General features: G+C 65.9%; 53 protein-coding genes (1 of these 53 cut by a window edge). 11 read left to right on the plus strand and 42 right to left on the minus strand.

What is annotated here, in order from left to right:
- Positions 1-20: 20 nt before the first annotated feature.
- Complete coding sequence (locus BN1313_RS09535) at positions 21-1,106, minus strand: 2OG-Fe(II) oxygenase family protein (protein ID WP_091739603.1); 1,086 nt, start codon at positions 1,104-1,106, stop codon at positions 21-23.
- 163 nt (positions 1,107-1,269) lie between these two features.
- Between BN1313_RS09535 and BN1313_RS09540 the strand changes: the two genes are divergently transcribed.
- Both BN1313_RS09540 and BN1313_RS09545 read left to right on the plus strand, forming a co-directional pair.
- On the plus strand, positions 1,270-2,721 hold the full coding sequence (locus BN1313_RS09540) for an ATP-binding protein (RefSeq protein ID WP_091739605.1): 1,452 nt from the start codon (positions 1,270-1,272) through the stop codon (positions 2,719-2,721).
- A 20-nt stretch (positions 2,722-2,741) separates the two neighbouring features.
- On the plus strand, positions 2,742-3,443 hold the full coding sequence (locus BN1313_RS09545; protein ID WP_091739607.1) for a response regulator transcription factor: 702 nt from the start codon (positions 2,742-2,744) through the stop codon (positions 3,441-3,443).
- A 56-nt stretch (positions 3,444-3,499) separates the two neighbouring features.
- Here the strand turns inward: BN1313_RS09545 and eno are convergent, their stop codons facing one another.
- The 6 genes from eno to tpiA all read right to left on the minus strand — a co-directional run bounded on the left by eno (position 3,500) and on the right by tpiA (position 9,753).
- Positions 3,500-4,777: a phosphopyruvate hydratase gene (gene eno / locus BN1313_RS09550; protein WP_091739609.1), complete on the minus strand. Its 1,278-nt coding sequence runs from the start codon at positions 4,775-4,777 to the stop codon at positions 3,500-3,502.
- Between the two features lie 77 nt (positions 4,778-4,854).
- On the minus strand, positions 4,855-6,261 hold the full coding sequence (locus tag BN1313_RS09555) for an alkaline phosphatase PhoX (RefSeq protein WP_245620154.1): 1,407 nt from the start codon (positions 6,259-6,261) through the stop codon (positions 4,855-4,857).
- 178 nt (positions 6,262-6,439) lie between these two features.
- Positions 6,440-6,622, minus strand: a complete 183-nt coding sequence (gene rpmF / locus BN1313_RS09560) for a 50S ribosomal protein L32 (RefSeq protein WP_091739612.1) — start codon at positions 6,620-6,622, stop codon at positions 6,440-6,442.
- A gap of 124 nt (positions 6,623-6,746) precedes the next feature.
- Positions 6,747-8,387 (minus strand): CTP synthase, encoded by a 1,641-nt coding sequence (locus BN1313_RS09565; RefSeq protein ID WP_091739615.1) that lies wholly within the window; start codon positions 8,385-8,387, stop codon positions 6,747-6,749.
- A 62-nt stretch (positions 8,388-8,449) separates the two neighbouring features.
- Positions 8,450-8,905: a preprotein translocase subunit SecG gene (secG, locus tag BN1313_RS09570; RefSeq protein ID WP_245620155.1), complete on the minus strand. Its 456-nt coding sequence runs from the start codon at positions 8,903-8,905 to the stop codon at positions 8,450-8,452.
- A 104-nt stretch (positions 8,906-9,009) separates the two neighbouring features.
- Positions 9,010-9,753, minus strand: a complete 744-nt coding sequence (gene tpiA, locus BN1313_RS09575; protein WP_091739617.1) for a triose-phosphate isomerase — start codon at positions 9,751-9,753, stop codon at positions 9,010-9,012.
- 167 nt (positions 9,754-9,920) lie between these two features.
- Here tpiA and BN1313_RS09580 point away from each other — a divergent pair, with 167 nt between their 5' ends.
- From BN1313_RS09580 to BN1313_RS09610, 7 genes are all read left to right on the plus strand, one after another.
- Positions 9,921-11,843 (plus strand): peptidylprolyl isomerase, encoded by a 1,923-nt coding sequence (locus BN1313_RS09580; RefSeq protein WP_091739622.1) that lies wholly within the window; start codon positions 9,921-9,923, stop codon positions 11,841-11,843.
- Positions 11,840-13,372: an anthranilate synthase component I gene (trpE, locus tag BN1313_RS09585; protein WP_091739624.1), complete on the plus strand. Its 1,533-nt coding sequence runs from the start codon at positions 11,840-11,842 to the stop codon at positions 13,370-13,372. The genes BN1313_RS09580 and trpE overlap by 4 nt, the downstream gene beginning before the upstream one ends.
- Positions 13,373-13,416: 44 nt before the next feature.
- Positions 13,417-14,007: an anthranilate synthase component II gene (locus BN1313_RS09590; protein ID WP_091739627.1), complete on the plus strand. Its 591-nt coding sequence runs from the start codon at positions 13,417-13,419 to the stop codon at positions 14,005-14,007.
- Positions 14,008-14,009: 2 nt separating this feature from the next.
- Complete coding sequence (gene trpD / locus BN1313_RS09595) at positions 14,010-15,023, plus strand: anthranilate phosphoribosyltransferase (RefSeq protein WP_091739630.1); 1,014 nt, start codon at positions 14,010-14,012, stop codon at positions 15,021-15,023.
- On the plus strand, positions 15,020-15,811 hold the full coding sequence (gene trpC / locus BN1313_RS09600) for an indole-3-glycerol phosphate synthase TrpC (protein ID WP_091739633.1): 792 nt from the start codon (positions 15,020-15,022) through the stop codon (positions 15,809-15,811). Before trpD ends, trpC begins: the two co-directional genes overlap by 4 nt.
- 119 nt (positions 15,812-15,930) lie before the next feature.
- Entirely contained in the window at positions 15,931-16,617 is a 687-nt protein-coding gene (gene lexA, locus BN1313_RS09605) for a transcriptional repressor LexA (protein ID WP_091739637.1), read from the plus strand.
- A 131-nt stretch (positions 16,618-16,748) separates the two neighbouring features.
- Positions 16,749-17,051, plus strand: a complete 303-nt coding sequence (locus tag BN1313_RS09610) for a hypothetical protein (RefSeq protein WP_091739640.1) — start codon at positions 16,749-16,751, stop codon at positions 17,049-17,051.
- 57 nt (positions 17,052-17,108) lie between these two features.
- Here the strand turns inward: BN1313_RS09610 and BN1313_RS09615 are convergent, their stop codons facing one another.
- Positions 17,109-19,277: a ComEC/Rec2 family competence protein gene (locus tag BN1313_RS09615; protein WP_245620156.1), complete on the minus strand. Its 2,169-nt coding sequence runs from the start codon at positions 19,275-19,277 to the stop codon at positions 17,109-17,111.
- Positions 19,278-19,349: 72 nt separating this feature from the next.
- Between BN1313_RS09615 and gltX the strand changes: the two genes are divergently transcribed.
- Positions 19,350-20,738: a glutamate--tRNA ligase gene (gene gltX, locus BN1313_RS09620; RefSeq protein WP_091739643.1), complete on the plus strand. Its 1,389-nt coding sequence runs from the start codon at positions 19,350-19,352 to the stop codon at positions 20,736-20,738.
- 56 nt (positions 20,739-20,794) lie between these two features.
- Positions 20,795-22,075, plus strand: a complete 1,281-nt coding sequence (gene gltA / locus BN1313_RS09625) for a citrate synthase (RefSeq protein WP_091739646.1) — start codon at positions 20,795-20,797, stop codon at positions 22,073-22,075.
- 69 nt (positions 22,076-22,144) lie between these two features.
- Here gltA and BN1313_RS09630 read toward each other — a convergent pair whose 3' ends face one another.
- From BN1313_RS09630 to nuoE, 34 genes are all read right to left on the minus strand, one after another.
- Entirely contained in the window at positions 22,145-22,600 is a 456-nt protein-coding gene (locus BN1313_RS09630) for a UrcA family protein (RefSeq protein ID WP_091739650.1), read from the minus strand.
- A 45-nt stretch (positions 22,601-22,645) separates the two neighbouring features.
- Complete coding sequence (lpxB, locus tag BN1313_RS09635) at positions 22,646-23,824, minus strand: lipid-A-disaccharide synthase (protein ID WP_091739654.1); 1,179 nt, start codon at positions 23,822-23,824, stop codon at positions 22,646-22,648.
- Entirely contained in the window at positions 23,821-24,687 is an 867-nt protein-coding gene (gene lpxI / locus BN1313_RS09640; RefSeq protein ID WP_091739657.1) for a UDP-2,3-diacylglucosamine diphosphatase, read from the minus strand. The genes lpxB and lpxI overlap by 4 nt, the downstream gene beginning before the upstream one ends.
- The gene (gene lpxA, locus BN1313_RS09645; protein ID WP_091742588.1) at positions 24,663-25,454 is read right to left on the minus strand and encodes an acyl-ACP--UDP-N-acetylglucosamine O-acyltransferase; all 792 of its coding nucleotides are present in this window, start codon (positions 25,452-25,454) and stop codon (positions 24,663-24,665) included. Before lpxA ends, lpxI begins: the two co-directional genes overlap by 25 nt.
- A 32-nt stretch (positions 25,455-25,486) precedes the next feature.
- Complete coding sequence (gene fabZ, locus BN1313_RS09650; RefSeq protein WP_091739660.1) at positions 25,487-25,957, minus strand: 3-hydroxyacyl-ACP dehydratase FabZ; 471 nt, start codon at positions 25,955-25,957, stop codon at positions 25,487-25,489.
- Positions 25,950-26,972: a UDP-3-O-(3-hydroxymyristoyl)glucosamine N-acyltransferase gene (gene lpxD / locus BN1313_RS09655; RefSeq protein WP_091739663.1), complete on the minus strand. Its 1,023-nt coding sequence runs from the start codon at positions 26,970-26,972 to the stop codon at positions 25,950-25,952. Before lpxD ends, fabZ begins: the two co-directional genes overlap by 8 nt.
- A 28-nt stretch (positions 26,973-27,000) precedes the next feature.
- Entirely contained in the window at positions 27,001-27,612 is a 612-nt protein-coding gene (locus BN1313_RS09660; protein WP_091739666.1) for an OmpH family outer membrane protein, read from the minus strand.
- Positions 27,613-27,616: 4 nt separating this feature from the next.
- Positions 27,617-30,037: an outer membrane protein assembly factor BamA gene (gene bamA, locus BN1313_RS09665; RefSeq protein ID WP_091739669.1), complete on the minus strand. Its 2,421-nt coding sequence runs from the start codon at positions 30,035-30,037 to the stop codon at positions 27,617-27,619.
- Between the two features lie 29 nt (positions 30,038-30,066).
- Positions 30,067-31,284 carry a M50 family metallopeptidase gene (locus BN1313_RS09670; RefSeq protein WP_091742590.1) on the minus strand — a complete coding sequence of 406 codons (1,218 nt, stop codon included), beginning with the start codon at positions 31,282-31,284 and terminating at the stop codon, positions 30,067-30,069.
- A 10-nt stretch (positions 31,285-31,294) separates the two neighbouring features.
- Positions 31,295-32,479, minus strand: coding sequence for a 1-deoxy-D-xylulose-5-phosphate reductoisomerase (gene dxr, locus BN1313_RS09675; protein ID WP_091739672.1), 1,185 nt, complete (start codon positions 32,477-32,479; stop codon positions 31,295-31,297).
- Complete coding sequence (locus tag BN1313_RS09680) at positions 32,480-33,361, minus strand: phosphatidate cytidylyltransferase (protein WP_342666771.1); 882 nt, start codon at positions 33,359-33,361, stop codon at positions 32,480-32,482. It abuts the gene before it with no gap.
- The gene (gene uppS / locus BN1313_RS09685; RefSeq protein ID WP_091742592.1) at positions 33,321-34,073 is read right to left on the minus strand and encodes a polyprenyl diphosphate synthase; all 753 of its coding nucleotides are present in this window, start codon (positions 34,071-34,073) and stop codon (positions 33,321-33,323) included. The genes BN1313_RS09680 and uppS overlap by 41 nt, the downstream gene beginning before the upstream one ends.
- Positions 34,074-34,110: 37 nt before the next feature.
- A complete protein-coding gene (frr, locus tag BN1313_RS09690) occupies positions 34,111-34,677 on the minus strand; it encodes a ribosome recycling factor (RefSeq protein ID WP_091739679.1) in 567 nt (188 codons plus the stop codon).
- Between the two features lie 53 nt (positions 34,678-34,730).
- Positions 34,731-35,456, minus strand: a complete 726-nt coding sequence (gene pyrH, locus BN1313_RS09695; RefSeq protein ID WP_091742594.1) for a UMP kinase — start codon at positions 35,454-35,456, stop codon at positions 34,731-34,733.
- A gap of 136 nt (positions 35,457-35,592) precedes the next feature.
- Positions 35,593-36,537 (minus strand): translation elongation factor Ts, encoded by a 945-nt coding sequence (gene tsf, locus BN1313_RS09700; protein ID WP_091739682.1) that lies wholly within the window; start codon positions 36,535-36,537, stop codon positions 35,593-35,595.
- Positions 36,538-36,657: 120 nt separating this feature from the next.
- On the minus strand, positions 36,658-37,497 hold the full coding sequence (gene rpsB, locus BN1313_RS09705; protein ID WP_091739685.1) for a 30S ribosomal protein S2: 840 nt from the start codon (positions 37,495-37,497) through the stop codon (positions 36,658-36,660).
- A gap of 164 nt (positions 37,498-37,661) precedes the next feature.
- On the minus strand, positions 37,662-38,450 hold the full coding sequence (locus BN1313_RS09710) for a MipA/OmpV family protein (RefSeq protein WP_091739688.1): 789 nt from the start codon (positions 38,448-38,450) through the stop codon (positions 37,662-37,664).
- Between the two features lie 67 nt (positions 38,451-38,517).
- Entirely contained in the window at positions 38,518-41,949 is a 3,432-nt protein-coding gene (dnaE, locus tag BN1313_RS09715) for a DNA polymerase III subunit alpha (protein ID WP_091739691.1), read from the minus strand.
- A gap of 13 nt (positions 41,950-41,962) precedes the next feature.
- Positions 41,963-42,052 carry a cell division inhibitor SidA gene (gene sidA, locus BN1313_RS17100; protein ID WP_091739693.1) on the minus strand — a complete coding sequence of 30 codons (90 nt, stop codon included), beginning with the start codon at positions 42,050-42,052 and terminating at the stop codon, positions 41,963-41,965.
- A gap of 95 nt (positions 42,053-42,147) precedes the next feature.
- Complete coding sequence (locus tag BN1313_RS09725) at positions 42,148-42,531, minus strand: hypothetical protein (RefSeq protein WP_218054343.1); 384 nt, start codon at positions 42,529-42,531, stop codon at positions 42,148-42,150.
- Between the two features lie 16 nt (positions 42,532-42,547).
- Entirely contained in the window at positions 42,548-44,230 is a 1,683-nt protein-coding gene (locus BN1313_RS09730) for a ribonuclease J (protein ID WP_091739696.1), read from the minus strand.
- Positions 44,217-45,026, minus strand: a complete 810-nt coding sequence (locus BN1313_RS09735) for a type III pantothenate kinase (protein ID WP_091739699.1) — start codon at positions 45,024-45,026, stop codon at positions 44,217-44,219. The genes BN1313_RS09730 and BN1313_RS09735 overlap by 14 nt, the downstream gene beginning before the upstream one ends.
- 3 nt (positions 45,027-45,029) lie before the next feature.
- On the minus strand, positions 45,030-45,770 hold the full coding sequence (locus BN1313_RS09740) for a biotin--[acetyl-CoA-carboxylase] ligase (RefSeq protein ID WP_091739702.1): 741 nt from the start codon (positions 45,768-45,770) through the stop codon (positions 45,030-45,032).
- Entirely contained in the window at positions 45,771-47,201 is a 1,431-nt protein-coding gene (gene nuoN / locus BN1313_RS09745) for an NADH-quinone oxidoreductase subunit NuoN (RefSeq protein WP_091739705.1), read from the minus strand.
- A gap of 1 nt (position 47,202) precedes the next feature.
- Positions 47,203-48,690 carry an NADH-quinone oxidoreductase subunit M gene (locus BN1313_RS09750; RefSeq protein ID WP_091739707.1) on the minus strand — a complete coding sequence of 496 codons (1,488 nt, stop codon included), beginning with the start codon at positions 48,688-48,690 and terminating at the stop codon, positions 47,203-47,205.
- Positions 48,691-48,705: 15 nt separating this feature from the next.
- Complete coding sequence (nuoL, locus tag BN1313_RS09755; RefSeq protein ID WP_091739711.1) at positions 48,706-50,805, minus strand: NADH-quinone oxidoreductase subunit L; 2,100 nt, start codon at positions 50,803-50,805, stop codon at positions 48,706-48,708.
- Positions 50,806-50,816: 11 nt separating this feature from the next.
- The gene (gene nuoK, locus BN1313_RS09760) at positions 50,817-51,125 is read right to left on the minus strand and encodes an NADH-quinone oxidoreductase subunit NuoK (protein ID WP_091739714.1); all 309 of its coding nucleotides are present in this window, start codon (positions 51,123-51,125) and stop codon (positions 50,817-50,819) included.
- Positions 51,122-51,742, minus strand: a complete 621-nt coding sequence (locus BN1313_RS09765; RefSeq protein WP_091739718.1) for an NADH-quinone oxidoreductase subunit J — start codon at positions 51,740-51,742, stop codon at positions 51,122-51,124. The genes nuoK and BN1313_RS09765 overlap by 4 nt, the downstream gene beginning before the upstream one ends.
- Before the next feature lie 48 nt (positions 51,743-51,790).
- Positions 51,791-52,282 carry an NADH-quinone oxidoreductase subunit NuoI gene (nuoI, locus tag BN1313_RS09770; RefSeq protein ID WP_091739720.1) on the minus strand — a complete coding sequence of 164 codons (492 nt, stop codon included), beginning with the start codon at positions 52,280-52,282 and terminating at the stop codon, positions 51,791-51,793.
- Position 52,283: 1 nt separating this feature from the next.
- Positions 52,284-52,487 carry a hypothetical protein gene (locus BN1313_RS09775; protein WP_141653111.1) on the minus strand — a complete coding sequence of 68 codons (204 nt, stop codon included), beginning with the start codon at positions 52,485-52,487 and terminating at the stop codon, positions 52,284-52,286.
- On the minus strand, positions 52,484-53,551 hold the full coding sequence (nuoH, locus tag BN1313_RS09780) for an NADH-quinone oxidoreductase subunit NuoH (RefSeq protein ID WP_091739724.1): 1,068 nt from the start codon (positions 53,549-53,551) through the stop codon (positions 52,484-52,486). The genes BN1313_RS09775 and nuoH overlap by 4 nt, the downstream gene beginning before the upstream one ends.
- A 3-nt stretch (positions 53,552-53,554) precedes the next feature.
- Complete coding sequence (gene nuoG, locus BN1313_RS09785) at positions 53,555-55,591, minus strand: NADH-quinone oxidoreductase subunit NuoG (protein ID WP_091739727.1); 2,037 nt, start codon at positions 55,589-55,591, stop codon at positions 53,555-53,557.
- A gap of 4 nt (positions 55,592-55,595) precedes the next feature.
- Complete coding sequence (gene nuoF, locus BN1313_RS09790; protein ID WP_091739729.1) at positions 55,596-56,912, minus strand: NADH-quinone oxidoreductase subunit NuoF; 1,317 nt, start codon at positions 56,910-56,912, stop codon at positions 55,596-55,598.
- On the minus strand, positions 56,912-57,091 hold the 3' end of the coding sequence (nuoE, locus tag BN1313_RS09795; RefSeq protein WP_091739732.1) for an NADH-quinone oxidoreductase subunit NuoE. 483 nt of this gene lie beyond the right edge of the window; the window shows 180 of its 663 coding nt (coding positions 484-663); the start codon falls outside the window, past its right edge; it ends in the stop codon at positions 56,912-56,914. The genes nuoF and nuoE overlap by 1 nt, the downstream gene beginning before the upstream one ends.

Consider the following 57,091-nt stretch of genomic DNA (forward strand, 5'->3'; position numbering starts at 1 on the left):
CGAGCCCGGTTAAAGCCGCCCTAATTCGAACGACCTGCGACCCGCAAATCCTGCACAACGTCGAGATCGAGCAGGTGCAGGTTCTTCTGACGGGTCTCTTCCCCTGCTTCGTTGAACAGGAAGGGCAGGAACGCGTAGCGGCGGCCTCTGGTCACCGGCGTCGCTTCGTGCAGCAGGGTGCATGAGAAAACCACGGCGCCGCCTGTAGGCGGACGATAGGTGCGCCTTCCGAACTCGGGGAAACGCAGGTCGCCGCCCTCATATTCTTCGGCGTTGAGGTTGATCGAGACCGCGAACTGCCGGTGCGCGGTCGCCGGTGTCGTATTGTCGCGGTGCGGGCGGAAGTAACCGCCGCTGTCGCTATCGTAGCAGGCCACGATGTAGCGTTCGATTCGCGTGGCCTCGTGAAGGAAGGCCTTCTTGATTTCCGGCAGGAGTCTTTGCGCCAGGCGATTGCGCAGCTGTACGCGCAGCGCCTCGTCCTCGAGTGTGACATCGCTTCGCTGCTTGAAGTCGCTAAGCACGGCGACGGTCCGGCCATCGATCTCGCGCATGACGCCGGATTCCTTGCCGCCGTCGGCGTCGTAAATCCCGATCAGGCGACGGCAAAGTTCCGGTTCGAAGATTCTCGGAACGATCAGCACAGGCGCATGAAGCACCGCGCGGGCGTGCTGTTCTACTGGAGGGAGGCGTTCCAGCCGCGCCAGCGTCTGGTCAATGTGGGTGATTGTGTCGATCGCGAGGATCCGTAAGGAGGGGTCGATCAGAATGGACGCGGGCGCCTCGCTGTTGTCTTCGCCCAATGCGCCATACAGGCGGCCGATCGCGCCATCGTGGTCCCAGAACCAGCGCAGCCCAGGAACCGTGCTGCCCCTATTGAACCGCGCCTCGTCGCGGACCACCAAGAAACAGACCAGACGGTTGTCATCGCCGAACTGCGCCGCACAGCTCTCGACCTTGTTGATGATCGCCTCGCGCTGCGCCGGATCACTGGGCAGGAAGACCAGTTGGATAAAGCGCCCACCGAGGCTGCTGAAGGCGAACTTCGGATTGGTGTGGCTGCGCCCTGAGAACCAGGGCGCCGGCGCATAGAGACGCGCGCTCATGGTGGAGGCTCCCCCCTTAGGCATGCCGACGAGGTCTCGCGCCTCAGGTCATCTCGCAAGCATAACAGACTTATAACCTTGTCACGCAAGCGGCGGATGACCGCGGCGCGCCTCGTAAGGGGCGCATAGTTGACGGGACTGCCCAAACCGCCACCTTGGGCCGGTGAAGAGCCTCCTGCGGACTTTGCTGCGCTATGGTGCGGCCGTGCTTATCGTCGCGACGTCCGCTCTGGCGGCGGAGGTGTTCTTTCGCCTGACGCATAGCGCGCGACTGTCGAGCATTTTCCTCCTGGGGGTGCTGATCACCGCCTTCGCGTTTGGCTCCGGCCCGTCCTACTTCGCCAGCGCCCTGGCGTTCCTCGTCTACATGTTCCTGGTAGATCCGCGCTACCAGCTGTCCTTCGGATCGGCAGACGATTTCAATACGCTGTTCGTCTTCTTGGCCGTGGCCGTTCTCACCAGCACGCTGACGGGCCGGGTGCGCGACGAAGCGGCGCGCGTGGCCATAAGAGGCCGAGCGACGGCGGCGCTGCTGGACGCGACGGCCGACTTTGCAGCCTCCCTCGACGAAGCCTTTATTCGCAGCCGGCTCGCGCATCACCTCGCTGCGGCCGCGCGCGGCGAGGCCGTGGTCTTTGGGAGCCTCGATTGGGTGGCGACCGCAGAGACGAAGGTCGAACACCCCCTGATTGAAGCCGCCGGCCGGCTTCAGGCCGATCCGCGCGCGCCGAGCGCCGCCGTGCGAGTCCCGGGCTGGACACTGCGGATTCTGCAGGCTGATGAAGCGGTGTTCGGCGTGGCCGCCTGGAAGTCAGCGCCCGTTGAGCCGCGAAAGGACGAAGATCGCGCGCTGGTCGAGGTGCTGGCTGACACAGGAGCGGCGGCTATCGCCAGAGCCAGGCTGGCGCGGGCGAAATCGGAAGCCGAGACGCTCGCCCGCACGGAGGCGCTGAGGGACGCCCTGCTCTCTTCCATCTCTCATGACTTGCGCACGCCGCTCGCGGCGATCGTCGCCTCCGCCAGCAGCCTCCATCAGTTCGGCCCCGCCTTCGCGGCTGAAGTCAGTCGTGACCTCGCGGCGACCATCCAGGAGGAAGCGCATCGGCTGGACCTTTACGTCGGCAACCTGCTCAGCATGACAAAGCTTGAGAGCGGCGCGCTGGACGTTCAGCACATCGCCTTCGACCTCGGCGAGGTCGTGTTCCGCGCCGCGCGGCGACAGCAATCTCTGCACCGTCGCTCCATCGACCAAAAGGCGGATTACGTGGAAGTCGTCGGCGACCCCATTCTGCTGGAGCAGGCTTTGAGCAACGTCCTGGAGAATGCGATCCGCTACTCACCCGCCGAGGCGCCGATAGAGGTGCGGGTGTTCCGCGAGGGTGGTCGCGCCGTCGTTCGTATCACCGACGCTGGGCCCGGCGTTCCCGCCGCTGACCAAGAGCGGATCTTCGAGAAGTTCTATCGCGCGCCTAACACCGCCCGCTCTGGAACGGGCCTTGGCCTATCGATCGCCCGCGGACTCATCGAAGGGATGGGCGGTGTCGTTTCCGCCACCAACCGGCCAGAGCCTGAGCGCGGCCTGATTGTCAGCGCCAGTCTTCCCCTCTCGGCCTGAAACCTGATCCTGAGCGCACGATGCCCGAAACGCTGAGCCGCCTCCTGTTGGTCGACGATGAGCCGCAGATCGTGCGCGCCCTTACGCCGGGCCTGTCCGCCGCCGGCCATTCGGTCGAGGTCGCCAGCACCGGCGAGGCGGCGATCACGGCCCTTGCGCGCGAGCCATTCGACATCGTCATCCTGGATCTTGGCTTGCCCGACATGGATGGCAAGGCGGTGATCGGCCGGCTACGGGAGTGGTCCGAGACGCCGATCATCGTTCTGTCGGCGCGCGACCTGGAGTCGGAGAAGATTGCTGCGCTGGACCTGGGCGCAGACGACTTCGTCAATAAGCCGGTTGGCGTTGGAGAGTTGTTGGCGCGTATCCGCGCCTGCCTGCGCGGCCGCGAAAGGCGTTTCAACGCCCAACCACGCTTTGCGGCGGGGGACCTTGAGGTCAACTTCCTGGAGCGCCGGGTGTTGGTTCTGGGCGAGGAAGTCAGGCTGACTCCGCGCGAGTACGACCTCCTGCGTACGCTCGCCCGTCACGCGGGCCGTGTCGTCACCCACCGCCAGGTGATCAGCGCCGTGTGGGGCCCGACGGCCCAGGTGGACGCTCAGTTCGTTCGCGTGCTGGTGGGCCAATTGCGCCAGAAGCTTGAGGCCGAACCCTCCGCCCCGCGCATCGTCCTGACCGAGCCAGGCATCGGCTACCGACTGGCGTCGGACGAGGACGCCTGAACAAAAAAAGGGCGCGCCGGTCAGGCGCGCCCTTTGTGTGTCGCGCCGGAGGTCGGCTAGACCTTCAGCGCCTTGCGGCCGAGGTAGATGGCCTGGTCGCCCAGTTCCTCCTCGATGCGCAGCAACTGGTTGTACTTGGCCAACCGGTCTGACCGGGCCAGCGAGCCGGTCTTGATCTGACCGCAGTTGGTCGCGACCGCCAGGTCGGCGATGGTGGAATCTTCCGTCTCGCCCGAGCGATGGCTCATGACGGCGGTGTAGGCCGCGCGGAGGGCCATATCGACGGCGTCCAGCGTTTCCGACAGGGTGCCGATCTGGTTGACCTTCACCAGGATGGAGTTGGCCAAGCCCTTGTCGATGCCCATCGACAGGCGTGCGGGGTTGGTGACGAAGAGGTCGTCCCCGACCAGTTGGACCTTGCCGCCAAGTTTGTCGGTAAGCAGCTTCCAACCTTCGAAATCATCTTCGCCGCAACCGTCTTCGATCGAGATGATCGGGAAGGCGTCGACCAGCTTGGCGAGGTAGTCGACCATGCCGGCGGGATCAAGGGTCTTGCCCTCGCCTTCCAGCTCATATTTGCCGTTCTTGAAGAACTCCGTCGAGGCGACGTCGAGACCCAGCAGGAAGTCGCTTCCCGCCTTGTAGCCCGCGCTCTCGCCAGCCTTGACGATGAAGGCCAATGCCTCTTCGGCGCTGCCGATGTTAGGGGCGAAGCCGCCTTCGTCGCCGACGTTGGTGTTGTGGCCGGCGGCCTTCAGCTGGCTCTTCAGGGCGTGGAAGATTTCCGCGCCCATCCGCAGGCCTTCAGCGAAGGTCGGCGAACCAGTCGGCAGGATCATGAACTCCTGGATGTCGATCGGATTGTCGGCGTGGGCGCCGCCATTGATGATGTTCATCATCGGCACCGGCAGGACGCGGGCCGAGACGCCGCCGACATATTTGTAGAACGGCAGGGCGGCCGAGCTGGCCGAAGCCTTCGCCGTCGCAAGGCTGACGCCCAGGATGGCGTTGGCGCCCAGGCGCGATTTGTTAGGTGTGCCGTCCAACTCCATCATCATCCGGTCGATGCGGCGTTGGTCTTCCGCGTCCATGCCGGATAGCGCGTCATAAATCTCGCCATTGACGGCCTCGACGGCCGAACGAACGCCCTTGCCGAGGTAGCGGGTCTTATCGCCGTCGCGCTTCTCGACCGCCTCGTGAGCGCCGGTCGAGGCGCCGGAAGGCACGGCCGCGCGGCCCATCGAACCGTCTTCAAGGACCACATCGACTTCGACGGTCGGGTTGCCCCGGCTGTCGAGGATTTCGCGGGCGGTGATGTCGACGATCTCGGTCATGTTGCGCGGGTTCCTGCCAAGAATAGCGGTGTTCGGAGGGCCGCTGGCTTAGCCATCATTGCCGCCTGCGGCAAGGCTTACGCCCTGAAGCGGCTCCAGGGCCCGGTGATGGCGAGGGTCATGCCCGGCCAATAGACATTGACGAAGAGCGTCGTGCCGTCCGGCGAGAAGCAACTGCCCGCCAGCTCGCTGTTGGCCCCGACGTCGCTCAAGCCCGACTGCGCCTGGCGGCCCAGGGTGTAGACCTTGCCGTCGGGGGTGACGCCCTTGAGGTAATTGATCCCGCGATCCGCTGCCTTGTCTTCGCATACGACCAGGTGACCCCAGGGCGCGACGCAGAGGTTGTCGCACATCTGAAGCAGCATGCGGTCGCCGGACTGGACGAACAACTGCAGTTTCCCCGGCTCGTCGGCTTCGCCCGGCTGACCTTCGAAGCGACTGGGCTTGTAGCGCATGATCTGGCCGAGGAACTCCGGGCCCCCGCTGGTGCAGGTGAAGTAAAACTCACCGTCACCGTGGAAAATCCCCTCCCCACGCGCAAACCAGGCCGCACCCTTGGCATGGCCGCGATGGCGCAGATCGTTGTCCGGATTGTCGGTCCCGTCCAGGTCGATCCAGATCGTTTCGCGCCATTGGCCGACGCTCCACTGCGTTTCCTGCCAGTTGCGCGAGTCCTGCGGGCCCGCCTTGAAGGCCAGGGCCTGGAGGCGGCCGCCCTTGTGCGGATCGGCGCGATCTGTCGGCAGGAAGCGATAAAAGAGGCCGTGACCGTCGCTCTCGTCCTCAGTCAGGTAAGCGACGCCGGTGGCTGGATCGATCGCGACCGCTTCGTGCTTGAACCGGCCCATGGCCGTGATCGGTTGCGGATCGACCAGGCCCTTATGGTCGGCCGGCACCTCGAAGACCCAGCCGTGGGTCTTGGCCGCCGTCTCGCTGGGCGACAGGACGACCTCCTCGCAGCTCAGCCAGGAGCCCCAGGGCGTGATCCCGCCGGCGCAGTTGGTGCTGGTCCCCATCAGACTCAGGTGCTGGCTCTCCAGTTCCCGGGTGCGGAGGTTGTAGACCATGGAGGTCGTCCCGCCGTTCAGCGCGCGGCCGTTGGGCGCCATGTCATAGATGAGCTTGCGATCGACCTTGTCGATCAGCTTTTGGCCCGGACCGAAGGCGCCGAAATCGAAATCAACGAGCTTGAGTTCGTGGTTCCGCACCAGGGCTACGCGATCGCCGCCCAGGGCGAAGGCTCCCATGCCGTCGGTCTTGTGCGGCGTCAGCAGCCCATCGCTCATGGTCTCGCCGGCGCGGGAGACGACAGTGTAGGTGAAGCCTTCGGGAAGATCGAACAGGCCCGCGGGATCGGTCTTCAAAGGGCCGTAACCGAAGACCTCGCTGTGGTAGGCGTCGGCCTGGATTTCGGCGCTGCTAACGTCGGCCGCCTGAGCGTGCCGGGCGAGGCCCGCGAAGGCGACGCCCGTCGCGGCGGTCATCAGCCCCCGTCGTGAAAGGGTTGGGAGTGACAGCATGGAATTCCCCTCGTCGAAGCGGATCTTCATCAGGCCTTTCGATGACCGCGTGATGACATGCCAGGAGGGTTCAGGACCAGCCTGAAACGCGAAACGCCGGCCCTGCGGCCGGCGTCCCAAAGTCCATCCCTGGATCGAAGACCTAGTCTTCCTTCGGCGTCAGAACCTGGCGGCCCTTGTACATGCCGGTCTTCAGGTCGACGTGATGGGGGCGCTTGAGTTCGCCGGTTTCCTTGTCTTCGACGTAGGAGTTAGCGCCCAGGGCGTGGTGCGAGCGACGCATGTTGCGACGCGACGGCGATACTTTGCGCTTAGGAACGGCCATGGGAGGATCTCTCAGGCGTGGAAACAGAAGCGGCGGCCGTGACTGGCCGCCGACGTGAGCGCGGGCTTATGCCTGAATCGATGCGCGCGATCAAGCGTCGCCTCGCTGCGGGCGCGCCGCCCGCCTAAACCATGCGGCTCCGCTCTTTCGCCGCACCGATGAAGCTGGCGAACAAGGGGTGCGGATCAAACGGCCGGCTCTTCAGTTCGGGGTGATACTGCACGCCCACGAACCAGGGATGGTCCATCCGTTCGCAGATCTCCGGCAGCACGCCGTTCGGCGACAGGCCCGTGAACTTCAGTCCTGTGGCCTCGATCCGGTCACGGTAATCAATGTTCACTTCATAGCGGTGGCGGTGACGCTCAGAGATGGAGACCCCGCCATAGATTTCGGCCGCCTTGGAACCCTCCAGGAGGATGGCCTCATAGCTCCCGCAGCGCATGGTGCCGCCGAGGTTGTCGCCTTCCTGGCGCACTTCGCGATCGTTGCCGCGGGTCCACTCGGTCATCAGGCCGACGATCGGCTCGGAGGTGGGGCCGAACTCGGTCGAGGATGCGGCCTCGATACCGGCCAGGTTCCGGGCGGCTTCGATCATGGCCATCTGCATGCCGAAGCAGATCCCGAAATAGGGAATCTGGTGCTCGCGGGCGAACTGCACGGCGCGGATCATACCGGCCGATCCACGCTCGCCAAACGCGCCCGGCACCAACACCCCGTGGGTGCCCGCCAGGCGGATGGCGATCATGTCCTCGTCGCGTTCGAAGGCCTCTCCCTCGATCCAGTCGAGCCGGACGCGCAGGTTGTTGGCGACGCCGCCATGGACCAGGGCCTCGACCAGCGACTTATAGGCGTCGGTCAGTCCCGTGTACTTGCCGACTACGGCGATGTTCACCTCGCCATCGGGATGGCTCAGCCGGTGGGCGATGTCCTTCCAGCGTGTCAGGTCGGGCGCCGGCGCCGTGTCTTTCATGCCGAAGACGTCCAGCACCTCAGTGTCCAGGCCCTGCTCGTGATAATCGAGCGGCACGGCGTAGATATTCTCGCTGTCGAGCGCCTGGATGACGGCGCTTGGCCGGACATTGCAGAACAGCGCGAGCTTCTTGCGCTCGCCTTCAGGGATCGGGATCTCGGCGCGGCACAAGAGGATATCCGGCTGGATGCCAATGGAGCGCAGTTCTTTCACCGAGTGCTGCGTCGGCTTGGTCTTCATCTCGCCGGCGGTCTTGATGAAGGGCAGCAGCGTCAAGTGGATGAAGCAGGCGTGGCCGCGGGGCAGTTCCTGCCCGAGTTGGCGGATCGCCTCGAAGAACGGCAGGCCCTCGATGTCGCCGACGGTGCCGCCGACTTCGACGAGCACGAAGTCCACGCCCTCGCCCGGATCGGCCAGGACGAAGTCCTTGATCTCGCCGGTGACGTGCGGAATCACCTGAACAGTCGCGCCCAGATAGTCGCCCCGGCGTTCTTTCTCGATGATCGTCTTATAGATCTGGCCGGTCGTGATGTTGTCCCCGCGCGTCGCGTTGACGCCGGTGAAGCGCTCGTAGTGACCAAGGTCGAGGTCGGTCTCGGCGCCGTCTTCGGTGACGAAGACCTCCCCGTGCTGGAACGGGCTCATCGTGCCCGGATCCACGTTCAGATACGGATCGAGTTTGCGCAGGCGCACCTGGTATCCCCGCGCCTGCAAAAGCGCGCCGAGCGCAGCCGACGCGAGACCTTTGCCGAGGGAGGAGACCACGCCGCCGGTGATGAAAATGTACCGGGCCATGGACGCTCAGACTAACTGCGATTCGCGGCGCGCGCTTGCGGCCGCTTCAATTCATCCACGACTTAAGGCTGAGCCGGCGCGGGCGCCGGAGCTGTCTGTGCCGGGGCCGGAGCGCCAAAGGGATTCGATGAAGCCGGCGCCGGGGCCTGAAAGGGCGCGGGCTGGGCCTGGCCCGCAGGAGCCTGGGCGGGTTGCGGCGCGGCGAGCGACGACGGGTCCATCGCATCGACCTTCAGGCGATCGACAACCGAGGAAGCGCCGCGTTCACGACCGGCCAATACGGTCAGCAGAAGGGCGACGATGAAGAAGGCCGCGCCGAGAATCCAGGTGGTGCGTGTCAACAGATCGCCGGCGCCGCGGGCGGTCATGAAGCCCGTCGGACCGCCGCCCATGCCGAGCGCGCCGCCTTCTGAGCGCTGCAGCAGCACTACGGCGATCAGCCCCAGGCTGATAAGGACCTGAATCACAAGCAGGATGTTGAGCAGCATGAACCCAAAGCCTTCGCCGGCGGAAAGCATGCTTCCCGACCGTCATTCCCAAAGCGCGCCCTCTAACACCGGGCGTGCGGCAAGACCATAGCTAGGCGTCCATCGCCGCCAAGCAAGGGCCTCGAACCCCGGGGCTAAAGGGCGTGAATGATGCCGAGGAAGTCCTTGGCCGTCAGCGAGGCGCCGCCCACCAACGCTCCCCCGACTTCGGCGGCGTGCAGGATTTCAGCCGCGTTGGCCGGCTTCACCGAGCCGCCGTAGAGAATCGGGACGGTCGCGCCCGCGTCGCCGAAGGTTGTAGTCAGAACGGCGCGGATCGCCCCGTGGACCTCTTCGATGTCCGCCACTGTGGCGGTCTTGCCTGTGCCGATGGCCCAGACCGGTTCATAGGCGACCGCGAAGGCCTTGCCGGCAAGTTCCCTGGGCAGAGAACCGCGAGTCTGGCTGACGACGACCTCGATCGCCCGGCCCGATTCGCGCTCGTCCAGGGTTTCGCCGACACAGATGATGGGCTCAAGGCCTGCATTGATCGCGGCGCGCGCCTTGGCGGCGACTAGGTCGTCCGCCTCGCGATAGGTGGCCCGCCGTTCGGAGTGACCCAGGATGACGAGGCTCGCGCCAGCGTCAGCGAGCATCTCTGCAGCGGTGTCGCCTGTGAAGGCGCCGGAGGTTTCGGTGTGGGCGTCCTGCCCGCCCACCAGCACCGGCGTGCCGGCTAGGGCCTCGCTCATGCGGTGCACCAGCACAGCCGGCGGGCACAGCGCGACGCGCGCGGTCGTACCGCCCAGGCCGTCGGCGATCGCCCGGGCCTCGGCCAAGGCGGCGGCCAGGCCGTTCATCTTCCAGTTTCCAGCGATCAGCGGCGTCGGCGCAGTCATTCAGCCTCGCAAGTTCATCTGTGAGATTTCGCGGTTAAGCCAAGCCGTTTGCCCTGTCGACCACCCATATGACCGCCCGCCTGCGTGACGGCGGCTTGCGATGATGAAGCGGCCTCCACTATACCGACCCCCTCGCCTTCCGGCGGCGCCTGCAGTTAAGGACAGTCATGCTCACCGCGTTTCGCGCCTTCGCCAAGTCCTGGGTCGCCGCAGTCCTGATCGGCCTGCTGGTCGTCAGCTTTGCCGTCTTTGGTCTGAACGACGTCTTCCGCACCAATTTCGGCGGCGCCGTTATCGTCGCCGGCTCCCGCAAGGTTCAGCCGGCGGAATTCAAGCAGGCGTTCGAACGCTACAAGGCCGACCTCGACCAGCGTTTCGGCCAGCCCATCCCGCTGGAGATGGCGATCGAGCGCGGTGTTGATCGTCAGGTGCTGACCGGCATGGCCGAGCAGGCGTCTCTGGCCGCCTTGCTGGACAAGATGGGTGTGCGCGCCGCCGACACCTTGGTCGCGAAACAGATCGCCCAGATCCCGGCCTTCTTCGATCGCGTTTCCGGCCGCTTCGACAAGACCGCCTACGCCTCGATGCTGGCGCAGAACGGTCTGACGACCGAGCGCTTCGAGCAGGATATGCGCGACGAAATCGCGACCCAGCACCTGCAGTCGGCGCTGTTCGAGCAGTTCGAAGCGCCGCGCGCCTACGGCGCCCTGGCCGCCATCTATGGTCTGGAAAGCCACGACATCGGCTATGTCGCGGTGCAGCCGCAGAACGTGCCGGCCATCGGCCTGCCCACCGATGCTCAGCTGCAGGCCTTCATGGACGAGAACCGCGCCCAGCTCCTGCGGCCTGAACAACGCGTCCTGACCGTCGTCCGGTTTGACCCTGCGCTGGCCGGCGCGGCCACGACCGTCGACCCGGCGGAGCTTCAGAAGCGCTACGCCTTCCGCAAGGACACGCTGTCGACCCCGGAAACCCGCAGCCTCGTGCAGATCGCCGCCAAGGATGCGGCGGCCGCCCAGCGGATCGCCGCTCAGCTCCAGGCCGGCGCTGAGGCGACCACGGTGGCCAAATCCGTGGGCGTCGACGCTATCAACTATGCCGACCGTCCGCAGACCTCGATCGCCGACCGGAAGGCGGCAGCCGCGATCTTCGCCACGCCGGCCGGAGCCGTGCGCACCGTGCAGGGCGACCTTGGGCTGTCTGTCGTAAAGGTGCTCAAGATCACGCCGGGTCGTCAGGTCGGACTCGAAGAGATCCGCCCGCAACTCGAAGCCGAGATCCGCAAGGAGGCGGCTGCCGAGAAGGTCTATGCGCTGAGCCAGGCCTATGAGGACGCCCATCAGAAGGGCGCGAGTCTCTCCGAAGCCGCCCAAAAGGCCGGGGTGGCCGCCGTCACTATCGGTCCGCTGTCGAAAGATGGTCGCGATGATCGCGGCGCGCCCGTCGCCGGCCTGACACAGAAGCTGGTCGAGACCGCTTTCGAGCTGCCGGCCGGCGGCGAAAGCGACGTCACGGCCGAGCAAGAAGGGCGTTACTTCGCCGTACGTGTAGAGCGGGTCATCGCGCCCGCCATGCCGCCGATGGCGGAGGTGAAGCCAGCGCTCACCCGCGTCTGGACGCAGCGCGAAATGATGAAGCGCCTGCAGGCCAAGGCCGACGAGCTATCCGTCCGGTTGAGCAAGGGCGAAAGCTTGGCCGCGATCGGCGCCGGCATCGGCGTCCAGCCGGTGCGCGTCGCCGGCCTCGATCGCCGGAACGCCGGCCAGCACCCGAATTTCAGCCCCGACTTCCTGACCAAGGCCCTGGAGGGCAAGGCCGGGGATGTCTTCACGGGCCAGATCGCGCCCTTCGGCGTGGCCGTCGCCAAGATCGAAGCGACCCGGCCCGGCGACCCGGCGCAACTCGCCCTGGCGACGCAGCAGACCCGCCCGCAGATGACCGGCACCCTCTTGCAGGAACTGGTCGGCTCGCTTCGCGCCGGCGCGCGTAACTCGGTCAAGCCAAAGGTCGACGCCAACGCCGCCCGGGCCGCCCTAGGCCTGCCGCCGATCGACGCCAAGGCGGACGCTCCCAAGAAGGCCACGCCATGAAGCTAGAGCCCGCCTTCGAGGCGTTCGCCGAAGTCCACGCCAAGGGCGCGCCTCAGCTGGTCTGGACGCGCCTCATCGATGATCTTGAGACGCCCGTTTCCGCCTATCTGAAGATCGGCCATGGCCGGCCGTACGCCTTCCTCTTTGAATCCGTGGAAGGCGGAGCCTGGCGGGGGCGCTATTCGATCATCACCCTAAAGCCCGATCTGGTGTGGCGCTGCCATGGCGAGCAAGCCGAGATCGCCGAGGGCGACGACATTGCTGCGGGCAGGTTTACGTCGCAGCCCGGCGGCGCCCTCGAAAGCCTGCGTGAACTGGTCGCGGCATCGCGTATCGATCTGCCGGCGGGTCTGCCGCCGCCCTCCGCGGGCCTCTATGGCGCGATCGGCTACGATATGATCCGCCTGTTCGAGCACTTGCCGGACATCAACCCGGACACCCTGGGCCTGCCGGACGGGGTGATGACGCGCCCATCGGTCGTGGCGGTGTTCGACGCTATCGCTCAGGAGATCATCCTGGTCACCCAGGTGCGTCCAGGGGAGGCGGAGACGACCGCGGCCTATGAGGCGGCGCGCGAACGACTGGCGGCGATCGTCGCTGACCTGCGCAAGGCCACGCCGCAACTGACCGGCCAGGGCGCGCCGCAGCCGGACCAGTTCACCAGCCTGGTGAGCCGCGAGGATTTCCATGGCGTGGTCGCCAAGGCCAAAGACTACATCGCCGCCGGCGATGTCTTCCAGGTCGTGCTCAGCCACCGGTTCCGCAGTCCCTTCGCGCGCGATCCCTTCTCGCTCTATCGGTCGCTCCGTCGGACGAACCCCTCGCCGTTCCTCTTCTATCTCGACTTCGGCGATTTCCAGATGGCGGGCTCGTCGCCGGAAATCCTGGTGCGCCTGCGCGACAACAAGGTCACCATCCGACCGCTGGCCGGCACCCGTCGACGTGGCGCGACACCGGAGGAAGATCTGGCGCTGGAAGCCGAACTAAAGTCCGACCCCAAGGAGATCGCTGAGCACCTCATGCTCCTCGACCTGGGCCGCAACGACGTCGGCCGGGTGACGATGCTGAAGAAAAAGGGCTCGAACGCCCCCGCCGTCGCCAGCGCCAAGCCGCGCGTGCGCGTCACCGACAGCTTCTTCGTCGAGCGCTATAGTCACGTCATGCACCTGGCCTCGAACGTCGAGGGCGATGCGCCCGATGGCCTCGATCCGGTCGACGTGATCATGTCGGCCCTGCCCGCCGGCACGCTCTCAGGCGCGCCCAAGGTGCGGGCGATGGAGATCATCGACGAACTCGAGATCGAAAAGCGCGGCATCGGCTATGCCGGCGCAGCTGGCTATTTCGGCTGTGATGGTTCGCTCGACACCTGCATCATCCTGCGTACCGCCTTCTTCAAGGACGGCATGATGTACGTGCAGGCCGGCGCCGGCATCGTCGCCGACTCCGATCCGGATTCGGAATACGCCGAGACTTTGCAGAAGGCGGCGGCCTTGCGGCGCGCGGCTGAGGAAAGCTGGCGTTTCGTCTGACGCCACCCCATCCTTAATGACGCCGACATCGCAAGAGCGCCCGCATGATCCTGGTCATCGATAACTACGACAGCTTTACATACAACCTGGTTCACTACCTGAGCGAACTGGGCGCAGAGACGCTTGTTCATCGCAACGACGACCTGACAGCCGCCGAGGCCCTGTCCTTGCGCCCGGCCGGCGTCCTGTTGTCGCCCGGCCCGTGCACGCCCAACGAAGCCGGCATCTGCTTAGAACTTCTGGCCGCCGCGCCCGACGACCTGCCGATCCTGGGGGTCTGCCTGGGTCACCAGGCGATTGGCCAGGCCTTCGGCGGCGAGGTGGTTCGCGCGCGCGCGCTGATGCACGGCAAGACCAGCCAGGTTCGCCACGACGGTGAAGGCGTGTTCCAGGGTCTGCCAAGCCCCTTCACCGCAACCCGCTACCACAGCCTAGCGGTGCGCCCTGAAAGTCTGCCGGATACTCTGGTCGCTAACGCATGGACGGCGGACGGCGAGATCATGGGTCTGCGCCATCGTGACCGTCCGATCCACGGCGTGCAGTTCCACCCGGAATCCATCGCCACCGAGCACGGCCACGAACTGCTCGCCAATTTCCTGGTCCTGGCGGGCGTCACCTCGCGCGTCCCGGCCTAGCCGTGTCCGAGGCCTTCAAGCCCCTGCTGCGGCGCCTCGCCGACGGCGCGACGCTGTCGGAGGATGACGCCGAAGCCTTCTTCGCCGCCTGTCTGCGTGGCGAGCCGACGCCGGCCCAGACGGCCGCCGCGGTCACGGCCATGCGGCTGCGCGGCGAGACCGTGGGCGAGATCACCGCCTCGGCCCGCGCCATGCGCGCAGCGGCGATCCGGCTGGATCATAGGCACGATGTCATCGACGTCTGCGGCACCGGCGGCGATGGCCTGCATACGCTGAACATATCCACCGCCGTCGCCTTCGTGGCCGCCGGCGCAGGCGTCAAGGTCGCCAAACACGGCAACCGGGCGTTGTCGTCACGGTCTGGCGCAGGCGACATCCTGAGTGAACTCGGCGTCGATCTGGCGGCCGACGGCGAGCGCCAGAGGCGTGCGCTCGACGAGGCCAATATCTGCTTCCTGTTTGCGCCGGCTCACCACGGCGCCATGCGCCACGTGGCGCCAATCCGCGCCGATCTGGGTTTCCGCACCATCTTCAACCTGCTGGGCCCGCTGACTAATCCCGCGGGCGCGAAGCGGCAACTGCTGGGTGTGTTCGATTCGCGCTGGGTCGAGCCCCTGGCGCGCGTGCTGGGCGCGCTTGGCGCCGAGAAGGCCTGGACCGTCCATGGCCAGGGCATGGACGAGCTGACAACCACCGGCGAGAGTCAGGTCGCCGAATGGCGCGACGGCCAAGTGCGGCTTTTCACCATCTCGCCGGAGGCGGTCGGCTTGCCGCGGGCGTCGCTTTCAGACCTGACCGGCGGTTCGCCCGCTGAGAACGCCGAGGCGTTGCGTGAGCTGTTCGCCGGCAAGACCGGCGCCTATCGCGATATTGTCCTGTTGAACACCGCCGCGGCCCTCCTGGTGGCCGACAAGGTCGAGACCCTGCGCGACGGCGTGACCGTAGCCGCCGCCGTGATCGACGACGGCCGGGCGGCCCAGGCGCTGGCGCGGCTTGTGGAGATCAGCCAGTCATGAGCGACATCCTCCGGCGGATCGCCGCCTATAAGCGCGAGGACGTCGCCGCCCGAAAGGCCTCACGTGAGCCCGGCGAACTGGAAGCCGCCGCACTCGCCGCCGACGCGCCCCGCGGCTTTCGCGCGGCCCTGGAACGCGACCATGCGCCAGGTAAGCTGGCGCTGATCGCCGAGATCAAACGCGCCTCGCCGTCCCGGGGGCGGATTCGCGATGACTTTGACCCTCCGTCCTTGGCGCGCGCCTACGCAGCAGGGGGCGCGTCGTGCCTGTCGATCCTGACAGACGCCCCGAGCTTCGAGGGTGAGGACAGCTATCTCGTGGCCGCCCGCGCCGCCTGCGCCCTGCCCTGTATCCGCAAAGATTTCCTGGTTGATCCCTGGCAGGTCGCCGAGTCCCGGTCCCTCGGCGCCGATGCGATCCTGGTCATCCTGGCGATGATCGACGATGAGCTCGCCTCATCGTTGATCGCTGAAGCCCGTCGCTTCGGCATGGACGCTCTGGTCGAGGTTCACGACGAAGCTGAGATGGCCCGCGCCGCCGCGCTGGGCGCCGACCTGGTGGGCGTGAACAACCGTGACCTGCGGACCTTCACGCTGGATCTGGCGAATACCGAACGATTGGCGAAACTGTCGCCGCCGGGGGCTCTGCTAGTGACAGAGAGCGGCATCTTTACCGCGGCCGACGCCGCGCGGCTCGAAGCCCGTGGCGCCAAGGCGATGCTGGTGGGTGAAAGCCTGATGCGTCAGGCGGACGTGCAAGCGGCGACTCAGGCCTTGCTGGCCCTCTGAGTCGCTTGCGCCGCGCAAAAGCGCCGAGAATCCAACGTCCTGGCGGTAACTTGACATTAACTGAGAACGTCTAGAGAACATCAGCAAGGTTTTTGCTTTGTTCCGAAGGTCTCCGCGCCATGCTCACCCGCAAGCAGCACGAATTGCTCATGTTCATCCATGAGCGGATCAAGGAATCGGGCGTCTCGCCGTCTTTCGATGAAATGAAGGAGGCGTTGGATCTGGCGTCCAAGTCTGGAATCCACCGCCTGATCACGGCGCTTGAAGAGCGCGGCTTTCTCCGCCGCCTGCCGCACCGGGCCCGAGCGCTCGAAGTGGTGAAGCTGCCGCAGCAGGCGACAACCGCCGCACCGCCCCGGGGACGCGCGCCCTTCAAGCCGCAGCTGGTCGAGGCTGAGGCCGGCAGCCAAGTCGCCAACGAGACGCGAGAGCTGCCGGTACTGGGCAAGATCGCGGCAGGTACGCCGATCGAGGCGATCCAGCAGGAACGCGATCGGCTTCATGTGCCGGAATCGATCCTTGGCGCTGGCGAACACTTCGTTCTTGAGGTTCAGGGGGACTCCATGGTCGGCGCCGGGATCCTCGACGGCGACATGGTGGTGATCAAACGCACCACCAGCGCGACCTCGGGCGATATCGTCGTGGCGTTGGTCCACAACGAAGAGGCCACTCTGAAGCGCCTGCGCAAGAAGGGCGCCTCCATCGCCCTGGAGGCCGCGAACCCGGCTTATGAGACCCGCATCTTTGGCCCTGATCAGGTCGCCGTGCAGGGCAAGCTCGTTGGACTGTTGCGCAGCTATCACTAACCGCGCGGGCAACCTTTGCGACCTGCTGGCGTTTGGTTCCATGGGTCGGGGTTAGATTTCAATCACGTAAGCGTGCCCGCGGCCCTCGGCCCGGCGATACCGCCGGGCGCCTTCACGAGGGAGAAACCAAGATGCGTATCCTCACACTTGCCGCCGTCGCCGCCCTGAGCCTCGCCGCTGCGGCCTGCAGCAAGCCAGCTGAGAAGGCTGCCGACGAGTCGGCGACCGCCACCCAGGAAGCCGCCGCCGCCAGCGCCGCTGCCGACGCTGCGACAACCGCCGCGGCCGACGCGGCCCAGGCCGGCACTGCAGCGGCCTCTGCTGACGCTGCGGCGATGGCCGGCGACGCCGCCGCCACGGCTGGCGATCACGCGGAGAAGGCCGGCGAAGCGGCCAAGGACGCCGGCGAAGCGGCCAAAGACGCGACGCACTAGTCTTTCAGACATCGCGATGGATAGAGCCTCGGCGATTTCGCCGGGGCTCTTTTCCGTTCAGCCGGCCCCCTCCCCGCCGTATCCCCATGTCCAGGGTCGATGGCCGCGCAGGTCCTGGCTCCAGGCGAGGCGCCAGGCGCCTTTCTCGGTTCGGAAAATTTCAGCAGATCCGCCGCGTGCAAAGTCGGCTTGGGTCAGGATTAGCGGCCCCACGCAACGCCCTGGGGCCCGACCGGCTCTAAGCACAAGAATATCGGCGTCAGCGCACAGCGCCTCCAACCTGCCGGTCTTTAAAGGCCGGCTGACATTCCAAGTCGCGGCGATCTTGAGCGGCGCATGGGCGGTCGGCCCACAGCTCCAGGCGTCACACTGGAAAAAGCCGTTCCGTTCGGCTTCGGTCAGGGTCGGCTCCAGGCCACGACGACGGGCCCATAGCTCCGCGCCGAAGCGCTTCACGTCAGGGCGCATTAGGACGGCGGTCTGGTCAGCACGTACGGCGACGGCGGCGCCGTCAGCTGAGATCCAGGCGACAGGCGCCGCGGGCCGCGGCGCCAGGTTCACACTGAGCGCCAACGGCAGGCCCAGCCATCTAATCGGCCCGCGGGTCAGACAGATCCATAGGATTCCGAGGAAGGCGGCCGGTAGCGTCCAGGCCGGCGCGCTGGCGACGGTCATCTGCGCCATGGGGGCGTTGGCGATCTGGGTGGCGACCTGCGTCATCAGGCTGATACCGAAGCCCGCCGCCCGCAAAGGCGCCTCGCCCAGCTCGAAGGGCGTGAGGATCGCGCCGATCGCGAGGCCCGGCATGATCAACAGGGTGGAGATCGGCTCGACCAATAGGTTGGCTGCAAGACCCCAGACGGCGACGCGGTTGAAGTGCTGGACGGCGAAGGGACCCGTCGCCAGGCCGGCGACCAGGCTGATGGCGCCGCCGGCGAAGATCCAGGTGCGCGCGGCCTGCAGGGCGCGGATGACGAAGGGCACGCTAATCTCGCGGATAGGGCGAGGCCACGCCTCGGCGAGCGCGACCAGGGCGGCCGTCGCAGCGAAGGACATCTGGAAGCCGGGCTCGGTGACCGCCTCAGGCTGCAGGAGGATGATGACGATGGCGGCCATGGCCAGAGCGCGCAGGCTGATCGCTTGGCGATCAACCAGGATGGCCACGAAGGCGACCGCTGCGGTGATCGCCGCCCGCTCAGCCGGGGGCGAGGCCCCTGAGATGGCCAGGTAGCCGCCAACCGCCGCCAGACCAAAGACCGCGGCGATCTTCTTGCCGGGCGCGCGCAGGGTAAGCCAGGGCCAGGCGGCGACCGCCAACCGGACGCCAGCGAATGCGAAGCCGCCGACGATCGCCATGTGCAGACCAGAGATCGAGATGATGTGCGCGAGGCCGGCCGCCCGTAGGGCGTCGACCTGCTCGCGCGGCACGAAGGCCTCGACGCCGCTGGTCATGGCGGCGGCCAGACCGCCAGTTTCAGGGCCGAGAAGCTCGACGATCCGTACTGCCAGATTCCAACGGAGCCGGTTGACCTGCATGGTCAGGCGCAATCGTGTTGGCGCGGAGTTCGTGGGCCGAACCCCCTGAGGTGCGCCAAGTGCGAAGCCCACCCCGCCAATGCTTTCGAAGTAGGCGTCACGGGCGAAATCATAGCTGCCCGGCGCGGCGGGGGGTGGCGGCGGACCAATCTTAGCCAGGAGATCGATAGCCTCACCGGGTGGTGGAACCGCGGTTCCCGCTCGCAGGGTCACCCGGATGCGGCCGGGGGTGTTGTCTGCCGGCACGCCTTCGATAGCGATCGGCGCGACGAGCAGGCGTTGGCCGCCCTGCCCGGGGCTGCCCACATCGACGACCCACCCTATGACGCGCACAGGGGGCGTATCGGCTGAGGCGATCGGCGTCGCCACGCGCTCGGTGCGGGCCTTCGCGACGGCGAAGCCGATGAGGCCGCAGGCGACCAGAGTGAGGATGGCGACCGCCCATCGGTGCGCGGCGAACCGGCCGGCGACCAGCAGCCCCAGGCCTGTAAGGCCAAGGGCGACCGCCAGTAGGCTCTGCGGCTCCCCCGGGAGGGCGAAGTAGCTGGCCGCGCCCAGGCCAAGCGCCACAGGCGACCAAAGCGGCCATCGAGGGGCTTGACGCGACAGTTCGCGGCGAAACCACGTCAGCAGCCCGCGGTCGGTGAGCGCCGGCGCAACCTCAGGCGTCTGCAGCAGTTCGGCCGTCACCCCGCGCCCCCTTCACACGGAAGCTTACCCGGCCGCTGGCCCCCAGCGAAGAGCGCATGCTAAACGCGCGCCATGTCTGATCGCCCTGTCGTCACCCGTATCGCCCCCTCGCCCACCGGCTCCATGCACATCGGCACGGCGCGGACGGCCCTCTTCAACTGGCTCTACGCCCGCCACACCGGCGGTAAGTATCTGCTGCGTGTCGAGGACACCGATCGCGAGCGCTCCACCGAGGCCTCGGTGCAGGTGATCTTCGACGGCCTGAACTGGCTGGGCCTTGAGGCGGATGAGCCCCCGGTCTTCCAGTTCCCGCGAGCGGATCGCCACCGCGCCGCGGTCGAGACCATGCTGGAACGCGGCGGCGCCTACCGCTGCTACATGACGACCGAGGAACTCGACCGCGAGCGCGAGATGGCGCGCGCCGAGGGGCGGGTCATCCGTTCGCCCTGGCGCGACCGCACCGATGGCGAAGGCGCCTTCGTGGTGCGGCTGAAAAGCCCGCTGGAAGGCGAGACGCTTATCGACGACCAGGTGAAGGGCGAGGTGCGTTTCCAGAACGCCACGCTAGACGACCTCGTGCTCCTGCGGACGGACGGTAACCCGACCTACAACCTGGCCGTGGTCGTCGACGACCACGACATGGGCGTCACCCATGTGATCCGCGGCGACGACCATCTGAACAACGCCGCGCGCCAGACCCTGATCTATCAAGCGCTGGGCTGGGACACGCCGGTGTGGGCGCATCTGCCGCTGATCCATGGCCCGGATGGCGCGAAGCTCTCGAAACGCCACGGCGCCCAGGCGGTCAGTGAATTCGCCGACATGGGCTACCTGCCCGAGGCCATGCGCAACTACCTGGCCAAGCTCGGCTGGGGCCACGGCGATGACGAAATCTTCAGCGACGAACAGGCGATTGCATGGTTCGACGTCAAGGACGTGGTAGCTGCGCCCGCCCGCCTCGACTGGGCGAAGCTTAATCACCTGAACAACCACTACATCCGGCAGGCCGAACCGGCGCGGCTGGCCAGCTTGGTGGCGAAAATTCATGAGACGCGCGGTATTTCAATGCGTGATGGCGATCTTGTGATCCTGGAACGGGCGATTCCGCTGGTGCGCGACGGCGCCAAGACCTTGCTGGAGCTTGCCGATGCGACCCAGTTCGTCCTCAAACCGCGGCCGCTGGTTCTGCCAGAGAAGGCGCTCGCGCAGCTAACCGAAGAAACGAGGGACCGGTTGCGTCGCTTGACTGAAATTCTAAGCAAATCCAACGCGTGGGACGTAACTTCTCTTGAAGCTGTGATCCGAGGTTTTGCGGAATCCGAAAGCGTCGGCATCGGCAAGTTCGGCCCCGCCCTGCGCGCGGTGCTATCGGGCGGCGCGGCGGCGCCAGATCTGGCCGGCGCCCTCGTTGCGCTCGGCCGCGAGGAAAGCTTAGGTCGCCTAAACGATGCGCTTTCGTAGGCGCAACAAAACGGTATAAGCGCCCGCGAGCGATACCTAGGACGGAAGGGGATGCCATGAGTGAGAGCGTGAAATTCGAAGTCGGCGGCCGGAGCCTCGACCTTCCCGTGATGAAGGGCACGCTTGGGCCGGACGTCGTCGATATACGCAAGCTCTATGGCGAGACCGACGTCTTCACCTACGACCCCAGCTTCACCTCGACGGCGAGCTGCGAGAGCAAGATCACATTCATCGACGGCGATAACGGCGTGCTTCTGCACCGCGGTTACCCGATCGAACAGCTGGCGGAAAACTCCAGCTTCCTCGAAGTCTGCTACCTGCTGCTGAACGGCGAGCTGCCGAACGCCGCGGAGTTCTCCGGTTTCGAAAACACGATCACGCGGCATACCATGCTGCACGATCAATTCGACCGGTTCTTCAACGGCTTCCGCCGCGACGCCCACCCGATGGCGATCATGACCGGCGCGGTCGGCGCCCTCTCCGCCTTCTATCACGACAGCACGAACGTCGAAGATCCCGAGCAACGGATGATCTCGTCGCACCGCCTGATCGCCAAGATGCCGACGATCGCCGCGCGCGCCTTCAAATATTCGCAGGGCCAGCCCTTTGTGCACCCCCGCAACGACCTCTCCTACGCCGAGAACTTCCTGCGCATGTGCTTTGCGGTGCCGGCCGAGGACTACAAGCCGAACCCCGTCCTGGCCAAGGCCATGGACAAGATCTTCATCTTGCACGCCGACCACGAGCAGAACGCCTCGACATCGACGGTCCGGATGGTGGGCTCCTCGGGCGCCAACCCCTTCGCCTGCATCGCCGCGGGCATCGCTTCGCTCTGGGGCCCCAAGCACGGCGGCGCCAACGAAGAAGCGCTGAACATGCTGAAGGCGATCGGCACGGTCGACAACGTTCCGGACTTCGTCCAGGGCGTGAAGGACCGCCGCCACATGCTCATGGGCTTCGGTCACCGGGTCTACAAGAACTACGACCCACGCGCCAAAATCATGCAGCAGACCTGCCATGAAGTTCTGGCCGAGATGGGCCACGGCGACGACCCGCTGCTGAAGGTGGCGATGGAACTGGAAAAGATCGCGTTGAACGAGGACTTCTTCGTCGAGCGCAAGCTGTACCCCAACGTCGACTTCTACTCGGGCATCACGCTCCGCGCCCTTGGCTTCCCGCCCGAGATGTTCACCGTGCTCTTCGCCCTGGCCCGCACCGTTGGCTGGATCAGCCAATGGCAGGAAATGATCCAGGATCCGGCGCAAAAGATCGGTCGTCCGCGGCAGCTCTATACCGGCGCCGTGAAGCGCGACTACACAGCCATCGACGGCCGCTAAGGCATAGGCCAGACATGAGAGGGGCCCACGGAGCGATCCGCGGGCCCTTTTCTATGCTTGCGGCCGTGATTAGTTGCCGCGGGCTGCCGTCGACCGGCCCGCGTGCGACAGAGGACCGCCGTACGCCGCGCGGTTCTGGCGGGTGTCGGGCACCGGGCCATTGGTCACGACCGCGCTGGCCGGAACGGCATAGTTTTCTGCCGAATTCGGCTGGAAGGCCATCAGGGCTTCGCGGACGGCGGTGTCCTGGCACGACCGGTCCAGATTGGCCTGGTTTGTCGGGGCCTCTCCCAACTCGGCGCAGATCCGGCGTGCGGTGTAGCGCACGCGTTGCTTGAGGATATCCATGTCCTTCGATCGCGACAGATCGAGGTCCGCGTAGCTGACCACTCTCGAAATCGACATCGGCTTTTCGCCTTGGCCGGCATAATGACCCATGACGGTGACTTCGTTGACGGCTTGAGCGAACGCCGGGGCGGCGAGGCAAAGGGCCGCGGCGGCGGTCAGGACGGGCGTGCGACGCATCTCGAAAGCTCCTGGTGTATGAGCCTTTCAAACAGCGGTCCGACGTTAAGGGTTCCCTGTCCTGCGGCTCTCTACGGCCTTGAGAACCGCCTCGGCGGCCCTGGCGGACGGGTCGCCCTGTCCTCGTCCCATGTGCTCCAAGGCGGCGTCCTGGGCGGCGATCTGGGCGGTGCGGACGGCGGGATCGTCGAGCCGCACGGCAAGCGCCTTCGCCAAGGCGAGACCCTCGCAACGCTCCTGGATGAACTCTGGGGCAACCTCGGCCTGGGCGGCGATATTCATCAGTGTGATGTAAGGCGTGCGGACGATGTGCTTGAGCAGGGCGTAGGTCACCGGCGAGACACGATAGGCCACCACCAGGGGCGCGCCAGCGAGCGCGATCTCTGACGTCACGGTGCCTGAACAGGCGAGCGCGACGGTGGCGGCCTTCATGGCGTCCAACTTGGACACCTCGCCCTCCACCACATGCGGCGGGACCGGCCAGACCGCGGCTTCGGCTTTCACGAGGTCGACGACGGTTGAGGCCGCGGGGATTACGACTTGCAAGTCCGGGCGCGTCCGCGCCAGGCGCCACACGGCCTCACCGAAATGCGGCATCAATCGGGTGATTTCACCCCGCCGGCTGCCCGGCGCGATCAACAGGATCGGCGCGTCCGGCGTAGCGCCGATACGGGTGCGCAGGCGCGCAGGATCCGCGCTAGTGAAATCCAGCGACAGCGCAGAATTGCCGACGAAGGTGACCGGCAGGCCATAACGTTCGAACCAGGGGGCGTCGAAGGCGTGGATGGACAGCAGCCGGTCGACCGTCTTGGCCAGCGTCTTGGCACGGCCTGGGCGCGTCGCCCATACCTGCGGGCCGACGTACTTGATCAGAGGAACACCGGGGAGCGCGCGCCTGAGCCCTTGAGCGACTCGCAGGGTGAAGCCCCAGGAATCGATCAGCACGACGATATCGGGTCGTTCCTTCGTGGCGAGCGCGACGGTGTCTCTGACACGACGGAGAATTCGTGGGTAGGCGGCTAGCCCCTCCAGTAATCCTAGGACCGATATCTCAGCGATGTCGAAGGGACTTCGCACGCCTTCTTCCGCCAACCTTGCGCCGCCTACGCCGACAAAGCGGACGCCAATCCCCAGGCGATGACGTAACGCGCGGGCCAAAGCCGCTCCGCGATCGTCGCCGGAAGCTTCGGCCGCCACCAGCATGACGGTCAGCGGCTGAGTCACCGGGCTTTTGGCTCAACGCCCAGGATGAAGACGCCCAATTCATCCGCCAGTTCGACGACAGCGTGCCGGTCGAGGACCAATAGACGTCCCGCTTCGCCCACAATGCCGCCCAGGCCGGCCCGCGCGACAGCGGCGACCGTGGCGACGCCGATCGTCGGGAGGTCGACGCGTAGTTCCTGCTCAGGCTTGGCCGCCTTGGCGAGCACGCCCCGCGCCGCGCCGGGCCGGCCGCGCAGATGCTCTGGCAGTGCTGCGACACGCGCCAGCATAGCGTCGGTTCCTTCCTGGGCCTCCACGGCGAGCACAAGGCCAGCACAGACAGCCGCTGCTTGGCCAATATCTTCGGCGCCGATCAGGCGGGCCACCCCCAGGGCGCGATCCGCATCAGCGGCGTCGGCCGCGCTCGGTTGGACCCGGCCCAGTACGCCGACCGGCAGGCCCAAGTCCTCCATGACCTCATGAGCCCCCTCGACCGAGAAGCCGTCCTTTTCGAACTCCCGAACCAACAGACTGAGCAGCGCATCGTCGCCGCGCCGCGCCGCGCCGATCACTGCGGGTAGGACCGCCAAGCCACGGGCGTCGGGAAGCAGGGTCAGGAAGTCCGGCCGCTTGACGATCCCGGCCAGGCAGACGGCCTCGCACCCGGCGCGCTTGAGCGCTTTGATGCACTTGCCGAGTTCGGCGAGTCCCACCTCAGCGCCGGCGTAGGGCGCAAGAGCGTCGCTCGCGAAGCCTTTGATCCGGATAACAAAAAGGGCTCTACCGGCGCGTTCGCAGTGCTGGGCGATCTCGAGCGGCAAGGCGCCGCCGCCGGCGATTAGGCCGAGTTTCGGCGGAGTCAGACTTCGCGCTGCGGCAGGCATAGCGGGCGTCCTGCATCGGCGCGGATGAAGCTGATGATTTCCATCACTGCAGCGTTTGAACCGAAGGCCTGGGCTGTGTCGTCGATCCGTTCCTGGAAGGTGCCTTCCTCGGCGAATAGCGAACGATAGGCCGTTCGCAATGCGCTGATCGTCTCGCGATCAACGGCGCGACGTTTGAGCCCCACAAGGTTCAGGCCCTCGAGGTGGGCGTGGTTGCCCCAGACTAGGCCGTATGGAATGACGTCCTTGGTCACCGCGGCCAGGCCACCAATGAAGGCGTAGCGGCCGACCCGGCAAAATTGGTGCACGGCGGCCAATCCACTGATCATCACATGATCGCCCACGGTGACGTGGCCGCCGAGCGTGCCGGAATGGGCCAGGATGACATGGTCGCCCACGTGGCAATCGTGACCTACGTGGCTCGTGGCCATGTACATGCCATCATCGCCCACCCGGGTGACGCCGCCGCCGCCGGGCGTGCCCAGGTGCATCGTCACATGCTCCCATATGCGGTTGCGGTCGCCGATGATGAGTTCGGTCGGCTCACCGCGGTAGGCGGTGTGGTGGGGCGGCCCGCCAAGGTTGGCGAAGTTGCGCACGAGGCAATCGGCGCCGATGGTCGTGTGGCCCTCAATGACGACGTGGGCGAGGATCTGAGTCCCGTCGCCGACACGGGCGTTCGCGCCGATGATCGAGTACGGCCCAACCGAAACGCCCTGCCCCAGCGCCGCACCGGGATCGACGATCGCCGTCGGGTGGATCGTCACACCCGTGGGGCGCGACGTCTGCGCAGGCGCGTTCACTGGGTTTCCACCACCATGGCGGCGAATTCGCATTCAGCGGCGACTTTGTCACCCACCAGGGCGCGGCCACGGAATTTGAAGATGTCGCCGCGGGCGCGCACGACTTCGACATGCATCTTCATCACGTCGCCCGGACGAACCGGGGCGCGGAAGCGGCAGTTGTCGACCGACATGAACAGGATCGTCTTGCCCACGACATCGACTTCCAACGACTTCGACATCAAGACAGCGCCGGATTGCGCAATCGCCTCGACGATCAGCACGCCCGGCATGACCGGGTAGGTTGGGAAGTGGCCTTGGAAGAAGGGCTCGTTCACCGTCACGCACTTGATGCCGACGATGGACTGGTGGGCCTTGTACTCCTCGGCGCGATCGATCAGCAGGAAGGGATAGCGGTGCGGCAACCGCGCCATGATCTCGGTGATGTCGATTTCGGTGGAGGCTTCATTGACCGGCGCCTTACGCATTTTCCGCTCCATCCTTCCGCGTTGACTGCCGGCGCAGCCAGGCGGTTTCGCGCATCCACGCTCTTATGGGCTGGGCCGGCGCGCCGCCCCAGGTCTCGCCGGCGGGAATGTCGTGCATCACGCCGGCCGCCGCCGCAACCCGAGCCCCCGCGCCTATAACGATATGATCGGCGATTCCAGCGCGGCCGCCGAACTGCACGCCGTCGCCGATGATCACGCTGCCGGAGATGCCCGTGTGGGCCGCCATGACGCAGTTGCGCCCGACGCGGACGTTGTGGGCGATCTGGACCAGATTGTCGATCTTGGTGTTCTCGCCGATCATCGTGTCGTCGTAGGCCCCGCGATCTATGCAGCTGTTGGCGCCGATCGTGCACCCGTCCTGGATGATCACGCGGCCGAGTTGGGGCATGTCGACGAGGCCTGCGGGACCGGCCGCGGCGCCGAAGCCCGCCTCGCCGATCACGGCGCCTGCGAAAACCTGCACGCGGTCGCCCAGCAGGCAACAGCTGAGGACGACATTGGCCCCAATCAGACCATCGCGGCCAATGGTGACCCCAGGACCGATCACAGCGTTCGGGCCTATCCGCGTCCCCCGGCCGATCCGCACGCCAGGTCCGACGACGGCGCCGGGGGCCAGATCGACGCCGTCTTCCAAGATTGCGTCAGGGGAAAGGGCCGGACCTGCTTGGAAGTTGCGCAGGCGATGCAGCCGACCGGCGAGCGCAGCGTAGGCCGCTTGCGGCGTCGGCGTGATCAGCGCCACGCAATCCGCCGGTAGAAATTCGGCGTTGGCCTCAGTCACAAAACAGGCTGCGGATTCGGCGGAGGCGAGTTCCGCCACCTGCCGGCGATCCGTCAAAAAGGACACTGAGCGGGCGTCCGCGCGCGCCAGCACAGCGACCTTGTCTATCGCACGCGCAGCAGCGTTCGGCGTCGCCAGGCGCGCGCCAGTCTGGGACGCGATCTCGCCTAGCGAGATCGGTCCCAGGCTCTCATAGAATCGCGGATCGGGCATGGTCCGCGCGCCGATCCGCCGCCTGATCCTACTTCGGCGCGGCCGCGGCGCCGTCGAGGCGTTCGCGATCGAAGGTGAATTGGGTGATCTTGGCGTTCAACGCCGTCACAACCGCCGGCGTGATATCCGAGGCGGGGTTGGCCATCAGCACAGCTTCCCGCTGCAGCAGGATCGCGCAGCCCTTGGCTTCATAAGCCTGGCGAACGAGCGGGTTCATCTCGGTGCTGATCCGGGCCAGAGCCTTCTGCTCAGTGGCCTGAATCTCCTGCTCGCGCTGGCCAGCCTTGCGGTTGAAAGCTTCGGCGCGGGTTTGCAGAGCTGTCAGACGAGATTGCAGCGCGGCCTGGTCCCCGCCCTGCGGCGCGGCTTGGAGCGCCTTGGCTTCGTTGTCGATCGCCGTCTTCTCGCCGGCGAGCTCAGCGTTCACCTGGGCTGCAATCTGCTGGAGCCGCGTGGAGACGTACTTGCCGACCGTGGAGGTCCCGGCGACGGCTTCCGGTGACAGGGTGCACAGGCCCGCGATCGGTGCGCCATGACGAACGGCGGGGGCTGCGGCGGGAGCGGCGGTTTGCGCCTGGGCCTGACCGGCCACCAGGGCGGCCAGGGCGACCATGGCCGCCGAAATTTGCTTAACGCTCATGTCATTAGAACCTGGTTGAAGTGGAGAAGCGGAAAAGTTCGGTCCTGTCGTAAGCCTCTTTCTTCAGAACGCGACTGAAATCGAGGCGAATGGGACCCATCGGCGACTTCCAGAAGACCGAGACACCGGCCGAGGCGCGCAGGCCAAGGTTGTCGCGGATCAAGGGGTCGGTGATGATCGCCCCCGTGGTCGTGTCGATCTTCAGCTTGTTGATGGCGTCGAGTTTGCCCAGGGTGCCGATGTCCGTGAAGACTGCGGCCTTGATGCCATATTGCTCGGGCAGGAAGGTTGGAACAGTGAGCTCGACTGTGCCGACGGTGTAGATCTTGCCGCCCAGGGCGCCGGATTGCCCCAGGCTCGTATCCCGGGGGCCGATGCCAGCAATCTCGAAGCCCCGGAAGTCGTCGCCGCCTTTATAGAAGCGGTCGTTAATGCGCACGACATCGCCGCCCCAACCACTGATGTAGCCGGCGGAGGCGGTCAAGCTGAGGATCATGTCGGCGTTGAAGCCGTAATACCAGCCGCCCTCGGCTTCGGTGCGGATATACTTGATGCCGCCCAGGCCGGCGAAGTCCTGGTTCATCTGGACGTAATAGCCGCGGGTCGGGTTCTGCAGGTTGTTGCGCTTGTCGAGGCGCAGGCCGTAGCCGAGCGACGAGGTGACGAAACTGCCCTGCTGGTTGCAGATCGAGCTGGCGACCACCTGCTGCGTCGGATCGCAGTAGCTGGAGTTCACCTCGACCTTGTCGCTCCGCAGGGTGTAGCGCAGCGAGCCGTAGGACTGCAGACTCAACGGGAAGCCCAGGCGGATGTTCGAGCCGATGGAGCTGTTCTTGAACGCCTGGAAATTTGAGAGATCGTAGATGTAGTAGTAGGCGTCGATGCCGGCCTGCATGTCGCGCTGCAGGAAGCGCGGCTGGGTGAAGGACAGGTCGACCTGCTGACGCAGCGAACCCATCGAGACCCGCGCCCTCAGATCTTCGCCGCGGCCGCGGAAGTTGCGCTCGGAAATGCCGAGGTCGATCACCAGTTTATCGATCGAGGAATAGCCGGCGCTGAATGACAGTTCGCCGGTCGGCTGCTCTTCGACCTTCACCTGCAGGCCCGTGCGGTCGGGGGCCGATCCCGGCACCTCCGTGATGTCGACGGTCTTGAAGAAGCCCAGGCCCTGAACCTGGATCTTCGAGCGGTCGACCAGGGCGCGGTTGTAGGCGTCGCCCTCCGCGACGTTCATCTCGCGGCGGATCACATAGTCCAGAGTGCGGGAGTTGCCGACGATGTCGATGCGGTCGACGTAGACGCGGGGGCCTTCCTTGACGTCGAAGGTGACGTCGACGACGCCCTTCTCGCGATCGGGGGTGTAGCGCGGACGAACATCGACGAACGCGAAACCGGCGGCGCCGGCGGCGAAGGTCAGAGCGTCTGTCGCCTGCTCGATACGCTGGTCTTCATAGATCTGACCGGACCGGAATGGCACGAGCGCGCGCAGGACATTCTTGTCCAGCTTGGCGAGTTCGGTTTCGACGGCGATCTTGCCGAAGCGGTACTGACGGCCCTCTTCCACCGTGTAGGTGACGGCGAAGCCGTTCTTGTCGGTGGCGAGCTCGGCGATCGCCGACGCGACACGGAAGTCGTAGTAGCCGCGGTTGCGATAGTGTTTGCGCAGCTGTTCCTTGTCGTACTCGATCCGATCGGGGTCGTAATTCGAATTGCTGGCCGACAAGATCCGATACCAGCGCGACTGCTTGGTGACGATGACGTCGCGCAGGTCGTTATCCGAGAAGGCCTTATTGCCCAGAATATTGACGCTGAGGATGCCGCTCTTGGGGCCCTCATCGATCTTGAAGATCAGGTCGACGCGCTTCTGCGGCAGCTCGATGATCTCGGGCGTGACGTTGGCGGAGATGCGGCCGGAACGGCGATAGAGCTCGACGATGCGCTGCACGTCGGACTGCGCCTTTGCGCGCGTGAAGATGCCGCGCGGCCGCACGCTGACCTCGTCGCGGAGCTTGTCTTCCTTGAGCCCTTTGTTGCCCTCGAAGATCACGCGATTGATGATTGGGTTTTCCACGACTGCGATCGTCAGGACGCCGGCGTCGTAGCCGATACGCACGTCGGCGAAGAGGTCGGTGCGGAACAATGCTTTCAGGGCCAGGTCGATCTTGGCGGAATCGACGCTGTCGCCCACCTGGAGCGGCAAATACGAAAGCACGGTCGCTGTTTCGATCCGCTCCGCTCCCGTGACGGCGATCCGATCGACGACGCCGTTTTGGACCGGCCCGAGGGTGGGCGAGGCCTCAGGCGCAGCGGCGCCTTGGGAGGTTTCCTGAGCCCAGGCGCAGGCCGGCGCGACGAGCGCCGTCGTTCCCAGAAGCAGTGCAAGGCCGGTGGTCATCGCGGCGGTGCGTGCGCGGTGGTTTTGCATCGAATCAGCCGTTGAGGAGAAAGGTGACCTTAGGAGAATAGGCCGCCGAACAGGTTGAACACACGTAGGCGCTGCAGATCGTTCCAGGTGGCGAAGAGCATCAGACCCAACACCAGCGCAAGGCCCACGCGATACCCTGCCGCCTGAACCTTGGCGGTAAGTGGGCGGCGCGCCACCGCTTCGTACCCATAGAAGAGGAGATGCCCCCCGTCGAGTACGGGAACTGGCAGCAGGTTCAGGAAACCGATGCCGACGGAGATACTGGCGGCCAGCTCCAGGATGGTGACGCCGATGTTCGCCGCAAAGGCCCCCGCCGTCGGCGAAATGGCGGCGGTCTGACGCGTGATGTCGCCGGACAGCTGAGCCATGCCGAGAGGTCCGCTCAACTGCTCGGCGGTTTCCCGCCCGGTGAACATCCGGCCGAGATAGCGCACGGTGGTCGCCACTACGTCCCATGTCCGGGCCACGCCGCCTTGCAGGGCTTCGAGCGGCCCGCGGCGTTCGATGCGCACATCGCCGAAGCGCTGCTGATACTCGATGCCTAAGACGCCCAGCCGGTGCTCACGGCCCATGCGGTCGACGATCACCCCGCGCTCCGGCGTAGCGACGACGGTGACCGTCTCACCGCCGCGGTCAACGGTGAAGTCGATCGGCGTGCCGGTGCGCAGGAAGACGATATTCTGCAGATCAGCAAAATTCTTCAGCCGCTGGCCGGCGGCCTCGACGACGAGATCGCCGCGCTGGAACCCGGCTCGCTCGGCCGGACCGCCGGGCTTTAGCCCATCGATCCGTACTGGCGACACCGGTTCGCCCAAGGCCATCAGGAGGGCGGCGAAGATCGCGATGGAGAAGATGAAGTTGGCGGCAGGCCCAGCGGCGACGATCAGCGCGCGCTGCCACAGGGGCTTGAAATGGAAGTATCGCGACAGCGCCTCCGGCCCATGGGTCCTGACCACTTCTCGGCGCAGAATCTCGAGATCCTCACCATCGGGAACGCTGGCGGCGTTGTCGTCGCCGGAGAACTTTACGTAGCCGCCGAGCGGCATCCAGCCGATCCGCCATTCGACACCCGCCTTGTCACGCCATGCCAGGATCGGCTTACCGAACCCGATCGAGAATCGGTCGATCGCCGTCCCCAGCCACTTGGCGACGAGGAAGTGCCCGCCTTCGTGCACCGTGACCACCAAGCCAAGGATGGCCAAGATGGGCAGGATATAGAAGAGCGAGCCCTGGAGCGTGCTCAGCATGGCGGACATCCTAGGCTCGCGCCCGGGGCTTGAGGCCCTGGGCGACTTCATCGGCGAGGCGGCGTGCGGCGGCGTCGATCGCGCCGGCCCCCTCCAGAAGATCGCCGCCAACGTCGGAGATCATGTTGTGACGGTCCATGCGCTCAAGCGTCTCAGCAGCGACGACGCTGATGTCGAGGAAGCCGATGCGGCCATTGAGAAAGGCGGCGACCGCCTGCTCATTGGCCGCACTCATGGCGGCCGGCGTCCGCCCGCCCGCGGCCAGCGCCTGTTTGGCGAGGGACAGGGCCGGAAAGCGCTCGAGGTCGGGGAGGTCAAAGGTGAGGGGCTGGACAGTCAGGTCCAGGCGAGGCGCCGGCCAGTCCATCCGCTCGGGCCAAGCGAAGGCGCAGGCGATGGGCGTACGCATGTCAGGCGCGCCGAGTTGGGCCAGGGTCGAGCCGTCCTCGTATTCCACCAAGCTGTGCACGATCGATTGTGGGTGGACCAGGATGTCGATGCGCTCCGGCGGCATGGCGAACAGGTAGGCGGCCTCGATCACCTCTAGGCCCTTGTTCATCATGGTGGCCGAATCCACCGAAATTTTGGCGCCCATGCTCCAATTCGGATGGGCGCAAGCCTGTTGCGGAGTCGCCAGCGCCATGGCCTCCCGCGTCCAGGTACGGAAGGGTCCGCCCGACGCCGTCAGAATCAGCCGCGCGACATGAGTGGCGTTGTGCGGCTCCAAGGCTTGGAAGATCGCCGAGTGCTCTGAATCAACCGGGATCACAGCCCCGCCGGCCAGTTTGGCGATGCGCAACAGGCTGGGTCCGGCGCAGACCAAGCTTTCCTTGTTGGCGAGCGCTACGATCGCGCCGCTGCGGGCTGCCGCTAGCGTGGGCGCGAGACCCGCAAACCCGACAATGGCGGACATTATCCATTGGGCGCGCATGCCGGCCGCCTCGATAACCGCCTGACGACCTGCGGCGGCCCGGACGCCAGAACCCACGAGACGCTCGCGCAGTTCGCTCAGTCCGGCTTCGTCCTCGATCACAGCGACTTGCGGCCGCCACCGAAGCGCCTGGTCAGCCAACAATGCGACATTGCGGCCCGCGGCCAGGGCGACGATCCGGATGTCAGCGCCGGACTTATCGAAGAGGTCGAGCGTCGAGACCCCGATAGAGCCGGTCGATCCCAGGATGGAGACGTCGCGCACCTAGTGTCCCCAACCGAGATGATTGGCGAACCGAAGCATGGCCATGACGACCACCGCGAAAATCAGGCCGTCGACCCGATCGAGCAGTCCGCCATGCCCCGGGATGAGGTCGCCGGAGTCCTTCACCCCGAAGCGGCGCTTCAGCATCGATTCCCAAAGGTCGCCCGCCATGGTGGCCAGGCCGACGGCCAGGCCGATCAAGGCCGCAGCCCAAAGGTTGAGCTCGAACCAGGGCGATACGGACATCAGCGCGCCAACGGCCATCGACGCCGCCAGACCGCCAATGAAACCGGACCATGTCTTGTTGGGTGAGAAGCGAGGCCAGAGCTTGGGGCCCTTCAGCACGCTGCCGACCGCGAAGGCCGCGATGTCGGCCGCCCACGTCACGCAGAACAACATCAGGGTCCACCACGGCCCCTGGTTGGTGGACCGTAGCCAGATCAGGCCGAGACAGGCTGGCGCGATATAGAGCACGCCAAGGGCGGCGTTCTCGGGCCGCTGCTCGCCAACGGCGCGCGCCACCAGGCCAGCCAGCGCCAGACCCAGCAAGATGGAGAGCCACGCGAAGACATAGTGGTCGGTCGCCCCGAGAAGCCCCGTCCCCATCACCGCGACCATGACCGCCACGGCGACCCGGCGCGGCGCACGCGGAGCGCTCATGCCACCCCATTCCAGCGCCAACAAGACGACGGCCAGCGCGATCAAAAGCAGATAGGGCAAACTTTCCCAAGCACTGGGAAGCGCGGCGAAAACCTCGCCCCCCAGGACCGCGCCTAAGGCGACCGGAACCAGGATCGCTGCGGATACGACCCGTCTGCCCAGATTGGACCAATCGAAGCGCCTAGCTGGCGGCAAGGACATCCTCGGGGGCCAAGGCGCCATAGCGGCGGTCGCGGGTGGCGAAAATCTGGAGGGCCGCTTTCAGATGGTCAGCGTCGTAGTCCGGCCACAGCACGTCCTGGAAAACAAATTCGGCGTAGGCTGCTTCCCAGAGTAGGAAGTTCGATAGCCGCTGTTCGCCGGAGGGCCTGATGATCACATCCGGCGGCGGCAAGTCGCGCGTCGCCAGGAGATGCGAGAACATCGCCTCGTCCAATTGCGCAGGAGCCGCACGCCCTGCAGCGACCGCCTCGGCGAAAGCCCGCGCGGCGGCGACAATATCGGCCTGTCCGCCATAGTTGAAAGCAATGCTGAGATTGAGGCCGGTATTGCCCCGGGTGCGCGCCTCGGCGTCCTCGATAAGGCCGCAGAGCTTGGGCGTCAGGCCTTCACGGCTGCCCAGCACGCGCACGCGCACGCCCTCGCGGTGCAGACGGCCGATGTCGGTCTCGAAGAACCGACCCGGGAGCGACATCAGTTCGGCCACTTCGCTGGCGGGGCGGTTCCAGTTTTCAGTCGAGAAGGCATAAAGTGTCAGCCAGCCGATGCCCTGGCCGTGAGCGGCGGCGACGATGCGACGCGTAGCCTCCAGGCCCGCCTGGTGACCGAACACGCGGGGCATGCCGCGACGCTTCGCCCACCGGCCATTGCCATCCATGACGATCGCCACGTGCAGTGGCGACGCCGGATCGGTAAGGGCAGTCGGATCGGCCATCAGCAAATTCTACTCTTCAGCAGGTCGGGGCGCATCCTCAGACCTGCATGATCTCCTGTTCCTTGACCTTCAGCGCTTCATCAACGCGCTTGATGGCCTCGTCGGTCAGCTTCTGGACCTCGGCTTCCATCTTCTTCTGCTCGTCCTGATTGATGATCGCGTCCTTCTCGGCCTTCTTCAGGTCGTCGTTGGCGTCGCGGCGTACGTTGCGGACGGCGATTTTCTGCTGCTCGGCGTACTTGCCGGCGATCTTTACCAGGTCCTTGCGGCGCTCCTCCGTCAGCGGCGGGATAGGGATGCGCAGGTTCTGGCCATCGACGACAGGGTTGAGGCCCAGACCCGACGAACGGATCGCCTTTTCAGCCGAGACCACCATGCCCCGGTCCCAGATGCTGACGGAGATCATCCGCGGCTCAGGGACGCTGACGGCGCCGACCTGATTGAGCGGCACGGTCGAGCCATAGGCCTCGACCATGATCTGGTCGAGCAGGCTCGCAGATGCGCGGCCCGTGCGCAGCGAGCCGAACTCCTCCTTCAAGGCGCCCACCGCCTTGTCCATCCGGTCCTTGTACCGGGAAAGAACCGGTTTCTCAGCGGCGGCCATGTCGCCCTCCGTATGTCATGCAGATGCAGGTGTGGCAGATTCAGGCGTGATGCCTAGGTGATGGTGGTGTAGGTCCCCTCGCCGCGCAAAACCTTGAGGAAGTTGCCCCGTTCGCGGATCGAGAACACCACGATCGGGATCTGGTTGTCGCGCATCAGGGCGATCGCCGAGGCGTCCATGACCCGCAGGTCCTGGGCCAGCACATCCTGATAGCTCAACTGGTCATACCGCTTAGCGTTGGGATCCTTCTTGGGGTCGGCGGTATAGACGCCGTCCACACTGGTGCCCTTGAAGAGCGCGTCACAACCCATTTCGGCCGAGCGCAGGGCGGCAGGCGTGTCGGTCGTGAAGAAGGGCGCGCCCAAGCCGGCGGCGAAGATCACCACCCTGCCCTTTTCCAGGTGACGCAGCGCGCGGCGGCGGATGTACGGCTCGCAGACGGCGTCCATCGGGATCGCCGATTGGACGCGGGTGTAGACGCCAATCTTCTCAAGTGCGCCCTGCAGGGCGAGCGCGTTCATGACCGTAGCCAGCATGCCCATGTAGTCGGCGCTGGCGCGTTCCATGCCATGACCGGCCAGGGAGACGCCGCGAAAGATGTTGCCGCCGCCGATCACCAGGCTCAGCTCGACGCCGGTTTTGACGACATCGGCGATGTCTTCGGCCATGCGCGAGATGGTGTTGACGTCGATGCCGAAGGGCTGATCGCCCATCAACACCTCGCCGGACATCTTCAGAAGGATCTTCTTGTAGCGCGGCGGGGCGTCGGTCATGGCGATCCGGGGCAAGGGCGTGGCGCGGGCGAACGGATCATTCGCCGCAGGCGCGCAGGTACGCAAGACTGTGATCGACGAAGCCATCGATCAAAACGATCAGGGCGCGCGAGGTTCCCGCGCGCCCTTCTCAACTTTTAGTTCAGGCCTTGCCGGACATCGAGGCGACTTCCGCCGCGAAATCCGGACCTTCGGGGCCCTTGTCGACGCCCTCACCGAGGGCGAAGCGCACGAAGCTTTTCACCGCGACCGGCGAACCTAGTTCTTTGGCGGTCTCGGCGATCAGCTGCTCGATGGTTTGGTCAGGGTTCATCACGAAGGGCTGCTTCAGCAGGACGACTTCTTCCTGCCACTTGCGGATCCGACCTTCGATCATCTTCTCGACCACACCGATGGGCTTGCCGGATTCCAAAGCCTGATCGGTCAGGAATTTCTTCTCTTTCTCGACGGCGGCCGGATCCAAGTCCTCAGGCGAAAGCGCCAGCGGCGGCATGGGGGTGCCGGCCACGTGCAAGGCGATCTTGCGCGCGACTTCCTTCAGCACGGCCTGGTCGCCCGCGCCTTCCAGCGCCACCAGCACGGCCAGGCGGGCGACGTCGTCGCCTTGCTTGTTGTGCAGGTAGATGGCGACAGCGCCTTGATCGACGGTCAGGCGCGCGGCGCGACGCAGCATCATGTTCTCGCCGATGGTCGCGATCATGTTGGTAATTACGTCGGACACGAGTTCGCCGCCGGCGGTCTTGCCGGCCGAGATGGCGTCCACGCCGTCGTCGACGCCCAGGGCCACGTCCGCGATGGCGCGGGCGTTGTTCTGGAAGGTCTCGTTCTTCGACACGAAGTCGGTCTCAGCGTTCAGCTCGATCAATACGCCGGTCTTGCCATCGGCGCTGATCTTGCCGGCCACAAGGCCTTCGGCCGCGGCGCGGTCGGCCTTCTTGGCCGCCTTGCTCAAGCCCTTGGCGCGCAGCCAGTCGAGCGAGGCGTTAATGTCGCCGTCGTTCTCTTGCAGGGCCTTCTTGCAATCCATCATGCCGACGCCCGAACGTTCGCGCAGGTCCTTCACCAGCGCAGCGGTGATTTCCGCCATGGTCAGCTCCTTCTGTATTGGTCACGGGTCGAGCCGGGCGCCGTTCGAGGCGCCCGGCCCGGGATTAGTCTTCAGCTCCGACCGTTCGGTGACGGCCGCTTGAACTTCAGCCTTTTGGGCTCAGCTCGCCTGTTCTTCAGCGGCCGGTTCGACCGCCGCTTCCAGAGAGGTCTCAACGGCCGGCTCGGCCTCTTCGCCGGTCAGCTCGCGGGCGAGCGTCGGCTCGACCGGGGCTTCCGAGGCGCCGAGATCGACACCCGCCGCCGACTGGCCGGCCGCCAGGCCGTCGAGGACGGCGTCGGCGATCAGGTCGCAGTACAGCTGGATGGCGCGCGCGGCGTCATCATTGCCTGGGATCGGATAGGTGATGCCGTCCGGGTTGCAGTTGGTGTCGAGGATAGCAATCACCGGAATGTTCAGCTTCCGGGCTTCCTGGATCGCGATCGCTTCCTTGTTGGTGTCGATCACGAACATCAGGTCAGGGATGCCGCCCATGTCCTTAATGCCGCCCAGCGACAGCTCGAGCTTGTCGCGCTCGCGGGTCAGCTGCAGCAGCTCCTTCTTCAAGCGGCCACCGGTTTCGCCGCCGTCCAGGACGCCTTCAAGCTCGCGCAAACGCGCGATCGAGCCGGAGACGGTGCGCCAGTTGGTGAGCGTGCCGCCCAGCCAACGGTGGTTCACATAGTACTGGGCGCTGCGGCGGGCCGCGGTGGCGATCGGCTCGGAAGCCTGACGCTTGGTGCCCACGAACAGGATGCGGCCACCGCCGGCGGCGACTTCACGCACCTTCACCAGGGCCTGGTGCAGGAGCGGAATCGACTGCGACAGGTCGATGATGTGGATGTTCGAGCGGCTGCCGAAGATGAATTTTTCCATCTTCGGGTTCCAGCGGTGCGTCTGGTGGCCGAAGTGGGCGCCGGCTTCGAGCAGTTGGCGCATAGAGAATTCGGGAAGAGCCATGTCTTCGTATGTCCTTTTTCCGGTTGAACCTCCGCAGGCAACCCCTCCTGGTGGAGGGACCGGATTGGAAGGACGGGATGTCTCCCCGGCCTCGCCAAACACCTGCGTGATGGAATGGCGCCGCAAATAGGCGTGAAGCACCGAAATTGCAAGGGTTTAGGCGGTCAGCTCCAGCTGAAGCGCTTGGCCACCAGGAAGGCCACCCGGAAGTCGTTACGTTTGCGGATGATCGGGCTGTCGGCCGCGTCGCCGATGATCCGCTCATAGTTGGCCATGACTCCGGCGCCGAGGTTTTTACCAATCGGCGTCAGCATGAAGGCCAGCACGCCCGCGCCCTGGAGACCACCGCCGGGCGTATAGGCCGGCAGGCTGTTCGCCGCGCCCTCCGCCGGGGTTACGCCGTAATAGGCGCGCATGCGCTTGGCGTCCGCCCCACGAACATAGGCTTGGGTCGCGAGAAGGCCGATCGGCGTGCGCGACTGCTGGGCGAGCGTGACCTGGTAGGTCAGGCCGTCGCTTTGCCCGGTGACGTCGTGGCCGACCTGGCCGCCGAAGACGAAGTTGCCAGGAAGCCGGGCGTAGGCGTAGCCGCCGGCGTTCGCGCCGAAGCCGGGCCGATCGAGGTTGGGAGCGATGGTCGGCCGGCCGGCGGAGAACTGCGGCTCGACCTGCACGCCGACCCGGATCGCGTCGCCCTTGATCAGGTTGGCGCCGACGCCATTGAAGGGATCGGCGAAGAACCGGTCTTTGTAGTTGACGGCCAGCCACGGGGCGACGCGCGCCTTGGCGTCACGCCCGCTGGCCCGGCGGCCGCTATAGAGGACGCCGGCGCCCACATCCACCGTCCAGGTCTTCTGCGGCGTGACCTCGCGAAAGGGCATGACCTGGGCGCAGGCCGCGCCGCCGGCAAGCGCGAGGGCCGTGGAGACGACGGCGATAGATTTGATGTGCATGGGGCGTACTCAGCTGAAAGGTTGTTCCTTCAACGCTGAAGCGGCGCCGTTGATCCGTATGCGTCGATTAGACTTCTTCGACGAACAGCACGCCCGGCGCCGTCTTGATCGCGCCGCGCACCGCCCGATCCAGGCTGTAGCGTTCCGGCAGCTTCACCTCGACCTCGCGGCCGGCGCCAAGATTGGCGACCAGAACGATTTCGCCGCCGCGAGGGTTGGTGACGCCCAGCCGGGCCTTCAAGGCCTCAATCTCGGCGCTGGCGGCGGCGACGTGAACGCGCAGGCCGGCGGTGGCGTTCTCCACGGCCTTTTCCACAGGCTCGACGCCGTCGCCGAAGAAGCGGACCTCGCCGTCGCGCGCCTTCACCCGCACGCGCAGGGAAAGCGCCGCGCCGGGCTCCAGCAGGTCGCGGCACTGGCGTAGCGTCTCCGGCGGGAACAGCACCTCGTATTCGCCAGTCGGATCGGAGAAGGTGACGAAGGCGAACTTCTCGCCGGTCCGTGACGGCTTCTCGGTCTTGCGGCGCACGACGCCGGCCATGCGCAAGGCCTCCGCGCCGGCCTCGGCCTTGGCGATCGCGTCGACGTAAAGTTCGGTGCGCTTGCGGCGGAGCGCCTCAACCATGTCGTCGAGCGGGTGGCCGGACAGGTAGAAGCCGACGGCGGCCAGTTCCTCGTCCAGGCGCTGGACGGCGCTCCAGGGTTCGGTCTTGACCAGGCGCGGCCGCGCGGCGTCGGACTGGTCGCCCAAAAGGCTCAACTGGTCAGAGGCGCGGTCGGACGCCACGCCCTGCCCGTAAGCGACCAGCTTCTCGGCCGCCGCAAAAGCCTGGGCGCGGCTGGGGTGGATGGAATCAAAGGCGCCGGCGCGGGCAAGGGTCTCGAAGGTCCGGCGGTTCACCTGCCGCGGATCAACACGCTCGACGAAGTCGAACAGGTCGCGGAACGGCCCGCCGGCCCGGCGCACCTCAACTACATGCTGCATCGCCTGGAAGCCGACGTTGCGGATAGCGCCTAGCGCATAGAGCACCTCGCCGTCGTCGACCTCGAAGTCGGCGCCGGAGCAGTTGATGTCAGGGCTCTTCACCTTCACGCCGAAGCGCCGGGCGTCCTGGTAGAACACCGAGAGCTTGTCGGTGTTGGCCATGTCGAGGCTCATGGACGCAGCGAAGAACTCGACTGGCGCGTTGGCCTTCAGCCAGGCGGTCTGATAGCTGACGACGGCGTAGGCGGCCGCATGGCTCTTGTTGAAGCCGTAGCCCGCGAACTTGTCGACCAGATCGAAGATGGAGCCGGCCTGGGCCGCCGGCACATTGTTGGCCTCGGCGCCGGAGATGAACCGGGCGCGCTGGAGGTCCATCTCCTCCTTCTTCTTCTTACCCATGGCGCGGCGCAGAAGGTCGGCTTCGCCCAGGCTATAGCCCGCCAGGATCTGGGCGATCTGCATCACCTGTTCCTGGTAGACGATGACGCCGTAAGTCTCCTTGAGCACCCCTTCGAGGCTTGGATGCAGGTAGTCGATCGCCTTGCGGCCGAACTTGTTGTCGACGAACAACGGGATGTTCTCCATCGGCCCTGGCCGATAGAGCGAGACGATGGCGGTGACGTCTTCGATCGAATTGGGCCGCAGTTGGCGCAGGGTGTCGCGCATCCCCTGCCCTTCCAACTGAAAGACGCCGATCGTCTGTGCGTTGCTCATCAGCTCATAGGCGCCCGCGTCGTCGAGCGGAATCGCCGCCATGTCGACGCCAGCGCCGCGCTTCTCCAGATACTTGAGCGCGCGGTCGATGACGGTGAGCGTTTTTAGCCCCAGGAAATCGAACTTCACCAGCCCGGCGCTTTCGACCCACTTCATGTTGAATTGGGTCGCCGGCAGCTCTGAACGCGGATCGCGGTAGAGCGGCGTCAGTTCAGTGAGCGGCCGATCGCTGATCACCACGCCCGCGGCGTGCGTCGACGCGTTGCGGTAAAGGCCCTCCAGCTGGAGCGCGACCTCCAGCAACTGGGCCACGGCGTCGTCGTCGCGTTTGGCCTGTTGCAGCCTTGGCTCGATCTCAATGGCCTTGGCCAGGGTGACGGGGTTGGCCGGATTTGCCGGCACCATCTTGGCCAGGCGGTCCACCTGCCCGAGCGGCAACTGCAAAACGCGACCGACGTCGCGCAGGACCGCGCGCGCCTGCAGCGTTCCAAACGTGATGATCTGCGCCACCCGGTCTTCACCGTAGCGCTGCTGGACATAGCTGATCACCTCTACCCGCCGCTCCTGGCAGAAGTCGATGTCGAAGTCGGGCATCGAGACCCGCTCAGGGTTCAGGAAGCGCTCGAACAGCAGGCCATATCGCAGGGGGTCGAGGTCGGTGATCGTCAGCGAATAGGCGACCAGCGAGCCGGCGCCGGAACCGCGGCCCGGGCCGACTGGAATATCGTGGGCCTTCGCCCACTTGATGAAGTCCGAGACGATCAGGAAGTAGCCGGGGAAACCCATCTGGGCGATGACCCCGATCTCCCGCTCCAGCCGCGCTTCGTACTCTTCGACCGGGTAGACATTGGCCTGGCCCCTGGCCATGCGCGCCTTCAGGCCTTCGCGCGCCTGATGGGCCAGTTCGTCGGCTTCGGAGCGGCCGCCCTCGGTCGGGAAGGTCGGCAGGATCGGGTCGCGCTTCTTGACCATGAAGGCGCAGCGACGCGCGATGTCGAGGGTGTTGTCGCAGGCCTCCGGCAGGTCGGCGAACAACGCCCTCATGTCGGCGGCCGGCTTGAACCAGTGTTCGGCTGTGACGCGGCGACGTTCGTCCTGGCCGATGAAGGCGCCGTCGGCGATGCAGAGCAGCGCATCGTGGGCGGCATGCATGCCGCGGCCCTTGAAGTAGGCGTCGTTGGTGGCGACCAGCGGCGCCTCGGTCTCATAGGCGTAGGCGACCAGTTCAGGCTCGGCCGCAGCCTCGCCGGGCAAGCCGTGGCGCTGGAGTTCAACGTAGAAGCGATCAGTAAAGGCGGCGTGCATGTCCGCCAGGACGGCGCGCCCCTCTTCGGTCTTGCCGGCGGCGAACAGCGGGTCGGCGGGGCCGTCCGGCCCGCCCGACAGCAGGATCAGGCCCCCTGCATGGGCCTTGATCTTCTCCCAGGGCACATGGGGCTCGTCCGACGGTTCGATCTCAAGATAGGCCGCCGACGACAGTTCGCAGAGGTTGAGGTAACCCGTTTCGTTCTGGGCCAGCAGGACAAGGGTGGGGATTTTCGACCAGCGGTCCGGACCGCCCTCGCCCAGCCCCGACACCGGGAGTGCGCAGCCGATGATCGGCTGGACGCCAGCGCCCTTGGTGGCGACCGAGAATTCCAGCGCGCCGAAGAGGTTGGCTCGATCGGTAAGGGCCACCGCCGGCATGCCCGCCGCCTGGGCCAACGTGCCGATCGCGTCCGCCTTGATCGCGCCTTCAAGCAGCGAATAGGCCGACCGCACCCGCAGGTGAACGAAGCCCTCGTGCTCGCCTGCGGTCAACGCATCCTCCTGATCAGCCGATGTAGCCGGTCACCTGAACGACCATCCAGACAAAGCTGGCCACGGATGCAAATGCCAGCGATTCCCGCGCGAGACGAACCATGTGACGAAAACTCCTGTGGGCGCAGCTGTGGGCAGCGCAACGCCGTTCCGGGTTCGTTCCTATTCGCCTTTTGTTCTCATAGCAATAGCCGCCAATCACTTTGTGTTCGCACGGCTCATCCACAGCGCGATCCCCAGGCTGAGGCCATAGCCCCACAGCAGCCACGCCCCGCCCAGCCGCGCGCCGCTCTGCGTCGGCGCATAAACCTCCGGCCTCCAAGCCAGCACCAGGCCGTCAATCATCATGGCGACGGCGCCCACGACCGCGACGCCGGCGAGCAGGTCCGGCCCCTTCAGGCCGGCCAGGCGGCCGATCACCTGAACGCTGAGCCAGCCTAGAGGCGCCATGGCGGCGAAGGAGGCGCTCACCCAGATCGGGTCGCTCAACGCGGCGGGCAGAAGGCGGATGAACGCCGTCGCGCCAAGCCAGAGCCCAAGGGCCAGGGCGATGAGAATGGTGAGCCGTCTGTGGTCCAGCATCACCCCGCCCTGTCGATCAGAGCCGCAGGACCGTGGTCTCGACGACAGGCCTGCGGCCCCAGAACCGCTGGCTGGCCTTCTTCACCGCACGGGAGACCGCGCTTTCGATCTCGCCGTCGAGTTCGCGGTTGTCGCCAGACAGACCGTGAAAGGCCCGAGTCGCCTCCTCGGCCAGATCGTCGAGCATATCCTCCAGAGGATTATCCTCCTCCGAGGGCAAGCCGAGTGCGCGCACCTGCGGCCCGGACGCCAGCCGCCCGCGGCCATCGACGGCCAGGGCGACGACGATCACGCCATTGGAGGCGGCGTGGCGACGTTCCTTCAGCGCATCGCCATCCTCGCTGGTCATCATGCCCGCGTCGACATAGAGCCGTCCGGCGGGGACTTCGTCGATGATCTCGGCGCGGCCGGGCGCCAGGCGCACCATGTCGCCGTTGCGCGGGGTCACCTGCTGCGGCACCTGCAGATCGCGAGCGAATGCGGCGTGCTCCAACAGGTGGCGACGCTCGCCATGGGTCGGTACGGCGATCTCGGGGCGAGCCCAGGCGTACATCTGCGCCAGATCATCGCGGCATGGGTGGCCTGAAACGTGGATCCCCGGATGGTCGCGCTCTGTGTAGAGGCGCACGCCGCGGTCGGACAGCCGATTTTGCAGGTTGCGGATGGGGATGTCGTTGCCGGGAATGACCCGCGACGAGAAGATCACGTGGTCGCCTTCGCCCAGGCGCACATATGGGTGCGAACCCTCGGCGATGCGTGCGAGGGCCGCGCGGGATTCACCCTGGCTGCCCGTGCATAGGTAAAGCACCTTGTCCTTCGGAAAACCCTTGGCCTCGGCGTCATTTAGGTAAGGCTTGAGGCCTTGCATCAGACCGACGCTCTGCGCGGCCGCGGCCATTCGGTGCATCGATCGGCCAGCGAGCGCGACACGACGACCGGCGGCCTCGGCGGCGCGGGTCACGCTGTCCATGCGGGCGACGTTCGAGGCGAAGCAGGCGACCGCGACAGCCCCGGAGAGTCCGCTGATCAGGCTCGTCAGCGCCTCTCGCACCTCGGCCTCGGAGCCTGCCGTGCCATCAACGAAGACGTTGGTGGAATCACAGACCATGGCGAGCACGCCTTCGTCGCCCAACCGGCGGATCGCGTCTTCGTCCGTCACGCCGCCGAGAAGCGGATCGGGGTCGATCTTCCAGTCGCCCGTATGCAACACGGCGCCGAGAGGTGTGCGGATCGCCAGGCCGTTGGGCTCCGGGATCGAGTGGGTCAGCGTCACCAACTCCAGGCTGAAGGGGCCAAGTTCGAACGTTCCGCTGAGCGGCACTTCGGTGATCGAGACATCCTCGAGGATGCCCGCCTCACGCAGCTTTTCGCGCAGGATGAAGGCGGTGAAAGGCGTGGCGTAGACCGGGGCCCGCAGGCGCGGCCAGAGCCACGCGACGGCGCCGACGTGGTCCTCGTGGGCATGGGTGATGACGATGCCCAGGATGTCGTCAGCGTAGTCCTGGATGAACTGCGGATCCGGCAGGATGATATCCACCCCCGGCGTCGTCTGGTCGCCGAAGGTCACGCCCATATCAACGACAATCCACTTGCGCGCGTGCGGAGGACCGAAACCGTAGAGGTTGAAGTTCATGCCGATTTCGTTCGACCCGCCCAGCGGCAGGAAGACGAGCTCGTCGTCGGCTTCAGCTCGGGGCATTCTCTCTCCCAATCGGGTCTTTGCCCGTCGTGTTGGTCCTGTGGATTTCAAGCAGACCGCGTATCGTGATGTCCGGATCAAAGTGGTCGATGGCGGTTGTCGCGCCATGGAACAACGAGGCGACGCCACCGGTGCCGATCACGGTCATGGGCTTACCCCATTCCCCTTTGATGCGCGCCACCATGCCTTCGATCATGGCGATATAACCCCAGAAGACCCCGGACTGCATCGCTGAGACCGTGTCCTTGCCGATCACCGTATTTCCCCGCGGGCGCTGGATCGCGACGCGCGGCAACTTGGCGGCAGCCGCGTGAAGGGCCTCCATCGACAGGTTTATGCCTGGAGCGATCACGCCGCCTTCGAATGCGCCATCTCCGGAAATCACGTCCAGCGTTGTCGCTGTGCCAGAGTCGATGACGATGAGATCGCCTGGGTAAGCGACGTGAGCGCCAATCGCGTTGACGAGACGATCAGCTCCGGCTTCAGACGGCTTATCGATCCGCACCTGGATCCCCAGCTCAGCGTTCTCGCCGATGACGAGCGGTTCAACATGCATGTAGCGCCGAGCGAGATTGCGCAGGTTGAAGATCGATTGCGGCACGACGCTTGAGATGATGCACGCGTCAACGATCTCGAACTGAAGGCCGCCCATGGCCAACAGTTGCGAAAGCCACACAGCGTACTCATCGGCGGTTCGGGTGGAATCCGTCGCCGACCGCCATTGGGCGATCCATGTCGCGCCGTCGTGCACGGCGAACATGGTGTTGGTGTTGCCCTGCTCAATCGCCAGAAGCATCGCTCACGTCTCTCCGAAAAAGACGTCACCAGCGGTGATCCGCTCGACCCCGCCATCATCCAGCCTAAGCCGCAAGGCCCCGTCTGGGTCCAGACCTTCGGCGACGCCATGCAGGGTTCGCGCCGGCAGGCGCGCGACGCAGCGATCGCCCAGGCCATGAGCGCGCGCAGTCCACGCCGCCGCAATCGGGCCGAACCCCCCGTTGACCCACACCTGCCGCCAGCCTTCGAACGCGCCGGCCAGGATCTCCAACGCCGCTTCGGGTTCAGGTCCGCCCTTGGGCATGTGATCGGCGAAGGCTGTCGCAGGGCGTTCCACGTCGCTTGGCGCGGTCGCGAGATTCACGCCGATCCCGACGGCGAGCCATAGCCCGCCGGCCCCCCGCGCGCCGGACTCCACCAGGATGCCGGCGGCCTTGCGGTTATGGATCAGCAGATCGTTGGGCCACTTCAGCCGGGCGACGCCAGGCCCAAGGCACGCATTAGCGAGATCCGCCGTGGCCAACGCCGCCAGGAAAGACACTTGAGCCGCCTCCGCCGGTGGCTTGTCTATGGCCATCAGAAGAGTCGCGGCGAGATTGCGTGCGCCGCTGTCCCATGTGCGACCGCGACGACCGCGCCCGGCGGTCTGCCGGCGGGTCATGATCCAGGCGGCAGCGTCATTCCCCGCCTCGGCGCGGCGGCGCGCCTCCGCGTTCGTCGAATCCAGCTCGTCGTAGATTTCGACCGGCGGGTGGCGGCTCAACTAGGCGAGGCCGAAGGCGTGGGCGGCCTCAGCGGCCAACGGATCCAACCAGACGAGCGCCACCAGCACGACCGGGAAGGAGAACAGGGCGAGCGCCAGGGCCACGCTCTTAGCGGATCTAGGCGCGGGCTCTGTCGTGCCGACGGACGCGTCGAACCACATCACCTTGATCAGCCGCAAGTAGTAGAAGGCCGCCACGACCGAGCCCACCAGGGCGACAACGGCGGCGATGCTCAGGCCGCCGTTCACTGCGGCCTTGAACACATAGTACTTCGCCCAGAAGCCCGAGAACGGCGGCAGGCCCAGCGCCGACAGCGAGAAGGCCGTCATGGCCAGGGCGATGCCGGGCTGTTCCTTGATGAGGCCCGCCATGTCGTCGATCGTCTCCATCGACCGACCCTTGCGACTAAGCGCGCTGAGGCAGGCGAAGAAACCGGTCACGTCGACCATATAGAGGATCATGAACATCAGCATCGACTGGATGCCCTGCTCCGTCCCAGACGCCAGGCCCAGCAGGGCGTAGCCGACGTTGGCGATCGAGGAATAGGCCCATAGGCGCTTGAGGTTCTTCTGCGCCAGGCCGCCGAAAGCGCCGACCGCAACCGAGGCAAGGACGAGCACCACCAGCACCATGCGCCATTGATACATCGCGCCAGGGAAGGCTTCCCACAGGACGCGGGCGAAAAGCATCATGGCCGCAAGCTTCGGCGCGGCGGCGAAGAAGGCGACGACCGGGGTCGGGGCGCCTTCATAGACGTCCGGCGTCCACATGTGGAACGGCGCGGCCGAGACCTTGAAGGCCAGGCCGCAAAGCAGAAACACCAGGCCGAACAGGACGCCCACGTCCGCGCCGCCGCGGGTCGCGACTGCGATCTCAGAGAAGACCGTCGAACCGGCGAAGCCGTAGATCAGCGAGGCGCCGTAGAGCAGCAGGCCGGAGGACAGGGCGCCCAGCACGAAATACTTCAGGCCCGCTTCAGACGCCTTGGCGTCGTCTCGGCGCATGGCGGCCAGGACGTAGAGCGCGAGCGAATGCAGCTCGACGCCCATGTAGAGCGAGATCAGGTCGCCGGCTGAGGCCATCACGCCCATGCCGAGCGCGGCCAGCAGCACCAGGATCGGGAATTCGAAGTTGTCGATCCCGCGCGCCTTGAACCAGCGTTGGCCCAGCGGAATGCAGGCGGCGCTGGCCAGGTAGATCGCCACCTTGGCGAACACAGAGGCTTGGTCGGCGATGAGGCCGCCCGAGAAACCGCGGCCCAAGGGACCGGTCGCCGCGGCGATGACGGCTGCGAGCAGGACGGCGACGGCGGCGGCGCCGACGGCCATGGAGCGCTTGGGCGCAAAGGCGCCGACCACCAAGAGGACCAGGGCGCCGATCGCCAGGGTCAGCTCAGGCAGGGCGAGGCTGAGGTCTGCGGAGAAGTTCATGTCAGGCCCCGATCGCCGCGCGATAGGTCGCAACGAGGTGGTCGACCGAGGTCTCGGTCAGGTGGAAGATGGAGTTCGGATAGACGCCGAGCCAGATCGTGGACGCGATCAGCGGCACAAAAATCGCCACCTCTCGCCAGTCAAGATCGGTGATGTCCGCCAGTTTAGGATTGGTCATCTCGCCGAACACCACGCGCCGGTAGAGGCTGAGCGCATAGACCGCCGAGAGAATGATGCCCAAGGCAGCGCCGATCGCCGTCCAGGTCGAGGCCTGGTAGGCGCCGGTCATGGTGAGGATTTCTCCCACAAAGCCCGAGGTGCCCGGCAGGCCGACATTGCCCATGGTGAACAGCATGAAGACCGCGGCGTACCAGGGCATGCGGTTCACCAGGCCGCCGTAGAAGGCGATTTCGCGGGTGTGCATCCGGTCATAGACGACGCCGACGCAGAGGAAGAGCGCACCGGAGATCACCCCGTGGCTGACCATCTGAAAGATGGCGCCCTGCTCACCCGCGGCGTTGCCGGAGAAGATCCCCATGGTCACGAAGCCCATGTGGGCGACGGACGAATAGGCGATCAGCTTCTTGATGTCGGTCTGACGGAAGGCGACCAGTGAGGTGTAGACGACGGCGATCACGCTCATGGCGAAGATCAGCGGCGCGAACACCTCAGACGCCTGCGGGAACATTGGCAGGCTGAAGCGCATGAAGCCGTAGCCGCCCATCTTCAGCAGGATGCCGGCCAGGATGACGGAGCCCGCTGTCGGCGCCTCGACGTGGGCGTCGGGAAGCCAGGTGTGGACCGGCCACATCGGCATCTTCACCGCGAAGGAGGCGAAGAAGGCCAGCCACAGCCAGGTCTGCAGCATCGGGTCGAACTTGTAGACCATCAACTCGGGGATCGAGCTGGTGCCGGCGATGCCGATCATGCCGAGGATGGCGGCCAGCATCAGGACCGAGCCCAGGAGTGTGTAGAGGAAGAACTTGAAGGCCGCGTAGACGCGCCGCTGGCCGCCCCAGATGCCGATGATCAGGAACATCGGGACCAGGCTGAACTCGAAGAAGGCGTAGAACAGCACGATGTCGAGGGCGCAGAAGACGCCTGTGACCAACGTCTCCAGCAGCAGGAACGCGATCATATATTCCGGGACGCGCTTCTCGATGGAGCACCAGGAGGCCGCGATGCAGATCGGCATCAGGAAGGCCGTCAGCAGCACGAAGAGCACGCTGATCCCGTCAACGCCCATGCGGTAATGCAGGCCGGCGAACCAGGGCATTTCCTCGACGAACTGGAAGCCCGCGTCGGCCGCCTTGAACTGCAGGACCATCAGGATCGACAGCGCGAAGGTCGCCAGCGTCGTGCCGAGCGCGATCCAGCGCGCCGCATTGGCCGCGCGCGCATCTTCAGGCCCGCGCAGCAGGCGCAGCGCCAGGATGGCGGCCACGCCCAGCACAGGCGCGAAGGTGATGAGAGAAAGGATACCGGTCATCTCACGCGCCCCCGATCACGCGTTCCAAGCCCAGAGGGCGAATGTCAGAAGACCTGCGACCCCCAGGAGCATGACGAAGGCGTAGTGGTAGAGGTAGCCGCTCTGCACCCGACTGGCGAGGCCGCCGGTCTTGCGTGAAAGGGCCGCCACCCCGTCCGGCCCAAGGCCGTCGATGATTTTCTGGTCGCCGCCCTTCCAGAAGACATCGCCCAGGAACTTCGCCCCGCGGACGAAGGTGGCCTGGTAGAGCTCGTCGAAGAACCACTTGTTGTAGAAGAACAGATAGAGCGGGCCCTGACGTGCCGCGAGCCGCGCGCCGAGGCCTTCCTTAAGCAGATAGATGTAAGCCGCCAGCAACAGGCCGCTCACCGACATCACCAGCGGCGACCACGTCACCCAGGCCGGCGAGTTGTGGGCGTCGTGCAGGACGTGGTTGTGCTCGGCCGTGAAGATCGCGCCGCGCCAGAACTCGTGCTCGTGGTGGCCGACGAAGTAGTCGACGAAGACGAAGCCGGCGGCGATGGCGCCGATCGACAGCACGACAAGCGGAACCAGCATCACCAACGGGCTCTCGTGCGGCGTGTGGGCGTGGCCATGATCGTCCTGGGCGTGATCATCGTGATGTTCGTCCGGCAGCGGCTCATCATGGGTTTCGGCGTGGGCCGCATCCGCATGGACCGGAGCGTGAGCGTGGTCATCGTGACCGTGGGCGTGGTCGTCATGGCCCCAGCGGCCGTGGCCGTTGAAGGTGAAGAACGCCAGCCGCCAGGAATAGAAGGCGGTCAGGAAGGCGACGAACAGGCCGATGAAGCCGGCGAACATGCCGATCGGATTGTGCTGGCCCGCGGCGAAGGCCGCCTCGATGATCGTGTCCTTCGAATAGAAGCCGGCGAAACCCAGGTGCAGGTTCGGAATGCCGAGGCCGGTGATGGCGATCGTGCCGACCGTCATGGCCGCATAGGTCACCGGCAGGTATTTCGCCAGATTGCCGTAACGCCGCATGTCCTGCTCGTGATGCATGCCGTGGATCACCGAGCCCGCGCCCAGGAACAGCAGCGCCTTGAAGAAGGCGTGGGTGAACAGGTGGAACATGGCGGCCTGATAGGCCCCGACGCCCGCGGCGAAGAACATGTAGCCCAGCTGCGAGCAGGTCGAATAGGCGATGACGCGCTTGATATCGTTCTGCGTCAGCCCGACCGTCGCGGCGAAGAGCGCGGTGATCGCGCCGATAACGGCCACGAAGTTCTTGGCCGCCGGCGCAAATTCGAACATCGGCGACAGCAGACAGACCATGTAGACGCCCGCGGTGACCATGGTCGCCGCGTGGATCAGGGCTGACACAGGCGTCGGGCCTTCCATGGCGTCCGGCAACCATGTGTGCAGGAAGAATTGGGCCGACTTGCCCATGGCGCCGATGAACAGCAGGAAACAGGCCAGATCCATCAGCCGCCAGCTGTGGCCAGCGAATTCCCAGGCGCGATCGGCGTTGGCCGCGACCTGCGGGAAGATCTCGGCGAACTGGATAGTCCCGAACGCCCAGAACACCGTCATGATGCCGAGCGCGAAGCCAAAGTCGCCCACGCGGTTGACGACGAAGGCCTTGATCGAGGCGGCGTTGGCCGTGGGCTTCTTGAACCAGAAGCCGATCAGCAGATAGCTGGCCAGGCCCACCCCTTCCCAACCGAAGAATAGCTGCATGAAGTCGGCCGCGCTGATCAGCGCCAGCATGGCGAAGGTGAACAGCGACAGATAGGCGAAGAACCGGGGCTTGGAGTCGTCCTCGGCCATGTAGCCCCAGGAGTAGACGTGCACGAGCATCGAGACGGTGGTCACCACCACCAGCATCACCGCCGACAGGCCGTCGAGGCGGAATGACCAGTTCGACTGGAACTCGCCCACGTGGATGAAGGGCAGATACTGGATGGTGAAGGGCTCGAGGTGGCCCCACGTCCATTGGCTGAAGACCGTCCAGGAGAGCGCGCAGGCGAGCATCAGCGCGCCCGTGGTGACGGCCATCGAGGGTTTGTCGCCAATCTTGCGGCCAAACAGGCCCGCGATCGCCGCCGCGATTAGCGGCGCGAAAAGAATGACGGTGACGAGGACTTTAGAATCCATGGGAGGTCTGCTCAGCCCTTCATCATCGCGGCGTCATCGACGGAGATGTCGCCGCGGTTGCGGAAGAAGGTGACCAGGATCGCGAGGCCGACGGCCGCCTCCGCGGCGGCGACGGTCAGGACGAACATGGCGAAGACCTGTCCCACGACGTTGTGCAGGAAGCTCGAAAACGCCACCAGATTGATGTTCACGGCGAGCAGGATCAGCTCGACCGACATCAGGATGACGATGATGTTCTTGCGGTTCACGAAGATGCCGAAGACCCCGATGGTGAACAGGATCGCGGCGACGGCGAGATAGTGCTCGAGGCCAATGGTCATAGCTCGATCCCCTCGCCGGATTTCGGATTGGACATGCGCATGCCGGTCTTGGGCCCGCGGGCGACCTGGTCGGCGATAACCTGGCGGCGCACGCCGGGCTTATGCCGCAGCGTCAGCACGATCGCGCCGATCATGGCGACCAGCAGGATCAGGCCCGCGGCCTGGAAGAAGTAGACGTAGTCGGTATAGAGCAGCCGGCCGATCGCCTCGGCGTTCGACACGCCTGAGCCGCCGGAGGCGTCCGGCGCGGCGTTGGCCGCCCCCGCCCCGCTCGTCGCGACGGTCGACGACACGATGATCATCTCCACCGCGAGGATGCCGGCGACCAGGCCGCCCAGCGGCATGTAGCGAGCGAAGCCCTGGCGGAGGGCGGCGAAATCCACGTCCAGCATCATGACGACGAACAGGAAGAGCACAGCGACCGCGCCCACGTAGACAACCACCAGCAGCATGGCCAGGAACTCCGCGCCAAGCAGCACGAAGAGGCCGGCCGCCGAGAAGAAGGCCAGGATGAGAAACAGGACAGAGTGCACGGGGTTCTTCGCCGACACCACGGCCAAGGCCGAGGCGAGCGTCACCGCCGCCAGCACGTAAAATGCGATCGCCTGCAGGGCCATACGGCTACCTTCTACCCCTCGAATCTCGCCTCGGTCGCGGCCGTCCCCTTATCGGTAGGGGGCGTCCATTTCCAGGTTCTTCGCGATCTCGCGTTCCCAGCGGTCGCCGTTATCCAGAAGCCTGGCCTTGTCGTAGTAGAGCTCCTCGCGGGTCTCGACCGCGAACTCCAGATTCGGCCCTTCGACGATGGCGTCCACCGGGCAGGCCTCCTGGCACAGGCCGCAGTAGATGCACTTCACCATGTCGATGTCGTAACGGGTGGTGCGCCGGCTGCCGTCGTCGCGCGGCTCGGCCTCGATGGTGATGGCCTGCGCCGGACAGATCGCCTCGCACAACTTGCAGGCGATGCAGCGCTCTTCGCCGTTCGGGTAACGGCGCAGCGCATGCTCGCCGCGGAAGCGCGGGCTCTGCGGGTTGCGCTCGTTGGGATAGAGCACCGTGGCCTTGGGGCGCACCATGTACTTCATCGCCAGGCCAAAGGCGCCGACGAAGTCCATCAGGGCCGCGCCCTTCACCGCCTGACTGATCCGCTGGAGCATCCTAGTTCCTCTTGCAGGCGTAGTCGGTGAGGTTCTGGTTATCGCCGCCCTCACGCAGCGTCAGCGTCTGACCCTTGGCGATGCACGCGTCTTGTGCGCGCTTCAGGTTGTCGTAGTTGGCGGCATAGCCATCGAGCCCGGACCCCGGGTTCGACACGCAGGCCGATAACGTCATCGCCAGGGTCATGATGCCCAGAGCCCTCACCCTTGCGGTCCGAAGACGCGCCAGGCGGCGACCAGGGCCACGGCCACCAGCGACGTCGGCAGGAAGACCTTCCAGCCCAGGCGCATCAGCTGGTCGTAGCGATAGCGGGGCACGATCGCCTTCACCATGGCGAACAGGAAGAAGAAGAAGACCGTCTTGGCGAAGAACCACATGAAGCCGAAGAAGCTTGCCGCGGTCGGGGACCAGTCGGCCAGGAACGGCGTCGGGAACGGCGCCTGCCACCCGCCGAAGAACAGGATCGAGATCATCGAACACATCAGGACGATGTTCGCGTACTCGCCGATCATGAAGAGCAGATAGGGTGTGGACGAATATTCGACTTGGTAACCGGCCACGAGTTCGGATTCCGCCTCTGGCAGGTCGAAGGGCGGACGGTTGGTCTCGGCCAAGGCTGAGATGAAGAAGATCACCGTCATCGGCAGCATGACCACCAGCATCGGCAGGTTCTTCAGGCCGCCGCCCAGGAAGTTCCAGTTCCAGAACCCGCCGGCCTGCTTCTCAACAATGGTCTGCAGGTTCATGGATTCCGCCAGCAGGATCACCGTGATGATCACCAGGCCGAGCGAGACCTCGTAGGAAACCATTTGCGCCGCCGAGCGCAGGCTGCCGAGGAACGGGTATTTCGAGTTCGACGCCCACCCGCCCATGATGATGCCATAGACGCCGAGGGACGACATGGCGAAGAGGTAGAGGACGCCCACGTTCAGGTTGGCGATCACCCAGCCCGGCGCCAGCGGCACGACCGCCCAGGAGGCGAAGGCGAGCACGAAGCTCAGCATCGGCGCCAGCAGGAAGACGATCTTGTCGGCGCCTGAGGGAACGACGATTTCCTTCAGCAGGAACTTGCCGAAGTCCGCGAAGGACTGCAGCAGGCCGAAGGGGCCCACGACGTTCGGGCCTTTGCGCATCTGCACGCCGGCCCAGATCTTGCGGTCGGCCAGCAGCAGGAAGGCCAGAGACAGCAGAATCCAGACCACGACGGCCAGGATCTGGCCGACGGTGATCAGGGTCCAACCCGCGGGCGTGCTCCAGAATGAGGTCATGGCCTACTCCGCCGCGATCTTCGCCGCGCCGGAGGCGAGCGAGGCGCATTCGGCCATCGTCACGCTGGCGCGGGCGATGGGATTGGTCAGGTAGAAGCTGACAGCCGAAGCCGCGAACGGCGCGTCGGTCGTCTCACCGGCGCCGCCGAGGCTCCCCAGGTCGATCTCACCGGCCGGCGCGACATAGTCGATCCGCGCGAAGGTCGGATGATCTGCGAAAAGCTTGCTGCGCAGTTGGTCCAGGGTGTCATAGGGCAAGGTCGCGCCGAGGCGTTCTGACAGCGCCCGCAGCACCGCCCAGTCTTCCTTGGCTTCGCCCTTCGGGAAGACCGCGCGCTGGCCCATCTGGACCCGGCCCTCGGTGTTGACGTAGAGGCCGTTCTTTTCGGTGTAGGCCGCGCCCGGCAGGATCACGTCGGCGCTGTGCGCGCCGGCGTCGCCATGGGTGCCCAGGTAGATCTTGAAGGCGTCGCTGGCGGCCAGGTCGATCTCATCGGCGCCCAGCAGGAACAGCACGTCGGCCGCACCCTTTTGCGCCAGTTCCAACGCGGTCTTTCCGCCCTCGCCCGGGACGAAGCCCATGTCGAGGCCGCCCACGCGGGAGGCCGCCGAATGCAGCACGTTCCAGGACGCCCCGAAGGTCTTCGCGGCGTCGGCCGCAGCCTTGATGATCGCGGCGCTGTCGGCGCGGCGCAGGGCCTCGCCGCCGATGATGATGGCCGGGGCCTTGGCGTCCTTGAACGCCTTGGCGAAATCCGACGTGGACGTCGCCAGATCCTTCAGGGTCGCCGCGCCCGCGCCCAGGTAGTCGTACGAATAGGTCAAATCGGCCTGTTCGCCGATGACCCCCACGCGCATCGCGCCGGCGAGCCAGCGCTTGCGCAAGCGCGCGTTCAGCACCGGCGCTTCAAAGCGCGGATTGACGCCGATGAAGAGCACCGCGTCGGCCTCTTCAATGCCGGCGAGCGTCCCGTTGAACAGCCAGCTCTCGCGTGGGCCCTCGCCCAGGGTCGAGCCGTCCTGACGGCAGTCCAGGCTGGTGACGCCCAGGCCGCGGAACAGGTCCGAGGCGGCCTTCATCGATTCCGCGTCCTGCAGATCGCCAGCGATCACGCCGATACGGTCCGCAGCCGTAGCCTTGAGCTTCGTCGCCACCAGATCCAGGGCCTCAGCCCAGGAGGCGGCGCGAAGGCGGCCGCCTTCGCGGATGAAGGGGCGGTCCAGCCGCTGGCGGGTCAGGCCGTCGACGGCGTAGCGCGTCTTGTCGCTGATCCACTCTTCATTGATGTCTTCGTTGATGCGCGGCAGCACGCGCAACACCGCAGGGCCGCGGCTGTCGACGCGGATGGCGGCGCCCAGCGCATCCATCACGTCGATCGTCTCGGTCTTCTTCAGCTCCCAGGGCCGGGCGTTGAAGGCGTAGGGCTTGGAAGTCAGGGCGCCGACCGGGCAGAGGTCGATCACATTGGCCGACAGCTCCGACGTCACCGCCGCGCCCAGGTAGGTCGTGATTTCGACGTCTTCGCCGCGCGAGATCAGGCCGATCTCCGGCACGCCGGCGACTTCCGTCACGAACCGCACGCACCGGGTGCACTGGATGCAGCGCGTCATCACCGTCTTGATGAGCGGGCCCATGTACTTTTCTTCGACCGCGCGCTTGTTCTCGCCATAGCGCGAGCCGTCGCGGCCGTAGCCCATGGCCTGGTCCTGCAGGTCGCATTCGCCACCCTGGTCGCAGATCGGGCAATCCAGCGGGTGGTTAATGAGCAGGAACTCCATCACCCCGTGCCGGGCCTTCTTGACCATCGGCGTATCGGTGAAGATCTCCTGGCCCTCTGCGGCCGGCAGGGCGCAGGAAGCCTGGGGCTTCGGCGGACCAGGCTTCACCTCGACCAGGCACATCCGGCAGTTGCCGGCGATCGACAGGCGCTCGTGATAGCAGAACCGCGGGATTTCCTTTCCCGCCAGTTCGGCCACCTGCAATACGTTCATGCCGGCTTCGAATTCGATCTCGACGCCGTCTACCTTGGCTTTGGGCATGGTCCTACTCCGCCGCTTGCAGGGTGTGGCCCTGCACATGCGGCTTGCCCGCGCGGTAGCGGGTGATGCGCTCTTCAACCTCAGGACGGAAATGGCGGAACAGGCCCTGGATCGGCCAGGCCGCCGCATCGCCCAAGCCGCAGATGGTGTGGCCTTCGACCTGACTAGCCACGTCCAGCAGCATGTCGATCTCGGACATCTCGGCCTCGCCGGTGACCATCCGCTCCATCACGCGCCACATCCAGCCGGTGCCTTCGCGGCACGGGGTGCACTGGCCGCAGCTCTCGTGCTTGTAGAAGTAGGAAGCCCGCGCGATCGTCCGCACGAGGTCGGCGTCCTTGTCCATCACGATCAGGGTGCCGGTGCCAAGACCCGAGCCACGCGCCTGCAGGTCCTCATAGGTCATGACGGCTTCGTCGCACTGGTCAGCTGGGATCATGCGCACCGAGATGCCGCCGGGGATGATCGCCTTCAGGTTGGACCAGCCGCCGCGCACGCCGCCGAAGTGGTCTTCGATCAGCTGCTTGATCGAAATGCCGACGGCCTCTTCGACCACGCAGGGCTTGTTCACATGGCCCGACGCCGCGAACAGCTTCGTGCCGGTCGACTTTTCGGTGCCAAAGCCCGCGAACCAGGCCGCGCCGCGGCGCAGGATCGTGCCGACGACCGAAATTGACTCGACGTTGTTGATCGTCGTGGGCGCGCCCCAGATGCCGGCGCCAGCCGGGAACGGCGGCTTCAGGCGCGGCTGGCCTTTCTTGCCTTCCAGGCTTTCCATCAGGGCGGTTTCGTCGCCGCAGATGTAGGCGCCGCCGCCGTGCGTCACGCGCACGTCGCAGTCCCAGCCGTGGACGTTGTCCTTGCCGATCAGCTTGGCCGCATAGGCCTGCTCGATCGCCGCCGTCAGGCGCTCGCGTTCGAAGACATATTCGCCGCGGATGTAGACGTAGGCCGTGTGCGCGCGGATCGCCTTGCAGGCGATCAGGCAGCCCTCGATCAACAGATGCGGGTCATTACGCAGGATCTCGCGGTCCTTGCAGGCCCCCGGCTCGGACTCATCGGCGTTGACCACCAGATAGTGCGGCCGCTCGCTCTCCTGCTTGGGCATGAAGGTCCACTTCAGCCCGGTGGAGAAGCCCGCCCCGCCCCGACCGCGCAGGCCCGAGGCCTTGATCTGATCGCAGATCCACTCCGGCGTCTGCGCCAGCATGTCGGCCGTGCCGTTCCATGCGCCGCGCGCCTTGGCGCCCTCCAACGTCCAGTCGTGGAGACCGTAGATGTTGGTGAAGATGCGATCCTTGTCCTGCAGGATGCCGACCATCACGCCTTCTCCGGTTGCGGCAGGTTGGGGATGGTGAAGGGCTTGGCCTTCGAGCCGTCATACAGCGACGGGTCGATGAGGGTGATCGCCCCGCCCTCAGGCGCCGCGTTCGTCCGGCCGATCAACGAGCCCGGCGCAGGCTTTTTGCCCGCGGCGAAGTCATCCATCAGCTGGCCCAA

The organism is Phenylobacterium immobile (ATCC 35973) (genome assembly GCF_001375595.1).
GTDB lineage: Bacteria > Pseudomonadota > Alphaproteobacteria > Caulobacterales > Caulobacteraceae > Phenylobacterium > Phenylobacterium immobile.

Coding starts and splice junctions, on each gene's coding strand:
- BN1313_RS09535 (WP_091739603.1), bottom strand. CDS start 1,106: ATGAGCGCGCGTCTCTATGCGCCGGCGCCCTGGTTCTCAGGGCGCAGC.
- BN1313_RS09545 (WP_091739607.1), top strand. CDS start 2,742: ATGCCCGAAACGCTGAGCCGCCTCCTGTTGGTCGACGATGAGCCGCAG.
- eno (WP_091739609.1), bottom strand. CDS start 4,777: ATGACCGAGATCGTCGACATCACCGCCCGCGAAATCCTCGACAGCCGG.
- BN1313_RS09555 (WP_245620154.1), bottom strand. CDS start 6,261: ATGACCGCCGCGACGGGCGTCGCCTTCGCGGGCCTCGCCCGGCACGCT.
- rpmF (WP_091739612.1), bottom strand. CDS start 6,622: ATGGCCGTTCCTAAGCGCAAAGTATCGCCGTCGCGTCGCAACATGCGT.
- BN1313_RS09565 (WP_091739615.1), bottom strand. CDS start 8,387: ATGGCCCGGTACATTTTCATCACCGGCGGCGTGGTCTCCTCCCTCGGC.
- secG (WP_245620155.1), bottom strand. CDS start 8,905: ATGCTTTCCGCCGGCGAAGGCTTTGGGTTCATGCTGCTCAACATCCTG.
- tpiA (WP_091739617.1), bottom strand. CDS start 9,753: ATGACTGCGCCGACGCCGCTGATCGCTGGAAACTGGAAGATGAACGGC.
- BN1313_RS09580 (WP_091739622.1), top strand. CDS start 9,921: ATGCTCACCGCGTTTCGCGCCTTCGCCAAGTCCTGGGTCGCCGCAGTC.
- trpE (WP_091739624.1), top strand. CDS start 11,840: ATGAAGCTAGAGCCCGCCTTCGAGGCGTTCGCCGAAGTCCACGCCAAG.
- BN1313_RS09590 (WP_091739627.1), top strand. CDS start 13,417: ATGATCCTGGTCATCGATAACTACGACAGCTTTACATACAACCTGGTT.
- trpC (WP_091739633.1), top strand. CDS start 15,020: ATGAGCGACATCCTCCGGCGGATCGCCGCCTATAAGCGCGAGGACGTC.
- lexA (WP_091739637.1), top strand. CDS start 15,931: ATGCTCACCCGCAAGCAGCACGAATTGCTCATGTTCATCCATGAGCGG.
- BN1313_RS09610 (WP_091739640.1), top strand. CDS start 16,749: ATGCGTATCCTCACACTTGCCGCCGTCGCCGCCCTGAGCCTCGCCGCT.
- gltX (WP_091739643.1), top strand. CDS start 19,350: ATGTCTGATCGCCCTGTCGTCACCCGTATCGCCCCCTCGCCCACCGGC.
- gltA (WP_091739646.1), top strand. CDS start 20,795: ATGAGTGAGAGCGTGAAATTCGAAGTCGGCGGCCGGAGCCTCGACCTT.
- BN1313_RS09630 (WP_091739650.1), bottom strand. CDS start 22,600: ATGCGTCGCACGCCCGTCCTGACCGCCGCCGCGGCCCTTTGCCTCGCC.
- lpxI (WP_091739657.1), bottom strand. CDS start 24,687: ATGCCTGCCGCAGCGCGAAGTCTGACTCCGCCGAAACTCGGCCTAATC.
- fabZ (WP_091739660.1), bottom strand. CDS start 25,957: ATGCGTAAGGCGCCGGTCAATGAAGCCTCCACCGAAATCGACATCACC.
- lpxD (WP_091739663.1), bottom strand. CDS start 26,972: ATGCCCGATCCGCGATTCTATGAGAGCCTGGGACCGATCTCGCTAGGC.
- BN1313_RS09660 (WP_091739666.1), bottom strand. CDS start 27,612: ATGAGCGTTAAGCAAATTTCGGCGGCCATGGTCGCCCTGGCCGCCCTG.
- bamA (WP_091739669.1), bottom strand. CDS start 30,037: ATGCAAAACCACCGCGCACGCACCGCCGCGATGACCACCGGCCTTGCA.
- BN1313_RS09670 (WP_091742590.1), bottom strand. CDS start 31,284: ATGCTGAGCACGCTCCAGGGCTCGCTCTTCTATATCCTGCCCATCTTG.
- BN1313_RS09680 (WP_342666771.1), bottom strand. CDS start 33,361: ATGGCGCCTTGGCCCCCGAGGATGTCCTTGCCGCCAGCTAGGCGCTTC.
- uppS (WP_091742592.1), bottom strand. CDS start 34,073: ATGGCCGATCCGACTGCCCTTACCGATCCGGCGTCGCCACTGCACGTG.
- frr (WP_091739679.1), bottom strand. CDS start 34,677: ATGGCCGCCGCTGAGAAACCGGTTCTTTCCCGGTACAAGGACCGGATG.
- tsf (WP_091739682.1), bottom strand. CDS start 36,537: ATGGCGGAAATCACCGCTGCGCTGGTGAAGGACCTGCGCGAACGTTCG.
- rpsB (WP_091739685.1), bottom strand. CDS start 37,497: ATGGCTCTTCCCGAATTCTCTATGCGCCAACTGCTCGAAGCCGGCGCC.
- BN1313_RS09710 (WP_091739688.1), bottom strand. CDS start 38,450: ATGCACATCAAATCTATCGCCGTCGTCTCCACGGCCCTCGCGCTTGCC.
- sidA (WP_091739693.1), bottom strand. CDS start 42,052: ATGGTTCGTCTCGCGCGGGAATCGCTGGCATTTGCATCCGTGGCCAGC.
- BN1313_RS09725 (WP_218054343.1), bottom strand. CDS start 42,531: ATGCTGGACCACAGACGGCTCACCATTCTCATCGCCCTGGCCCTTGGG.
- BN1313_RS09730 (WP_091739696.1), bottom strand. CDS start 44,230: ATGCCCCGAGCTGAAGCCGACGACGAGCTCGTCTTCCTGCCGCTGGGC.
- BN1313_RS09735 (WP_091739699.1), bottom strand. CDS start 45,026: ATGCTTCTGGCGATTGAGCAGGGCAACACCAACACCATGTTCGCCGTG.
- nuoN (WP_091739705.1), bottom strand. CDS start 47,201: ATGAACTTCTCCGCAGACCTCAGCCTCGCCCTGCCTGAGCTGACCCTG.
- BN1313_RS09750 (WP_091739707.1), bottom strand. CDS start 48,690: ATGACCGGTATCCTTTCTCTCATCACCTTCGCGCCTGTGCTGGGCGTG.
- nuoL (WP_091739711.1), bottom strand. CDS start 50,805: ATGGATTCTAAAGTCCTCGTCACCGTCATTCTTTTCGCGCCGCTAATC.
- nuoK (WP_091739714.1), bottom strand. CDS start 51,125: ATGACCATTGGCCTCGAGCACTATCTCGCCGTCGCCGCGATCCTGTTC.
- BN1313_RS09765 (WP_091739718.1), bottom strand. CDS start 51,742: ATGGCCCTGCAGGCGATCGCATTTTACGTGCTGGCGGCGGTGACGCTC.
- nuoI (WP_091739720.1), bottom strand. CDS start 52,282: ATGCTCCAGCGGATCAGTCAGGCGGTGAAGGGCGCGGCCCTGATGGAC.
- nuoH (WP_091739724.1), bottom strand. CDS start 53,551: ATGACCTCATTCTGGAGCACGCCCGCGGGTTGGACCCTGATCACCGTC.
- nuoG (WP_091739727.1), bottom strand. CDS start 55,591: ATGCCCAAAGCCAAGGTAGACGGCGTCGAGATCGAATTCGAAGCCGGC.
- nuoF (WP_091739729.1), bottom strand. CDS start 56,912: ATGGTCGGCATCCTGCAGGACAAGGATCGCATCTTCACCAACATCTAC.